General features: G+C 69.0%; 49 protein-coding genes and 2 tRNA genes. 25 read left to right on the top strand and 26 right to left on the bottom strand.

The genetic code is table 11. From position 1 onward, the window contains the following. The first annotated feature begins 571 nt into the window (after positions 1 to 571). Together acs and COA17_RS16650 are read left to right on the top strand one after the other, a co-directional pair. The gene (acs, locus tag COA17_RS16645) at positions 572 to 2,506 is read left to right on the top strand and encodes an acetate--CoA ligase (RefSeq protein ID WP_096613929.1); all 1,935 of its coding nucleotides are present in this window, start codon (positions 572 to 574) and stop codon (positions 2,504 to 2,506) included. A gap of 80 nt (positions 2,507 to 2,586) precedes the next feature. Beyond that, positions 2,587 to 3,444 (top strand): glucose 1-dehydrogenase, encoded by an 858-nt coding sequence (locus tag COA17_RS16650; protein ID WP_096613931.1) that lies wholly within the window; start codon positions 2,587 to 2,589, stop codon positions 3,442 to 3,444. A 34-nt stretch (positions 3,445 to 3,478) separates the two neighbouring features. Here the strand turns inward: COA17_RS16650 and serB are convergent, their stop codons facing one another. Then, positions 3,479 to 4,360, bottom strand: a complete 882-nt coding sequence (gene serB / locus COA17_RS16655) for a phosphoserine phosphatase SerB (protein ID WP_096613933.1) — start codon at positions 4,358 to 4,360, stop codon at positions 3,479 to 3,481. Here serB and miaA point away from each other — a divergent pair. The 6 genes from miaA to COA17_RS16685 all read left to right on the top strand — a co-directional run bounded on the left by miaA (position 4,359) and on the right by COA17_RS16685 (position 10,522). Then, positions 4,359 to 5,276, top strand: coding sequence for a tRNA (adenosine(37)-N6)-dimethylallyltransferase MiaA (gene miaA / locus COA17_RS16660; protein WP_096613935.1), 918 nt, complete (start codon positions 4,359 to 4,361; stop codon positions 5,274 to 5,276). The genes serB and miaA overlap by 2 nt on opposite strands. A gap of 71 nt (positions 5,277 to 5,347) precedes the next feature. Then, positions 5,348 to 7,108 (top strand): acetolactate synthase 3 large subunit, encoded by a 1,761-nt coding sequence (locus COA17_RS16665; RefSeq protein ID WP_176484944.1) that lies wholly within the window; start codon positions 5,348 to 5,350, stop codon positions 7,106 to 7,108. Positions 7,109 to 7,198: 90 nt separating this feature from the next. Continuing rightward, positions 7,199 to 7,714 carry an acetolactate synthase small subunit gene (gene ilvN, locus COA17_RS16670; RefSeq protein ID WP_066490939.1) on the top strand — a complete coding sequence of 172 codons (516 nt, stop codon included), beginning with the start codon at positions 7,199 to 7,201 and terminating at the stop codon, positions 7,712 to 7,714. Positions 7,715 to 7,839: 125 nt separating this feature from the next. After that, a complete protein-coding gene (gene ilvC, locus COA17_RS16675) occupies positions 7,840 to 8,859 on the top strand; it encodes a ketol-acid reductoisomerase (RefSeq protein ID WP_096614000.1) in 1,020 nt (339 codons plus the stop codon). Between the two features lie 169 nt (positions 8,860 to 9,028). Continuing rightward, positions 9,029 to 9,835, top strand: a complete 807-nt coding sequence (locus tag COA17_RS16680; RefSeq protein WP_096613939.1) for a hypothetical protein — start codon at positions 9,029 to 9,031, stop codon at positions 9,833 to 9,835. 75 nt (positions 9,836 to 9,910) lie between these two features. Then, on the top strand, positions 9,911 to 10,522 hold the full coding sequence (locus tag COA17_RS16685) for a YceI family protein (protein ID WP_096613941.1): 612 nt from the start codon (positions 9,911 to 9,913) through the stop codon (positions 10,520 to 10,522). Between the two features lie 25 nt (positions 10,523 to 10,547). Here the strand turns inward: COA17_RS16685 and COA17_RS16690 are convergent, their stop codons facing one another. Further along, positions 10,548 to 10,943 carry a BLUF domain-containing protein gene (locus COA17_RS16690; protein WP_096613943.1) on the bottom strand — a complete coding sequence of 132 codons (396 nt, stop codon included), beginning with the start codon at positions 10,941 to 10,943 and terminating at the stop codon, positions 10,548 to 10,550. A 282-nt stretch (positions 10,944 to 11,225) separates the two neighbouring features. On the opposite strand from COA17_RS16690, the gene leuA reads away from it, so the two are divergent. The 7 genes from leuA (at position 11,226) to COA17_RS16725 (ending at position 19,167) form a co-directional block, all read left to right on the top strand. Continuing rightward, positions 11,226 to 12,884, top strand: coding sequence for a 2-isopropylmalate synthase (leuA, locus tag COA17_RS16695; RefSeq protein ID WP_096613945.1), 1,659 nt, complete (start codon positions 11,226 to 11,228; stop codon positions 12,882 to 12,884). Next, positions 12,881 to 13,540: an HAD-IA family hydrolase gene (locus COA17_RS16700; protein ID WP_245857896.1), complete on the top strand. Its 660-nt coding sequence runs from the start codon at positions 12,881 to 12,883 to the stop codon at positions 13,538 to 13,540. The genes leuA and COA17_RS16700 overlap by 4 nt, the downstream gene beginning before the upstream one ends. Positions 13,541 to 13,637: 97 nt before the next feature. Continuing rightward, positions 13,638 to 14,078 (top strand): MarR family winged helix-turn-helix transcriptional regulator, encoded by a 441-nt coding sequence (locus COA17_RS16705; protein ID WP_096613949.1) that lies wholly within the window; start codon positions 13,638 to 13,640, stop codon positions 14,076 to 14,078. Between the two features lie 51 nt (positions 14,079 to 14,129). Continuing rightward, the gene (locus tag COA17_RS16710; protein ID WP_096613951.1) at positions 14,130 to 15,266 is read left to right on the top strand and encodes a nitronate monooxygenase; all 1,137 of its coding nucleotides are present in this window, start codon (positions 14,130 to 14,132) and stop codon (positions 15,264 to 15,266) included. A gap of 36 nt (positions 15,267 to 15,302) precedes the next feature. Next, entirely contained in the window at positions 15,303 to 16,910 is a 1,608-nt protein-coding gene (locus tag COA17_RS16715; RefSeq protein ID WP_096613953.1) for an acyl-CoA synthetase, read from the top strand. Then, positions 16,907 to 17,971: an acyl-CoA dehydrogenase family protein gene (locus COA17_RS16720; RefSeq protein WP_096613955.1), complete on the top strand. Its 1,065-nt coding sequence runs from the start codon at positions 16,907 to 16,909 to the stop codon at positions 17,969 to 17,971. The genes COA17_RS16715 and COA17_RS16720 overlap by 4 nt, the downstream gene beginning before the upstream one ends. Continuing rightward, positions 17,968 to 19,167: an acyl-CoA dehydrogenase family protein gene (locus COA17_RS16725; protein ID WP_096613957.1), complete on the top strand. Its 1,200-nt coding sequence runs from the start codon at positions 17,968 to 17,970 to the stop codon at positions 19,165 to 19,167. The genes COA17_RS16720 and COA17_RS16725 overlap by 4 nt, the downstream gene beginning before the upstream one ends. A gap of 54 nt (positions 19,168 to 19,221) precedes the next feature. On the opposite strand, the gene COA17_RS16730 is transcribed toward COA17_RS16725, so the two are convergent. Together COA17_RS16730 and COA17_RS16735 are read right to left on the bottom strand one after the other, a co-directional pair. Continuing rightward, positions 19,222 to 20,226: an alcohol dehydrogenase family protein gene (locus COA17_RS16730; RefSeq protein WP_096613959.1), complete on the bottom strand. Its 1,005-nt coding sequence runs from the start codon at positions 20,224 to 20,226 to the stop codon at positions 19,222 to 19,224. A 46-nt stretch (positions 20,227 to 20,272) separates the two neighbouring features. After that, positions 20,273 to 21,004: an arylesterase gene (locus COA17_RS16735; RefSeq protein ID WP_096613961.1), complete on the bottom strand. Its 732-nt coding sequence runs from the start codon at positions 21,002 to 21,004 to the stop codon at positions 20,273 to 20,275. A gap of 23 nt (positions 21,005 to 21,027) precedes the next feature. Here COA17_RS16735 and COA17_RS16740 point away from each other — a divergent pair, with 23 nt between their 5' ends. Continuing rightward, the gene (locus COA17_RS16740; protein WP_245857898.1) at positions 21,028 to 21,702 is read left to right on the top strand and encodes an ABC transporter ATP-binding protein; all 675 of its coding nucleotides are present in this window, start codon (positions 21,028 to 21,030) and stop codon (positions 21,700 to 21,702) included. Continuing rightward, positions 21,699 to 24,194 (top strand): ABC transporter permease, encoded by a 2,496-nt coding sequence (locus tag COA17_RS16745; protein WP_096613963.1) that lies wholly within the window; start codon positions 21,699 to 21,701, stop codon positions 24,192 to 24,194. Before COA17_RS16740 ends, COA17_RS16745 begins: the two co-directional genes overlap by 4 nt. Before the next feature lie 331 nt (positions 24,195 to 24,525). On the opposite strand, the gene COA17_RS16750 is transcribed toward COA17_RS16745, so the two are convergent. Together COA17_RS16750 and COA17_RS16755 are read right to left on the bottom strand one after the other, a co-directional pair. Beyond that, a complete protein-coding gene (locus COA17_RS16750) occupies positions 24,526 to 26,556 on the bottom strand; it encodes a TonB-dependent receptor (protein ID WP_096613965.1) in 2,031 nt (676 codons plus the stop codon). Positions 26,557 to 26,622: 66 nt separating this feature from the next. Then, positions 26,623 to 26,985 carry a hypothetical protein gene (locus tag COA17_RS16755; protein WP_176484945.1) on the bottom strand — a complete coding sequence of 121 codons (363 nt, stop codon included), beginning with the start codon at positions 26,983 to 26,985 and terminating at the stop codon, positions 26,623 to 26,625. A gap of 313 nt (positions 26,986 to 27,298) precedes the next feature. Between COA17_RS16755 and COA17_RS16760 the strand changes: the two genes are divergently transcribed. Both COA17_RS16760 and COA17_RS16765 read left to right on the top strand, forming a co-directional pair. Then, on the top strand, positions 27,299 to 29,398 hold the full coding sequence (locus COA17_RS16760; RefSeq protein WP_425442736.1) for a TonB-dependent siderophore receptor: 2,100 nt from the start codon (positions 27,299 to 27,301) through the stop codon (positions 29,396 to 29,398). 14 nt (positions 29,399 to 29,412) lie between these two features. Further along, positions 29,413 to 31,203, top strand: a complete 1,791-nt coding sequence (locus tag COA17_RS16765) for a M14 family metallopeptidase (protein ID WP_096613971.1) — start codon at positions 29,413 to 29,415, stop codon at positions 31,201 to 31,203. Positions 31,204 to 31,210: 7 nt separating this feature from the next. Here the strand turns inward: COA17_RS16765 and COA17_RS16770 are convergent, their stop codons facing one another. From COA17_RS16770 to COA17_RS16815, 10 genes are all read right to left on the bottom strand, one after another. Then, positions 31,211 to 32,473, bottom strand: coding sequence for a DUF3526 domain-containing protein (locus COA17_RS16770; RefSeq protein WP_096613973.1), 1,263 nt, complete (start codon positions 32,471 to 32,473; stop codon positions 31,211 to 31,213). Then, positions 32,470 to 33,909 (bottom strand): ABC transporter permease, encoded by a 1,440-nt coding sequence (locus COA17_RS16775; RefSeq protein ID WP_096613975.1) that lies wholly within the window; start codon positions 33,907 to 33,909, stop codon positions 32,470 to 32,472. The genes COA17_RS16770 and COA17_RS16775 overlap by 4 nt, the downstream gene beginning before the upstream one ends. Then, positions 33,906 to 34,646, bottom strand: a complete 741-nt coding sequence (locus tag COA17_RS16780; protein ID WP_096613977.1) for an ABC transporter ATP-binding protein — start codon at positions 34,644 to 34,646, stop codon at positions 33,906 to 33,908. Before COA17_RS16780 ends, COA17_RS16775 begins: the two co-directional genes overlap by 4 nt. A 311-nt stretch (positions 34,647 to 34,957) precedes the next feature. Further along, positions 34,958 to 35,878: a restriction endonuclease gene (locus COA17_RS16785; protein ID WP_096613978.1), complete on the bottom strand. Its 921-nt coding sequence runs from the start codon at positions 35,876 to 35,878 to the stop codon at positions 34,958 to 34,960. Positions 35,879 to 35,893: 15 nt separating this feature from the next. Then, positions 35,894 to 37,381 carry a restriction endonuclease subunit S gene (locus COA17_RS16790; protein ID WP_096613980.1) on the bottom strand — a complete coding sequence of 496 codons (1,488 nt, stop codon included), beginning with the start codon at positions 37,379 to 37,381 and terminating at the stop codon, positions 35,894 to 35,896. Continuing rightward, positions 37,378 to 38,859: a class I SAM-dependent DNA methyltransferase gene (locus tag COA17_RS16795; protein WP_096613982.1), complete on the bottom strand. Its 1,482-nt coding sequence runs from the start codon at positions 38,857 to 38,859 to the stop codon at positions 37,378 to 37,380. Before COA17_RS16795 ends, COA17_RS16790 begins: the two co-directional genes overlap by 4 nt. Before the next feature lie 33 nt (positions 38,860 to 38,892). Further along, a complete protein-coding gene (gene hsdR, locus COA17_RS16800; protein WP_096614004.1) occupies positions 38,893 to 42,294 on the bottom strand; it encodes a type I restriction-modification system endonuclease in 3,402 nt (1,133 codons plus the stop codon). A 392-nt stretch (positions 42,295 to 42,686) separates the two neighbouring features. After that, on the bottom strand, positions 42,687 to 42,881 hold the full coding sequence (locus COA17_RS19475) for a hypothetical protein (RefSeq protein WP_096613984.1): 195 nt from the start codon (positions 42,879 to 42,881) through the stop codon (positions 42,687 to 42,689). A 418-nt stretch (positions 42,882 to 43,299) separates the two neighbouring features. Beyond that, positions 43,300 to 43,374: transfer RNA gene (locus COA17_RS16810), tRNA-Gln, on the bottom strand. 36 nt (positions 43,375 to 43,410) lie between these two features. Then, positions 43,411 to 44,511: a branched-chain amino acid aminotransferase gene (locus tag COA17_RS16815; RefSeq protein WP_096613986.1), complete on the bottom strand. Its 1,101-nt coding sequence runs from the start codon at positions 44,509 to 44,511 to the stop codon at positions 43,411 to 43,413. An 82-nt stretch (positions 44,512 to 44,593) separates the two neighbouring features. On the opposite strand from COA17_RS16815, the gene COA17_RS16820 reads away from it, so the two are divergent. After that, positions 44,594 to 45,085, top strand: coding sequence for a MarR family winged helix-turn-helix transcriptional regulator (locus COA17_RS16820; RefSeq protein ID WP_231738629.1), 492 nt, complete (start codon positions 44,594 to 44,596; stop codon positions 45,083 to 45,085). A gap of 226 nt (positions 45,086 to 45,311) precedes the next feature. Here COA17_RS16820 and COA17_RS16825 read toward each other — a convergent pair whose 3' ends face one another. From COA17_RS16825 to COA17_RS16845, 5 genes are all read right to left on the bottom strand, one after another. Next, entirely contained in the window at positions 45,312 to 46,106 is a 795-nt protein-coding gene (locus COA17_RS16825; protein ID WP_096613988.1) for a pyrroline-5-carboxylate reductase family protein, read from the bottom strand. A 9-nt stretch (positions 46,107 to 46,115) separates the two neighbouring features. Beyond that, on the bottom strand, positions 46,116 to 46,625 hold the full coding sequence (locus COA17_RS16830; RefSeq protein ID WP_066485439.1) for a type III secretion system chaperone family protein: 510 nt from the start codon (positions 46,623 to 46,625) through the stop codon (positions 46,116 to 46,118). Between the two features lie 40 nt (positions 46,626 to 46,665). Further along, complete coding sequence (locus COA17_RS16835) at positions 46,666 to 46,926, bottom strand: accessory factor UbiK family protein (RefSeq protein WP_096613990.1); 261 nt, start codon at positions 46,924 to 46,926, stop codon at positions 46,666 to 46,668. Between the two features lie 29 nt (positions 46,927 to 46,955). Beyond that, positions 46,956 to 47,477, bottom strand: a complete 522-nt coding sequence (locus COA17_RS16840; protein ID WP_066485434.1) for a TspO/MBR family protein — start codon at positions 47,475 to 47,477, stop codon at positions 46,956 to 46,958. A 127-nt stretch (positions 47,478 to 47,604) separates the two neighbouring features. Continuing rightward, positions 47,605 to 48,339: a TlyA family RNA methyltransferase gene (locus tag COA17_RS16845; RefSeq protein WP_096613992.1), complete on the bottom strand. Its 735-nt coding sequence runs from the start codon at positions 48,337 to 48,339 to the stop codon at positions 47,605 to 47,607. A gap of 224 nt (positions 48,340 to 48,563) precedes the next feature. Between COA17_RS16845 and COA17_RS16850 the strand changes: the two genes are divergently transcribed. Then, entirely contained in the window at positions 48,564 to 49,229 is a 666-nt protein-coding gene (locus COA17_RS16850) for an RBBP9/YdeN family alpha/beta hydrolase (protein ID WP_066485430.1), read from the top strand. Positions 49,230 to 49,405: 176 nt separating this feature from the next. Here the strand turns inward: COA17_RS16850 and COA17_RS16855 are convergent, their stop codons facing one another. Both COA17_RS16855 and dxs read right to left on the bottom strand, forming a co-directional pair. Beyond that, the gene (locus COA17_RS16855; protein ID WP_096613994.1) at positions 49,406 to 49,828 is read right to left on the bottom strand and encodes a hypothetical protein; all 423 of its coding nucleotides are present in this window, start codon (positions 49,826 to 49,828) and stop codon (positions 49,406 to 49,408) included. Further along, entirely contained in the window at positions 49,825 to 51,744 is a 1,920-nt protein-coding gene (gene dxs, locus COA17_RS16860; protein ID WP_066486827.1) for a 1-deoxy-D-xylulose-5-phosphate synthase, read from the bottom strand. The genes COA17_RS16855 and dxs overlap by 4 nt, the downstream gene beginning before the upstream one ends. A gap of 87 nt (positions 51,745 to 51,831) precedes the next feature. On the opposite strand from dxs, the gene COA17_RS16865 reads away from it, so the two are divergent. Then, positions 51,832 to 52,365, top strand: a complete 534-nt coding sequence (locus COA17_RS16865) for a GNAT family N-acetyltransferase (RefSeq protein ID WP_066486824.1) — start codon at positions 51,832 to 51,834, stop codon at positions 52,363 to 52,365. A gap of 111 nt (positions 52,366 to 52,476) precedes the next feature. Here COA17_RS16865 and COA17_RS16870 read toward each other — a convergent pair whose 3' ends face one another. Together COA17_RS16870 and COA17_RS16875 are read right to left on the bottom strand one after the other, a co-directional pair. After that, the gene (locus tag COA17_RS16870) at positions 52,477 to 52,896 is read right to left on the bottom strand and encodes a Fur family transcriptional regulator (RefSeq protein ID WP_245857904.1); all 420 of its coding nucleotides are present in this window, start codon (positions 52,894 to 52,896) and stop codon (positions 52,477 to 52,479) included. A gap of 77 nt (positions 52,897 to 52,973) precedes the next feature. After that, positions 52,974 to 53,375: a MerC domain-containing protein gene (locus COA17_RS16875; protein ID WP_096613998.1), complete on the bottom strand. Its 402-nt coding sequence runs from the start codon at positions 53,373 to 53,375 to the stop codon at positions 52,974 to 52,976. Positions 53,376 to 53,476: 101 nt separating this feature from the next. Between COA17_RS16875 and recJ the strand changes: the two genes are divergently transcribed. The 3 genes from recJ to COA17_RS19480 all read left to right on the top strand — a co-directional run bounded on the left by recJ (position 53,477) and on the right by COA17_RS19480 (position 56,382). Beyond that, entirely contained in the window at positions 53,477 to 55,222 is a 1,746-nt protein-coding gene (gene recJ, locus COA17_RS16880) for a single-stranded-DNA-specific exonuclease RecJ (protein ID WP_096614006.1), read from the top strand. A gap of 49 nt (positions 55,223 to 55,271) precedes the next feature. Next, a tRNA-Glu gene (locus COA17_RS16885) sits at positions 55,272 to 55,346 on the top strand. 97 nt (positions 55,347 to 55,443) lie between these two features. Further along, entirely contained in the window at positions 55,444 to 56,382 is a 939-nt protein-coding gene (locus COA17_RS19480; protein WP_176484946.1) for a DUF6538 domain-containing protein, read from the top strand. Positions 56,383 to 56,435: 53 nt separating this feature from the next. Here COA17_RS19480 and COA17_RS20190 read toward each other — a convergent pair. Then, positions 56,436 to 56,507: ATP-binding protein (locus COA17_RS20190; RefSeq protein WP_217991017.1), on the bottom strand; the 72-nt coding region annotated here is incomplete at its 5' end.

Below are 56,507 nucleotides of genomic sequence, written 5' to 3' on the forward strand. Positions count from 1 at the left end.
TAGGCATGCCGCCAGCGTTCGTTCTGAGCCAGGATCAAACTCTCAAGTTTGATGCTCGATTCAGCCCCGGCGGAATAACCAGAACCAAACCGCTCACTTCAAGGAGCCGTTCCTGCACTTCACATAAATGGATACGTGAAAGACACATGAAACGGCCAACTTCTAACGACCCCAACGCACCTTGTATGCGCTAGACCCGCAGAACCACCGTCCACATGTCCCTTCATCTCAATCACAATGTCAAAGAGCGGCAAAAACCGACGCCTTGTCCCATCCCCTTTTTATCGGGGCGGTCCTAAGCGCCTGCTTTGCTGTGACTTTCGAAGCGTTCCGTGTGGTACGCCCCGTCGGTGAAGCGGCATATATGGGGCACTTCCAAACCCGTCAACCGATTCGATGACAGTTTTTTGGCGAGAGCGCATTTTTTCTGAAACATGCGCCGCGCTGTCCCGCGGGCGAGGCACGTCATACGCGCTTCGCTCCTTTGAACGGTCTGGCGCCTTGACCGTTCCCCGCTGCAGACGACACACCTGATCCCATAGGACACAGAAGTTCGGACAAAGGAGAGCGCATGACCGAAACCCTCTATCCCGCCGCGACCGGTCGTGCCGGCAGCCTGGATCGTGCCGCCTATGAATCGCAATGGCAGGCCGCGGCGACCGATCCCGACGGCTATTGGCGCGACCAGGCGACATGCGTCGACTGGATGACGCCATTCACCACCGTGAAGGACACCAGCTTCGACGAGGCTGACTTCCGCATCCGCTGGTTCGCGGACGGCGCGCTGAACGTGTCGGCCAATTGTCTTGACCGCCATCTGGCGACGCGCGGCGACCAGCCCGCGATCGTCTGGGAAGGTGACGAGCCGGGCGAGACGCGCACCCTCACCTATCGCGAGCTGCATCGCGAGACCTGCCGCTTCGCCAATGTCCTGAAGGGGCTCGGCGTGCGCAAGGGCGATCGCGTGACGCTGTACCTGCCGATGATCGCCGAGGCTGCGGCGGCGATGCTGGCGTGTACGCGGATCGGGGCGATCCATTCGATCGTGTTCGGCGGCTTTTCGCCCGACAGCCTGGCGAACCGTATCCAGGATTGCGATTCCTCGGTGGTGATCTGCGCCGACGAGGGGTGCCGCGGCGGCAAGCGCATCCCGCTCAAGAGGAATGTCGACAAGGCGCTGGAACACTGCCCGGGCGTGCGCCACGTCCTGGTCATCTGCCGTACCGGCGGGGACGTGCCGATCACGCCGGGCCGCGACGTGTGGCTGCACGACGCGCTGGAGGACGTGTCGGACGATTGCCCTCCGGAACCGATGAAGGCGGAGGATCCGCTGTTCATCCTCTACACCTCCGGCTCGACGGGGAAGCCGAAGGGCGTGCTGCACACCACCGGCGGCTATCTGGTGTGGGTGACCAAGACGTTCCGCGACGTGTTCGATTACCGCGACGGCGAATTGTTCTGGTGCACCGCCGATATCGGCTGGGTCACCGGCCATTCCTATGTCGTCTACGGTCCGCTCGCCAATGGCGCGACGACGGTGATGTTCGACGGCGTCCCCAGCTATCCCGATCACGGGCGGCTGTGGGAAACGATCGACCGGCTGGGGGTCAACATCCTCTACACCGCCCCCACTGCGATCCGCGCGCTGATGCGCGAGGGCGACGGTTGGGTGACGAAGTCCAGCCGCGCCTCGCTGCGGGTGCTGGGCACCGTCGGCGAGCCGATCAACCCGGAGGCATGGGGCTGGTATCATCGCGTGGTAGGCGACGGGCGCTGCCCGATCGTCGATACCTGGTGGCAAACAGAGACCGGCGGCATCCTGATCTCTCCCCTGCCCTATGCCACCGATCTGAAGCCCGGGTCGGCGACAAAGCCGCTGCCGGGCGTGCGGACCGAGCTGGTCGATGCCGAGGGCGCGGTGCTGGAGGGCGCGACCGAGGGCAATCTGGTGCTGACCGACAGCTGGCCGGGACAGATGCGAACGGTCTGGAACGACCACGAGCGCTTCTTTCAGACCTACTTCACCACCTATCCGGGCAAGTACTTTACCGGCGACGGCTGCCGGCGCGATGCCGATGGCTATTACTGGATCACCGGCCGCGTCGACGACGTGATCAATGTGTCGGGGCATCGCATGGGCACTGCGGAAGTCGAATCGGCGCTGGTCGCGCATTCGACGGTTGCGGAGGCGGCGGTGGTCGGCATGCCGCACGAGGTGAAGGGCCAGGGCATCTACGCCTTCGTCACGCTTAACGCCGGTGAGGAGCCGTCGGACGAACTGCGTGCGACGTTGCGCCAGTGGGTGCGCAACGAAATCGGCCCGATCGCTAGCCCCGACGCGCTCCAGTTCGCGCCCGGCCTGCCCAAGACGCGCTCCGGCAAGATCATGCGCCGCATCCTGCGCAAGATCGCGGAGAACGATCTGACCAATCTGGGCGATACCTCGACGCTCGCCGATCCGGGCGTGGTCGACACGCTGGTGGCGGAGCGGGTGCGAACTGGCTGATGCAGGTCAGGCCGGGGAACGCCGCTCCCCGGCCGCCCATTGGGAACGCGTACCGCAAACTGCCGCGAGGACGATTCCCCATGACCGACTATCCCACCCCACCCTATCCCGAGCAGCAGCAGGCGATGCCGGGCACGACCGCCGCGATGGACCCGCGCCCCGACCATGGCGAACACAGCTATGTCGGCCACGGCCGCCTCACCGATCGGGTCGCGATCGTCACCGGCGGCGACAGCGGGATCGGCCGCGCGGTGGCGCTGGCCTTCGCGCGCGAAGGCGCCGACGTCGCGATCTCCTATCTGAACGAGGAGGAAGACGCGCGCGAAACGCAGCGACTGGTGGAGGAAGCGGGCCGCCGCGCGTTGCTGATCCCCGGCGACATAAGCGTCCCCGATCATGCCCGCGCGGTCGTGGTAAGGACGATCGAGGCGTTCGGGCGGCTCGACATTCTGGTCAACAATGCCGCGCACCAAGCCAGCTTCGCAGAGCTGGAGGACATTGCGGACGAGGAATGGCAGGTCACCTTCGCGACGAACATCCACGCGATCTTCTATCTGTCGAAGGCTGCGGTGCCACATCTGCGCGCGGGCGCGTCGATCATCAACACCACGTCGATCAATGCCGACAGCCCGAACGCGCAACTGCTCGCCTATGCCACCACGAAGGGTGCGATCCACAATTTCACCGCCGGGCTGGCGCAGATGCTGGCGGAGAAGAAGATTCGCGTGAACGCGGTCGCCCCCGGGCCGGTGTGGACCCCGCTAATCCCGTCGACGATGCCGCCCGAGGCGGTAAAGACGTTCGGCGAGAACACCCCGCTCGGCCGCGCCGCGCAGCCCGCCGAACTGGCGCCAGCCTACGTCCTGCTGGCCAGCGACGAGGCGAGCTACATCACCGGCGCGACCGTCCCCGTCACCGGCGGGCGCCCCTTCCTTTAAAGCGGCTTCCGACCGACCTACGCGCGGCCGCGGCTCAGGCCGCGGCCCATTCCGCCTTCGGCACCCCCTGCGCCCATAGCAGCGCGGTAAGATCGCCTTGTTCGATGCGGGCCGCCGCCGCCGCCGCGACCACCGGCTTGGCGTGGTAGGCGACGCCCAGCCCCGCGATCTCGATCATCGCCAGGTCGTTGGCGCCATCCCCGACCGCCAGTGTCGCGGCCTCGGCCAGCCCCAGCGCCGCGCGGCGGTCGAGCAGCGTCGCCTTCTTCGTCGCCGCGCCGACGATCGGCCGCGCGACCGTGCCGGTCAGCACGTCGTCCTCGATCTCCAGGACATTGGCGATCGCCTCGTCGAAGCCGATGTCACGTGCGACCGGCTCCGCGAAGCGCGTGAAGCCCCCCGATACCAGCACCGCCCGCGCGCCCCAGCCGCGCATCGTACGCACCAGCGTCTGCGCACCCGGCATCAGTCGCACCCGCTCGCGCAGGCAGGCGTCGATCACGCCGGCATCCAGCCCCTTCAGCAGCGCGACGCGCGCGTCCAGGGCGGCCTCGAAATCCAGTTCGCCGCGCATCGCCGCCTCGGTGATGGCCGCGATCTTCGGCTTGATGCCGGCATAATCGGCCAGTTCGTCGATGCACTCAACCGTAATCATCGTCGAATCCATGTCGGCGACCAGCAGCATCTTGCGGCGTCCGTCGCGCGGCTGGACCACCACGTCGACGTCCGGGAACGCCCCCTCCAGCGCCGCGCGCGCCGCATCCGCCGCCAGTTCGAAATGCAGGTCAACGGCGTCGCTCTGGTCGATCCAGTGCAACGTCGTCGGCGCGCAGCCCGCCGTCGCCAGCCGGTCGTTCGCGTCGGCCACCACATTGGGCGTCAGCCGCCCTGCTGCTATCAGCGTCGCCGTGAACATGTCTTCCCCCGAAAAACCCCAGGACCTGCCAAGGCTGGCGCTCATCGCAGGGCCGACCGCCAGCGGCAAGAGCGCGCTCGCGATCGAACTGGCGGAGCGGATCGGCGGCGTGGTGGTCAATGCCGACGCCAGCCAGGTCTATCGCGACCTGCGCATCCTGTCGGCGCGCCCCTCCCCCGCCGACGAGGCGCGCGTGCCGCACCGGCTGTTCGGCCATGTCGATGGCGCCGACAGCTGCTCCGCCGCGCGCTGGGCGGCCGAGGCGCGCGCGGTGATCGGCGAGGTCCACGCGGCCGGCCAGGTGCCCGTGCTGGTCGGCGGAACCGGCCTGTACCTGCGCACCCTGCTCGACGGGATCGCCCCCGTTCCCGCGATCGACCCCGCAATCCGTGAGGCGGTCCGCGCGCTGCCCGTGGCGCAGGCACATGCCGCGCTGGCCGTAGAGGACCCGGCCGCCGCGGCGCGCCTCGCCCCCGCCGACACCACGCGCGTCGCCCGCGCACTCGAAGTCGTCCGCTCGACCGGTCGCCCGCTTGCCGCGTGGCAGGCGCAGCGGGAAGGCGGGATCGGCGGGGCGGTCGATCTGCGCGCGCTCGTGCTGCTGCCGGATCGCGAGGAGTTGATGCAGCGGTGCGACGCCCGGCTGGCGTCGATGTTCGCACAAGGCGCGGTCGAGGAGGTCGTGGCGCTCATCGCCCGCGCGGACGTGCCCGCCGACGCTCCCGTCCGCCGTGCCATCGGCGTGCCGGAGGTTGCCGCGATGCTGGGCGGCGCGCTTTCGCGGGACGAGGCGCTGGCGCGCGCGCAACTGGCCACCCGGCGCTATGCCAAGCGTCAATACACGTGGTTCCGCCACCAGCCCCCCGCTGACTGGCAACGAAGCAGTCGCAACAATTCGCAATTTTATTTCACATAAAGCGGTTGACGCGTAACTTTCGATGCCGTAGCGCGCCGGCTCCGCAGCGGCTACACACGCCGCTGCCGTGTATGAGGAGACGTGACGTGACCGAGAAGAGCGGAGCAGACATCCTGGTCGAGGCGCTGTGCGATCTCGGCGTGGAGGTCGTGTTCGGCTACCCTGGCGGCGCCGTTCTCCCGATCTATGACGCGCTGTTCCGGTCGGGCCGGATCAAACACATCCTGGTGCGCCACGAACAGGCCGCGACCCATGCCGCGGAGGGCTATGCCCGTTCCACCGGCAAGCCAGGCGTCGTGCTGGTCACCTCCGGTCCGGGCGCGACCAACGCCGTCACCGGGATCACCGATGCGCTGATGGATTCGATCCCGATGGTGGTCATCACCGGCCAGGTGCCGACGACGCTGATCGGCTCGGACGCCTTTCAGGAGGCCGACACCGTCGGCATCACGCGCCACTGCACGAAGCACAATTACCTGGTGAAGGATCCCGCCCGGCTCGGCCCGGTGATCCATGAGGCGTTTCATATCGCCACCTCGGGCCGCCCCGGCCCGGTGGTGGTCGACATCCCCAAGAACGTGCAGGTCGCCACCGCGAAGTATCAGAAGCCCGGCCCGATCCAGCACAAGACCTATCGCCCCGCGCTGAAGGCGGATCGCGCTGCGATCGAGCAGGTCGTCGACATGCTGGCCGCCGCGGAGCGTCCGGTCCTCTACACCGGTGGTGGCATCATCAACGCCGGCCCGGCCGCGTCGCAGCTGCTGCAGGAGCTGGCGCGCATCACCGGCGCGCCGGTCACCTCCACGTTGATGGGCCTCGGCGCTTATCCCGCCAGCGGCCCGGCGTGGCTGGGGATGCTGGGGATGCACGGCACCTACGAAGCCAACATGGCGATGAACCAGGCCGATCTGGTCGTTGCGATCGGATCGCGCTTTGACGACCGGGTCACCGGCCGGCTGGACGCATTCAGCCCGAACAGCCGCAAGGTGCATATCGACATCGACCGGTCGAGCATCAACAAGACGGTGCGCATCGACCTGGCGATCGTCGCTGACGCCGGCCATGCGATGGAGGACATGGTGCGCGTGTGGAAGGCACGCCAGCATCCCAAGCCCGACACCAGCGGCTGGTGGCAGCGGATCGCGGAATGGCGCGCGAAGAAATGCCTCGCCTTTCCCGAATCGACCAACGAGATCATGCCACAGCGCGCGATCCGCGCTTTGTGGGAGGCGACGCACGCGCGATCGCCGATCATCACCACCGAGGTCGGGCAGCACCAGATGTGGGCCGCGCAGCATTTCGGGTTCGACCTGCCCAACAAGTGGCTCACGTCGGGCGGCCTTGGCACGATGGGCTATGGCCTGCCCGCCGCGATCGGTGCGCAGTTGGGCAATCCCCGGGCGCTTGTCATCGATATCGCAGGCGAGGCGTCGATCCAGATGAACATTCAGGAACTGGCGACGGCGACGCAATATCGCCTGCCGGTGAAGGTGTTCATCCTCAACAACGAATATATGGGCATGGTCCGCCAATGGCAGGAACTGACCTATGAGAGCCGCTATTCCGAAAGCTATTCGGATGCGCTGCCCGATTTCGTGAAGCTGGCCGAGGCCTATGGCTGGAAGGGCATCCGCATCGAAACGCCCGACCAGTTGGAGGCGGGGATCGCCGACATGCTGGCGCATGACGGCCCGGTGATGGTCGACTGCATGGTGGCGAAGCTTGCCAATTGCTTCCCGATGATCCCCTCGGGCGCCGCGCATACCGAGATGATCCTGCAGGCCAACGAGGTATCGGGAACGATGGACGACGAGGCGAAGGCGCTGGTCTGACGATCGTCACCCCGGCGAAATCCGGGGTCTTGTGCCGCAAGGGCGCGCTCACAACAGGGAGACCCCGGATGTCGCCGGGGTGACGCTATAGTGCATATCAGCGAAGAGAAGGCCGAACGCCATACGCTGGCGGTGATCGTCGATAACGAGCCCGGTATTCTGGCGCGCATCGCCGGTCTGTTCACCGCGCGCGGCTACAATATCGAAAGCCTGACCGTGTCGGAGGTGACCGCGGACAAGGCGGTCAGCCGGATCACGATCGTCACCAGCGCATCGCCCGCGACGCTGGAGCAGATCGTGGCGCAGCTCGACCGGCTGGTGCCCGTCCACCGCGTCCACGATCTGACCGCGGAGGGGCCGCATGTCGAGCGCGAGCTGGCGCTGGTGAAGGTGCGCGGTACCGGCGATCATCGGATCGAGGCGCTGCGCCTGGCCGACGTCTATCGCGCGCGCGTCGTCGATGCGACGACCAGCAGCTTCGTCTTCGAGGTGACCGGCGGGATCGAGAAGATCGACAAGTTCGTCGAGCTGATGGGCGAAGTCGGCCTGATCGAAGTCGCCCGCACCGGCATCGTCGCCATCGCCCGCGGCAAGGACGCCGCGTAAATCAATCACACCACCCACCGTCCCCTCAGCGAAAGCCGGGGTCTCCGCTGCAACGGCCGGAACGCCTGCCGCACGAGATGCCAGCCTGCGCTGGCATGACGGACAATTCGAAAGGGAATGAACACATGAAGGTCTATTACGATCGCGACGCCGATCTGAACCTGCTGACGGCCAAGAAGATCGCCATCGTCGGCTATGGCTCGCAGGGGCACGCCCATGCGCAGAACCTGCGCGATTCGGGCGTGAAGGACGTCGCGATCGCGCTGCGCGAGGGGTCGGCCACCGCGAAGAAGGCCGAAGGCGCCGGCTTCAAGGTCATGTCGAACAAGGATGCCGCCGCCTGGGCCGACATCATCATGATCCTGGCCCCCGACGAGCATCAGGCCGCGATCTGGGAGAATGACCTGAAGGGCAACGTGCGCCCCGGCGCCGCGCTGGCGTTCGCACACGGCCTCAACGTCCACTTCGGGCTGATCGAGGCGCCGGCCGACATCGACGTCATCATGATCGCGCCCAAAGGTCCGGGCCACACCGTCCGCAGCGAATATGTGAAGGGCGGCGGCGTACCGTGCCTGATCGCGGTGCAGCAGGATGCCAGCGGCAACGCGCACGATATCGCGCTGGCCTATGCCTCGGGCGTGGGTGGCGGCCGTTCGGGCATCATCGAGACGAACTTCAAGGAAGAGTGCGAAACCGACCTGTTCGGCGAGCAGGCGGTGCTGTGCGGCGGCATCACCCACCTGATCCAGGCCGGGTTCGAAACGTTGGTCGAGGCGGGCTACGCCCCGGAGATGGCGTATTTCGAGTGCCTCCACGAAACCAAGCTGATCGTCGACCTGCTGTATGAAGGCGGCATCGCCAACATGCGCTATTCGATCAGCAACACCGCCGAATATGGCGACATCACCACCGGCCCGCGGATCATTACCGAGGAGACCAAGAAGGAGATGAAGCGCGTGCTGGCCGACATCCAGTCGGGGCGCTTCGTCAAGAACTTCGTCCTCGACAACCGCGCCGGCCAGCCCGAGCTGAAAGCCGCGCGCAAGGCCGCCGCGGCGCATCAGATCGAGAAGACCGGCAGCGAACTTCGCGCGATGATGCCGTGGATCGGTGCCAACAAGCTGGTCGACAAGGAAAAGAACTGATCGGAGGGCGGCGGGCCTCGGCAACGCCGATCGCCTGACGTGCCCGAGGTCGGCCGGCACGGCAAAGCCGGGGCTTCGGCCCCGGCGGCGGCAACTTGCCCGCCACATGACGGCTTTGTAACCCGCGGCCCGATTGCCGACGCCCGCGCGGCATTGTATCGCGCACGCCATGCGGACGGCGACGTACCGAAATTCGTCGTATCACGCCCGCGCCGATGCCGGCAGCCGGACCGCGTCGGTCCTGCTGGCATTGGGAATCGCGGCGCTGATCGTCTGGACGCTGCTGCGGCTTGGCTTCTTCGTTCCGGGTGACGTCGGCGACGGGCGCCGGCTGTCGACCTTCGACGTGACAAACGTCGGCGAACGCGCGCAACCGCCCAGCCAGAAGAAGGCCGACCGCCGCGAACAGCGCCCGCCCGCCGCGGCGCGCGATCCCGCCCCCACGCCGCCGCGCCCGGTGCCTGCGCCGCCGCTGCCGGTTCCGCCGGTGCCGCTCCACCTGCCAGGCGTGCTGATCCTCAGCCGCACGGACTATGCCGCCACCGACGTCTCGCGGATCAAGAGCGCGCCCGCCCCGGATCGCAGCGCCGCGCAGGACACGCGCAGCGCCGATTCCGCGCCGATCGGGCGCGGCCCGGGCGGTGCGGATATCTACATGGGCGACTGGTTCCGCCGCCCCACCCCGGCGGAGATGCGCCCATACCTTCCCGCGCGGATGCAGAGCGGCTACGGCGTGATCGTGTGCCGCACCGCGCCGCGGATGCGCGTGGAGGATTGCCGCGAAATGGGTGAGACGCGCGGCAGCGGCCTGTCCCGCGCGGCGCGGCTGGCATCGTTCCAGTTCCTGATCCGCCCGCCGTCGATCAACGGCAAGCCGGTGATCGGCGCGCTGGTGCAGATCACCTACAATTTTCGCGTGATCGAACGCGGTGCCGCCGATACGCCGGACAACGACGACGGCGACGACCCGAAATGAACCGTTTCGCGGCTGGTGCTTTCGCTCCCTCGTCGCGCCTGTGATGCAGCGGGACGACAACAGGAGGATGATTCCATGCGTTACGTGATCGCAGCCGCGCTGATGGCGGCCGCCGTTCCCGCGGTCGCCCAGATGGCCGCCGCCCCGGCGATGCCCGGCGCCCCCACCACCCGCGTCGCCGCGGGCACCTATCAGGTCGATCCCGCGCACACCCAGGTAACGTGGGAGGTGAACCACATGGGCTTCTCGATGCTCCAGGGGCAGTTCGGCGCGTCGGGCGGCTCGATCACCATCGATCCGGCCAAGCCCGCGCAGACCAAGGTCGACGTGACCTTCCCGATCGCCGACCTCTCGGTGACCAGCAGTCAGTTCGCCACGCATCTGAAATCGAAGGATTTCTTTGACGTGGCCGCGAACCCCAATGCGCGGTTCGTATCAACCGCGGTGACGCCGCGCGGCGCCAATCGCGCGACAATGACCGGCAACCTGACTATCAAGGGTATCACCAAGCCGGTGACGCTGGACGTGACCTTCGTCGGCGCCGGCGCCAATCCGATGACCAAGAAGCTCAATTTCGGCTTCAGGGCCATGGGCACAATCAAGCGCAGCGACTTCGGCCTCGGCATGGCCGTGCCGATCGTCTCGGACGAGGTGAAGCTTACCGTCAACGCCGCCTTCACCGCCTGACCGGCGGCGCGGCGTCTCGCCCGGATCACGCCGCCCGGCGGATCCGGGCGAAGCCTTCGAACGTGGCCCGCACCGACGGCGCGGCGCGGGCTAGCAACTGGTCGATCCGCTCCAGCAGCGCGTCGCCATCCGCGCCCGGTGCGCGTTCCGCCATCTCCCACGGGCCAAATTCGCGCCCGGCGACGTCACGCTGCGACAGCACGACCAGCGCGCGGTGGCGCGGATCGGCCGCGATCCGCTGATAGGCGCGTTCCACTGCTGCCCGCTCGCCTTCCAGCACCTGAAGGAAGCGCCGCCCGTCGGCGTAAAGCAACCCGGTGATCCCATCGCGCGCATTGTTGCGTCGTGACACCGCCAGCACCGCGTCGCCGTCGACCCGCCCGATCGCGCTGCTGATATACACCAGTTGATACGCCATCATTCCGCCTTCCCTTCGCAGATTCCCCTGTGGATCAAACGGGTTGAGGCTTTCCTAAAGGGCTCCTTAATCCAGATCATGCCGGTGGCCCGGCAATCCGCTGGACAAGCGGGCGGCCCACGCGCTACCGATGCGCGCGATGACGCTGGCAACCGGCCTCCTGCTTCGACTTACGCGCCCTTAGGCGCGTCACCGCCACGGCGTGCCCCACGGCCGCGCCGCCCGCGCCTGAGGGTAATGATCCGACCACCGCCGAAGCGCCCTTATCCCGGAAAGCCGACCGTCATGCTGCGCGATCCCTCGACCAAATACCGCCCCTTTCCCGTCATCGACATTCCCGACCGCACCTGGCCGTCGAAGACGATCACCCGCGCCCCGCGCTGGCTGTCGACCGATTTGCGCGACGGGAACCAGGCGCTGATCGATCCGATGGACGCCGAGAAGAAGACGCGCTTCTTCGATCTGCTGGTCAAGATCGGGCTGAAGGAGATCGAGGTCGGTTTCCCCAGCGCCGGCGCGACCGAGTTCGATTTCATCTCCGGCCTGATCCGCGACAGGCGCATTCCCGACGATGTGGCGATCCAGGTGCTGACCCAGTCACGCCGCGACCTGATCGAACGCAGCTTCGAAAGCCTGGATGGCGCAACCACCGCGATCGTCCACCTGTATAATGCGGTTTCGCCCGCGTGGCGCAAGATCGTGTTCGGCATGTCGCGCGCGGAGGTGAAGCAGATCGCGATCGACGGCGCGAAGGTGCTGCGCGATGAAGCGGCCAAGCGCCCGAACACCCGCTGGCAGTTCGAATATTCGCCCGAGACCTTCTCCACCGCCGAACTCGATTTCTCGGTGGAGGTGTGCGAGGCGGTGATGGACGTGCTGCAGCCGACGCCCGACGCGCCGATCATCTTCAACCTGCCCGCCACCGTCGAATGTGCGACGCCCAACGTCTATGCCGACCAGATCGAATGGTTCGGCCGGCACATCCGCAACCGCGACGCGGTGGTCATCTCGCTGCACACCCATAACGACCGCGGCACCGGCGTCGCCGCTGCCGAACTGGGCATGATGGCGGGCGCCGACCGCGTCGAGGGCTGCCTGCTGGGCAATGGCGAGCGTACCGGCAACTGCGATCTCGTGACCGTCGCGCTCAACATGTACACGCAGGGCGTCGACCCGCAACTGGACCTCGGCGATATCGACGCGGTGGTGAAGACGGTGGAATATGCCACCAACATCACCGTCCACCCGCGCACCCCCTATGCCGGCGAACTGGTCTTCACCGCCTTTTCCGGCAGCCATCAGGACGCGATCAAGAAGGGGTTCGCGGCGCAGGCGGCGCGCAACGACGATCTGTGGGAAGTCCCCTATCTGCCGATCGACCCCGCCGATCTGGGGCGCAGCTACGAAGCCGTCATCCGCGTCAATTCGCAGAGCGGCAAGGGCGGCGTCGCCTGGGTGCTGGAACAGGACAAGGGGCTGAAACTGCCCAAGCGCCTCCAGGCCGATTTCAGCCGCCATGTGCAGGCGCTGGCGGACGAAACCAGCCGCGAACTGAACGCCGCCGACATCTTCGGCGCGTTCGAGCGCGCCTATCTGCCCGGCGACGCCGACCGGTTCGTGCTGCGCGACTATGCCGAAACCGGCGCGGCGGGCGACCGCGTGTTCGTCGGAAGGCTGGCGATCCACGGCGAGGAACGCTCGATCTCCGGGCGCGGCAACGGCCTCATCTCCGGCGTGATCGCGGCGCTGGCCGACAGCACCGGGCCCACGCTCGACGTCGTCGATTACTCCGAACACGCGATCGGCCATGGCGCGGGCGCGCAGGCGGTCGCCTATCTCGAATGCCGCGCCGCCGACGGGCGCACCGTATGGGGGGTGGGGATCGACACCGATATCGCCACTGCCAGCGTCCGCGCCGTCCTGTCGGCGGCGAACCGGGCGTGACGCGCGGCTATGCGGCCTTCCTGTTCGACATGGACGGGACGCTGATCGACAGCATCCCGTCCGCGGTGCGCGCCTGGACCGCCTGGGCGCACCGCCACGCGATCGACGTCGACCTGCTGATGCGCCACATGCACGGCGTCCGCGCGATCGAGACGATCCGCCGCTTCGCGCCCGCCAGCGTCGATGCCGAGGCGGAATTCGCCGCGCTGTTGCAGGCGGAGATGGACGATGTCGCGGACGTCGTGGCGCTGCCCGGCGCCGCGGACTTCGTCGCCGCCCTCCCCGTCGATCGCTGGGCGATCGTCACCTCCGCCCCGCTGGCGCTGGCCGAACGGCGGCTTGCCGCCGCCGGGCTGACGCCGCCCCGGGTGATGGTCACCGCCGAGGACGTGACGAGCGGGAAGCCCGCGCCCGACGCCTTCCTGCTTGCCGCCGACCGGCTAGGGGTCGCGGCCGCCGATTGCCTGGTGTGGGAAGACGCCCCCGCCGGCATCGCCGCTGCCGAGGCCGCCGGTGCCGACGTCACCGTCGTGACCGCGACCCACACGCATCCGATCGACACCCGCCACCCGCAAATCGTCGACTATCGTGCGCTGTCGGTGCGCCGCGACGGCAGCGGCCTGTTGCGGGTTCTGGACGCGATCCCCGCCCGCTGACCGGCGGGCCGACCCCCACATTGACTGGGGTTCGCGCTATTGTAGAGCATTGTCGCAACAGCGGCATGGCCCCCGCGCCCTGTTCAAGGTTAGACTATTGCCCGACCGTCGATCCATCCTGGCCGCGCGGCTGGTCATCGTCCTGTTCCGCGCGTTCGAACAGGCGGCGCGCCATGCCGATCTGACGATCCCGCAATTCCGCTTCATGCTCATGCTGCGGCGTGGCCCGCGGCGCGCGAGCGAACTGGCGGCGTCGTCCGGGATCGGCCGTCCCACCGCCTCCGCGCTGATCGCCGAAATGGAACGTCGCGGACTGATCTATCGCCGGCGGGAAGAGGCCGACGCGCGCGCGGTGGAACTGCGGCTGACGGAGGACGGCGAACGGCGCTTCGCCCGGCTGGACGAGGCGCTGGCCGGCGCGTTCGAGACGCACCTGCCGGAGGCGGAGCGCGAGGCGATCCTGGACAGCTTTGCGACGATGGCGCTGTTCATCGACGGACGTGGCAAGCAGCACTCGGCCGCCACGTCAGCGGATTGACTTAGTTAGGGTAGCGAACTATTCGTCTCCCAAACAATCGGGAGAGGCGTCATGAAGTCGCGGCTGTGCGAGATGCTCGGAATCGAGTTTCCGCTGTTCGCCTTCAGTCACTGCCGCGACGTGGTCGCCGCGGTCAGCCGGGCGGGCGGGTTCGGAGTGCTGGGCGCGACCATCCACACGCCCGAGACCATCCACGAAGAGCTCGACTGGATCGATCGCCACTGCAACGGAAAACCCTATGGCATCGACGTGCTGGTGCCTGAAAACCTCGCGACGCGCGGCGAGCGGGGCGTGACCACGCGCGCGCTGGAAGGCCGGATTCCCGAGGCGCACCGGGCGTTTGCGGCGGGGCTGTTGGCGGAGGCGGGGGTGACGCGGCGGGCGGCGTCGGAGCGGACGGGGGATTTGCCGCAGCCGTTCGATCCCGACAATGCGCTGCGCACGTTGGAAGCGGCGTTCCAGCATCCGATCAAGCTAATCGCAAATGCGCTGGGGGTGCCGCCGCAGGAGATGATCGACATGGGGCGGGCGCATGGGGTCCCGGTCGCGGCGCTGGCAGGGGCGAAGGAACATGCCCTGCGGCTGGCCGCGTCGGGGGTCGACATCATCGTGGCCCAAGGCACCGAGGCGGGCGGACATTGCGGCGAGGTGAGCACGCTGGTGCTGGTGCCGGAGATCATCAAGGCATTGGGAAGCGACCGGAATATCCCCGTCCTGGCGGCCGGCGGAATCATGACCGGCGAGCAGATGGCCGCGGCGATGGCGATGGGCGCGGCGGGCGCGTGGACCGGATCGGTGTGGCTGGCGACCGCCGAAAGCGAAACCTCGCCCGTCTTCCGCGAGAAGATGATCGCCGCGACCAGCCGCGATGCGGTGCGCGTGAAGAGCCGGACGGGCAAGCCCGCGCGCCAGTTGCGCTCCACCTGGACCGATGCGTGGGAGCGGCATCCCGACAGTCCCGGCGCGCTGCCGATGCCGTTCATGAGCCTGATCAGCGAAGGTGCGTTGCGGGCCGCGGACGCCGCAGCACAAGGTGGGAACGCGAAAGCACGCGATCTGGTGACCTATTTCGTGGGTCAGGGAGTGGGTCTGGTCGACGATGTGCGCAGTGCGGGGCAGGTCGTGCAGGACTTCAAGACGGGTTATATCGCGGCGGTGGAGCGGCTGAACGACCTGATTGCGGAGTAAAAGCGCGAAACAACGCGCACCGGAGAGGAAAAAGCCATGATGAACATGGGCGACATGCTCGACACGATCGCGGCCCGGATCGATCCGGCCGCCACCGCGATCATCCATGGCGAGCGCACCCTCACCTGGCCGCAACTGGCCGTTGCATCGAACCGGCTGGCGCGCGCCGTGCGCGACGGCGGCGCGCGGCCGGGCGACAAGCTGGCGATCTACCTGCGCAACGGGCCGGAGTATCTGATCGCGCTGTGCGCGGCGTTGAAGGCGCGGCTGGTGCCGGTCAACGTCAACTACCGCTACGCCAGCGCGGAGCTGGCGTATCTGTTCGACAATGCCGATGCGCGGGTCGTCGTCTATGGTGCCGAGTTCCGCCCGCGCATCGCCGAGGTGCGCCCGCGGCTGAACGCGAGCATCCAGTGGATCGAGGCGGGCGACGCGCCGGTGGCGGAGGCGACCGCATCGTTCGGCGATCTGACCGGCGGCGGCGACGGATCGCCGCTGGGGATCGCGCGATCGCCCGACGATCTGTTCTTCATCTACACCGGCGGCACCACCGGATCGCCCAAGGGGGTGATGTGGCCGCAGGGCGACCTGCACAGTCTGATGGTCGGCGGCCTGCGCGGTTCGTATGCCGTTCCCGACACGCTGGAGGAGCTGGCGACGCTGGCGGGACAGGCGACCCAGCGAATGCGCGCGCTGGTGGCGCCGCCGTTGATGCACGGCACCGGATTGATCGTCGCTCTGAACGCGCTGCTGCTGGGTGGCAGCGTCGTGACGCTGGAAAGCGCCGGCTTCGATCCGGCGGAGATGCTGCGCGCGATCGACCGGCATCGGCCCGACACGCTGGTGATCGTCGGCGACAGCTTCGCGCGGCCGCTGCTGCGCGAACTGATCGATCACCCGGGCGATTACGATCTGGGCAGCGTCACCACCATCACCTCGTCGGGGGTGATGTGGAGCCTGGAGGTCAAGCGCGGGCTGCTGGACTTCATGCCCGGCGCCCAGCTGAACGACGTGCTGTCGTCATCGGAGGCGCTGGGGCTGGGCGCATCGGTGATGACCGCCGGGGGCGAGGTGGCGACCGCGCGCTTCGCGATCGGCCCGCGCTGCCGCGTGCTTGGCGAGGACGGCCGGTTCATCGCCAGCGGCACGGCCGGGCGCGGAATGCTGGCGTTGGGCCCGCCCAATCCGCTGGGCTATTACAAGGACCCGGAAAAGAGCGCGGCGACGCTGCGCGAGATCGACGGCGAGCGTTACTGCATCCCCGGCGACTGGGTGGACGTCGCGGCGGACGGGACGCTGACGTTCCTGGGGCGCGGCAACGCGTGCATCAACACCGGCGGCGAGAAGGTGTTCGCCGAGGAGGTGGAGGAGGTGCTGAAACGGCACGCGGGCGTGGCCGACGCGCTGGTCGTCGGCGTGCCCGACGAACGCTGGGGCAATGCGATCGTCGCGGTCGTGACGCCGCAGGCGGACGTGCCGCTGGATGAAGAGCGGCTGCGCGGTCACGTCCGCGCGCATCTGGCCGGGTACAAGGTGCCCAAGGCGATCGTCGTCGCGACGACGCCGCTGCGCGCCGCCAACGGCAAGGCGGATTATGCGGCCGCCCGCACCCTTGCGACGCAGAGCTGGAGCACCCCGGCATGACCGACACCCTGCTGCGCCCCGTCCCGCCGGCTACGCTGACCCACGACGAGCGATCCGCGCTGGTCGACAGCGTGCGGCGACTGCTGGCCGATCGCTGCACCGAGGGCGACGTGCGGCGGATCATCGACAGCGACAGCGGGCACGACCGCGCGCTGTGGCGCGCGCTGGCCGATCTGGGCATCGCCGGGCTGACGGTGCCGGAGGCGCATGGCGGCGCCGGGCTGGCCGCGACCGAACTGGAGCTGGTGATGGAGGAAGCGGGCGCGGTGCTGCTGCCCGCGCCGCTGATCTCCGGCGCGATCGCCGCCGCGCTGGTCCCCGACCTGGACGGACTGGCGGCGGGGGAGCGGATCGCGGCGGTCGCCTTCACCGGGCGGCATGGCTGGGCGCCCGGCGATACGGTGGCCGTCGCGGGCGGGCGAATCACCGGCACCGCGCGGTTCGTGGCGGACGCGGCGATCGCCGACACGATCCTGATCGCCGGCGACGATGGCGTCTTCGCGATTGAGGCCGCGGATGCGCGGATCACTCCCCTGCCCGTCTTCGACCGGACGCGGCGAATGGCGGACGTCGCCATCGACGCGCCCGCGCGGCAGGTGGCGGATGCCGCCGCCGTCGCGCCAGCGCGCGACATCGGCGTCGTCGCGCTGGCGGGCGAGCAGGCGGGCGGCGCGCGGCGGATGCTGGAGATGACCGTCGCCTATGCCCGCGAGCGGCACCAGTTCGGCCGCGCGATCGGCAGTTTCCAGGCGATCAAGCACATGGCGGCCGATCTGCTGCTGGAAAGCGAATCCGCCACGTCGGCCGCGCGCGACGCCGCGCAGCAGGTGGCGGAGCGGAGCGCGAGCGCGGATGCGGCCGTGGCACTGGCCGCCTTCGCCTGTGCCGATGCCTTCGTCCGCGTGGCGAAGGACGGGATCCAGATGCACGGCGGGATCGCCTTCACCTGGGACCATCCGGCGCATCTGTACCTGCGGCGTGCGCGGTCGGGGGCGCAGCTGTTCGGCGACAGCGACGGGTGGCGCGACCGCTATCTCACCGCGCTGGAGGCACAGGCATGACCGACGACGAACTGCGCGCCGAGGTGGAGGGCTGGCTGGCCGAGCATTGGCGCGGGCTGCCCGCGCACCACGAAAGTTTCGGTCGCGACCCGCGTAGCGAATGGCTGGGGAAGGTGCGCGACGCCGGCTGGGCGGTGCCGCGCTGGCCGGTCGACCGCTGGGGCCGCGGGCTGTCGAACGAGCAGGCCAGGATCGTCGAGCGCGCCTTCGCCGCGGTCGGCGCGCCGGGCGCCGGACAGGACCGCAGCAATTTGTGGGCGAATACCGCGCTGGCCCATGCCGCCGATGGTTTCCGTGAGGAGATCGTGCCCCGGCTACTCGCCGGTGAGGTGGGCATGTGCCTGCTGTATTCGGAGCCGGGCGCCGGATCCGACCTCGCGGCGATCCGCACCCGCGCCGACAAGGTGCCCGACGAGGAAGGCGGCGGGTGGCGCGTGACCGGGCAGAAGGTGTGGACCAGCGGCGCGGCGGTCGCCGATTACGGGATGCTGATCGCGCGCACCGACTGGGACGTGCCCAAGCATCGCGGGATCAGTTTCTTCTTCCTGCCGATGAAGCAGCCGGGGGTGGAGGTGCGCCCGCTGCGCCAGATCACCGACGAGGCGCATTTCAACGAGGTGTTCATCACCGACGCCTTCGTCCCCGACGACCATCTGCTGGGGCCACTGAACGGCGGCTGGGGGGTGTTGCAGACCGCGCTCGCCTATGAACGATCGGTGATGGGCGATGCCGCGCGGGGCCCGCGTTCGGGCGCAGGCGGCCCGAAGGGCGATCATTCGCTGCTGGGGCTGGCGCGCGAGGCGGGGCGGATCGACGACCCGGTGGTGCGCCAGCAGGTGGCGCAGGCGATCGCGTGGCGCACGCTGAACCGGCTGAACACCGCGCGGGCCAAGGCCGAACTGGCGCAGGGCACGTCGTCCCCGATCATGTCGCTGGGCAAGCTGGCGATGAGCCGCATCCTGCATGAGGAAGCGCGTGTGCGCACGCTGCTGCTGGGGGCCGAAAGCCTGTTGCAGGGGCCGGACCATCCGCGCGCCGAGGACGCCAACTTCCTGGCGCTGAACGCCTATTTCACCTCGATCGGCGGGGGCACCGACCAGATCCAGCGCAACATCATCGGCGAGCGGGTGCTGGGACTGCCGCGCGAGCCGGAGGTGGACCGCGCGCTGCCGTTTCGCGAGGTGCGCGCGGGGTAGCGCGCGCTTCCCGTGGCCGGATCAGGCGCTCAGCACCATCTTCAGCGCGCCTTCCTAGCGCCGGTCGAACAGGCGATAGGCTTCCTCGCCGTCGCTGAGTGGCAGGCGGTGGCTGATATAGCGTTCGGGGCGCAACCGCCCGGCGCGCACCAGCGGGATCAGCGCGGGCCATTCCTCCGGCACCGAACAGGTGCCGGTGCGGAACGTCAGCCCGGCGGCGAAGGCGCGTTCCAGCGGGAAGGCGTAGCGGCGCGACTGCTGCACGCCGATCACAGACACGGTGCCGCGCGCCATGACCAGCCGCAGCGCCATGTCGACGGTGGCATCGCCGCCGACCACCTCCACCACGCTTTCCAGCTTGCGCCCGCCGGTCGCCTCGCGGATCGTATCCAGCGCGACATCGGGGTGAAGCGCGATCGCCCCCGCGACCTCGGCCAGCGCGCGGCGTTCGGGGATCGGATCGATCGCATAGACGACGCCCGCGCCCATCACCCAGGCGCTTTCCACCGCCATCAGCCCGATCGGCCCCAGTCCGATGATCGCGACGGAGCCGCCCGGCCGCACATCGGCATTGCGCACCCCGAACCACGCGGTGGCGAGCGCGTCGGTCATCATCAGCGCCTGATCGTCCGATATGCCGTCCGGGATGCGCCACGCATTGGCATCCGCGGCGGGCACCCGGAACGCCTCCGCCTGCACCCCCTGCAATTGCGCGGACAGGCCGTAGCAGCTGCCCTGGCCGTTGTCGCAATGGACGACGTCACCCGACAAGCACGACCGGCACGCCCCGCAACCGACCGCGGCGGGGATCATCACCTTGTCGCCGACCTTCAGCTGCTGCACGCCGCGGCCGATCTCCACCACCTCGCCCACCGCCTCATGCCCGACGCAGAAGCCGATATCCCCGGAAAAGCCGTGGCCGTGGTAGATGTGCAGGTCGCTGCCGCAGATGCTGCACGCCGTCATCTGCACGATGGCGTCGCGATCGCCGGCCAGCGCGGGATCGTCCATCGTGTCGTAGCGGATGTCGCGCGCGCCGAAATACCGCAATGCCTTCATGGTCATCTCCTCTCCCGCCCCGGCGTGTGCGCCTGTCTGCGGGCGACTATGGCCGCTGCGGCGCGGGCGCGCTACCCGGCAGCGCGGCCAGCCGCTTCTCCACCAGCGGCGCCAGCCGGTCGGCGACCCGCGCGACGCCGCGCGCATTGGGGTGGACCCCGTCGGGTAGCATCAGCTGGCGGTTGCCGAGCACGCCCTGCAGGATGAACGGATCGAGCGGGGCATCGTAACGCCGCGCCAGGTCGGGCCAGATGGCGTTGAACGCGGCGGCGAAATCGGGGCCGAGATTGGGCGGGGCGAGCATCCCCGTCAGCACCACGGGGATGCGCCGCTTCGCCAGTTCGCCCAGCATCGCGGTCATGTTCGCGCGGGTCTCGGCGGGGCTGAGCTGGCGCAGCACGTCGTTGCCGCCCAGCCCCAGCATCACCAGGTCGGGCGCGGGCGTCATCCGGTCCAGCGTATAGGCCAGCCGGCGGCGGCCGTCCGCGGTGGTATCGCCTGATACCCCGGCGTTGACGATCGTCGCGTTGATGCCGTGCGCGCGCAGCCGCGCCTGGATCGCATCGGGCAGGCTTTGCCCGCGCGACAGGCCGTAGCCGGCGTACAGGCTGTCGCCGAACGCCAGCACCACCCGCTTCGGCCCGGATACCGGCACGGTCGCCGCGGGCGTGGGCGTGGCGGCGCCCGCGGGCGTCGGCTCGCGCGCGGGCGCATCGCAGGCGCCCAGCAACAACGCTTGGAGAAGGGCGGCGCCCGTCGCATATGGTGTCTTCGTCATCGCCTTCAGGAACCCCCTGCCACATGAGCGCACGCGATATGGTCATCCGCGCGACGGATGTAAGGTTGACGCTGGGCGGCGTCGCCCCCGTCGAGATCCTGAAGGGCATCGACCTCGCCGTCGCGGACGGCGAGAGCGTGGCGCTGCTGGGTGCATCGGGATCGGGCAAATCGTCGCTGATGGCGATCCTGTCGGGGCTGGAGCGGCCGACGTCGGGCGCGGTCGAGGTCGCCGGGGTCGATTTCGCGGCGATGGACGAGGACGGGCTGGCGATCGCGCGGCGCGGGCGGATCGGGATCGTCCTGCAGGCCTTCCACCTGCTGCCGACGATGACCGCGATCGAGAATGTCGCGGTGCCGATGGAGCTGGCCGGCGCCGGCGATGCGATGGCGCGCGCCGAGGCCGAGCTGGCGGCGGTCGGGCTGGCGCACCGGCTGCATCACTATCCCGCGCAGCTTTCGGGCGGGGAGCAGCAGCGCGTGGCGATCGCCCGCGCGCTGGCGCCGCGCCCGCGGATCGTCTTCGCCGACGAGCCGACCGGCAATCTGGACGCCGCCACCGGACAGCGGATCATGGACCTGCTGTTCGAACGGCGCGCGGACACCGGCGCGACACTGGTCGTCATCACCCACGACCCCGCGCTCGCGCAGCGCTGCGACCGGATCGTCGCGCTGGCCGACGGCCGGATCGCGGCATGACCGGCTGGTCGCTGGCGTGGCGGCTGTCGCGCCGCGCACTGTCGGCACGGTTCCGCGGGCTGCGGCTGCTGCTGCTATGCCTGTTCCTGGGGGTCGGCGCGCTGGCGGCGATCGGCAGCCTCGCCCAGGCGATCGACCGCGAGCTGGCGACGCGCGGGCGCGTGCTGCTGGGCGGCGACGTCGAGTTCGCGGTGTCGCAGCGACTGGCCGACGCGCCGGAGCTGGCGGCGATGCGCGCCGCGGGCCGCGTATCCGAAACGGTGCGGATGCAGTCGATGGCGGTCGCCGCGAACGGCGCGACCGCGCCGGTGCAGCTGAAGGCGGTCGACCGCGCCTATCCGCTGTACGGGCGGCTGACGCTGGCGGACGGGCGGACGGTGGGCGCGCCGGCGGACGATGCGGTGTGGATCGGCCGCGCGCTGGCGGAGCGGCTGGCGGTGGCGCCGGGCGCGACGCTGCGGCTGGGCACCGCCACCTTCCGCATCGGCGGGATCATCGCCGACGAGCCGGACCGGCTGGGCGAGGGCTTCACGCTCGGCCCGGTCGCGATCGTCTCGCGCGCCGGGCTGGACCGCACCGGGCTGATCCAGCCGGGCAGCCTGTATGCGACACGCTACCGGATCGCCGCGAAGGGCGCCCCGGCGGCGATCGCCGAGCGGTTCGAACGCCGGTTCGACACCGCCGGATGGGAGACCAAGACCCGCGACCGCGCGTCACCGGGGGCCAGCCGCTTCGTCGCGCGGATGGGCGATTTCCTGACGCTGGTCGGGCTGGCGGCGCTGGTGATCGCCGGGATCGGTATCGGCAACGGCGTCAGTTCGTACCTGGAGGCGCGGCGCGACACGATCGCCACGCTGAAGATCCTGGGCGCGACATCCGGGATGGTGGCGCGCATCTACCTGCTGCAGTTGCTGGCGGTGTCGGCGGTGGGGATCGGGCTGGGGCTGATCGCGGGGATCGCCGCGGTGCCGCTGGCCGGGATCGCGATCAGCGGGGTGCTGCCGGTCGCGCCGGGGCTGACCGTCCAGCCGGGACCGCTGGCGCTGGCGGCGGGATACGGCCTGCTGATCGCACTCGCCTTCTGCGCGCGCCCGCTGGTCGCGGCGGGGCGCGTGCCGGCGGCGGCGCTGCTGCGCGGCGCGCTGGACACGCGCGGCGGCGGCGGCTGGCGCGGCATCGCCTGGGGACTGGCGGCGGGGCTGCCGGTGCCGGTGCTGGCGCTGCTGACCAGCGCGCGGCCGGGCTTCACCGCCGCCTTCCTGGGCGCGACCGCGGGGGCGCTGGCGATGCTGGTGGCGATCGGCGCGCTGATCCGCGCCGCCGCCGCGCGCGCCCCGCGCCCGCGCCGTCCGCTGGCGCGGCTGGCGCTGTCGGCGCTGCATCGCCCCGGATCGCGGACCGTGTCGCTGGTCGTCGCGCTGGGACTGGGGCTGACGCTGTTCGTCCTGCTGGCGACGATCCGCACCAGCATCGACGGCAACATCCGCCGTTCGGTGCCGGAACGCGCGCCCGCACTGTTCGCGCTGGACGTGCCGCCCGAGCGCGAAGCCGAATTCCGCCGCACCGTCACCGCGATCGCGCCGGGCGCGACGATCGCCACCGTGCCGCTGATGCGCGGCACGATCACCGGCTACGGCACCACGCGCGTCGCCGATCTGGCGACCATCCCGGAGGGCGCATGGGCGCTGCGCGGCGAGCGCGGGCTGACCTTTTCCGCCACGCTGCCGGCGGGCAGCACGCTGAGCGCGGGACGATGGTGGTCCGCGCAGGAGGCGGGCGAGAGCCTGGTGTCGGTCGACGAGCGGCTGGCGGAGGCGCTGGACCTGAAGATCGGCGACCCGCTGACCGTGTCGGTGCTGGGGATGGAACGTACCGCGCGCATCGCGTCGTTCCGGCGGATCGCGTGGGAGACGCTGGGCTTCAACTTCGTCATGGTCTTTTCCCCCGGCGCGCTACGCGACGTGCCGCACAATCTGGCGGCGACGATCGACATGCCCGCGGCGAAGGCACAGCGCGTCACCGCCGCCCTGCTGCCGCGCTTCCCCTCCACATCGGTGATCGAGGTGGGATCAGTGCTGGCCCAGGTGCAGGACGTGGTGCGCCAGATGGCGGCGGCGATCACCGCCGCGGCGAGCGTCGCGGTCCTATCCGGGATCGCGGTGCTGCTGGGCGCGATCGCGGCGGCGCGCGCGGCGCGCAGCTATGACGCGGTGCTGCTGAAGGTGCTGGGCGCCACCCGGCGACAGGTGCTGGCGGCGCAGGCGATAGAATATGCGCTGCTGGTGGGCGCGGTGGGTGTCGTCGCGACGATCCTGGGGGTGGGCGGCGGCTGGTTCGTCGTCACGCAGATCTTCGCGTTCGACTGGCTGCCCGACTGGGGCGTGGTGGCGGCGACGCTGGCGCTGGGGGCCGGGGTGACGATGGCGATCGGGGTGGCCGGATCGCTGCCGGTGCTGCGCGCACGCCCCGCCGCGGCATTGCGGCGGATGTGAACGGCCGCGCGGAGGCGGCGTCGAGCAGATGCAGCGCCCTCCGCTTCGTGCCATCGACGTCGGCCTGTCCGACCTGCTGGCCCGCGACCCGGGCATCCCATCGGCGCGTTGCGGTAGCGGGCCAGCAGGGCGTCGCGCGCCATGGCGCGCCCCGATCGCCGTCGGCGATGTTGCCACATCCGCCTGTCGGCGCGGACGTCGTCGTCTTCCGTGATCGGCGGGCACGTGCCGCGCGGGTCCACCCGTACCGCTCCCCTGTGCCGAAGGCGAGCGGTCCGACGGGGCGCCTCGCGTCGATGCCGGCGCACCGATGCGAGGCGGAGCGAGTTCCTCAGTTCAGGCCGATCTTCAACGTCGCCATCAGGCGGCGTCCGGGCATGACGACTTCGTCCTTGTTGAGCGCGGTGGCGAGCCGCTGGACATCGTTGGTCAGATTCTGTCCGACGAGCGCCAGCTCGACGTTGGGATGCGCCGCGAACGGGCGCAGCGCCAGTTGGCCGTCGAGCGCGACATAGCTGGGCGTCGGGGTGTCGAACGCGCCATATTTGTCCTGCCGCCCGGCGTAGATCAGGTTGAACCCGGCATCGAGCCTGTCGCCCTGCCAGTTCAGCCCACCGCCCACACGATAGGGCGGGATGCGCGGCACGTTGCTGCCGTCGTCAAGCGTCGCGCGGGTGTAGTCGCCCAGCAGGTTGAAGCGGTAGACGCCGTGCTCGGTGCGGACGAGGTCGTAGCTCGCCTCCGCCTCGAACCCGCGGAAGTGCGCGCCCTGCTGGCGATAGTTCAGTTCGCGCAGGTCGCCGTCGCCGCCGATCGCGCAGGTGCCATCGTCGTCGCAAACGCGGCCGGTCAGGTCGCCGTAGATGTAGTTGCGGAACCAGCTGCTGTAGACGCTGCCGTCGAAGCGGAACCCGCCCGAGCGAACCCGCAGCGTCCCCTCGAGCGAGTTGGCGCGCTCGATCTTCAGGTTCGGATCGCCGGTCTCGAACGTGTTCGGCCCGTCGTGCCCGCCGCGCGCGAACAATTCGGTCAGCGCGGGCGCGCGCCCGGTGCTGGAGAAGGTCGCGCCGATCTTGATCGCGGGCGAAACCTCGTACAGCGCGCCGATCGCGCCGCTGAGCGGCGTGTATTCGGGCGTGACGAACGTGCCCGCGCGCGGCGTGCCGGTCAGGCGGACATGCTCGACGCGGCCGCTCGCTTCCAGATGCAGTCGGTCGGCCAGCTGCGTGTCGGTGAACAGATAGCCGGCGAAACTCTCCTGCGTGGCGGGAAACAGATAGGAGCTGTCCTCGCCGATCGCGGAAAAGTCGCGATGCTGATACTCGAAGCCCAGTGCGGAATTGTCGACGAAGCCGATGCGATTGAGCAGCAGTTCGGCGCGCGCATTATATTCCTTGTTGCGGAACGTCGTGTCGATCGTGCCGTCCGGCTCCTTCTCGTCATGCGTGTAATCGGCATAGCTGCCGTCGAGGTTCAGCCGCTGGAGCAACCCGGTGCCGAGCGCGAAGGACGAGCGCGTCATCACCTTGGTCTGGCGCATGTCGATGAAGGTCGTGTCGCTGGGGATGCCGTATTTGGCATTGTACTGCGTGATCGCGGCGCCGACATGGCTGTCGTTGTCGTTGCCGAAGAAATACGACCCGCCCAGCGCGCCGCCATAGCCGCGGAAGAACGAATTCTGCTGAACGCCGAGCGGGGTGTCGTAATCGCCCGCGTGGCGGCCGAAGCCGTCGGCGTGCAGCGCGACATTGCCGACGTTCGCATCGACCAGCGCGGCGCCCTGGTAGAGATCGGACACGGTGCCGTAGGTGCCGTCGAATTCGGCCGACAGCGGCTTGTCGGACAGGGTCGTCGGCACGCGATTGTTGAGGATGTTGACGACGCCGCCGATCGCCTGGCTACCATAGCGCAGCGTGCCCGCACCGCGCACCACTTCGATGCTGCGTGCCGCCAGCGGATCGATCGGGATGCCGTGATCCGGGCCGATGTCGGACACGTCGGACGAACTGGTCCCGTCCTCCAGGATGCGGACGCGGGTGGCGTCCATGCCGCGGATGATCGGGCGGCTGGCGCCGGTGGCAAAGCCCGTCGCCGAAATGCCGGGCACGTGCGACAGCGCGTCGGCGATGCTGGCACCGCCGCTCCGCAGGATGTCCTCCGCATCCACCTTGGCGACGATCGCGGGCGTGTCGTCCCGCTCGTGCCCGATCGGGGAGGCGGTGACGATGATATCGCGGCTGGTGTCGACCGGGGTGACCGGCCGGGTGGATGCGGCAGGGTCGGTCGAGCGCGCTTGCTGCGCATCAACGCAGGCAGGAGCGAGCGCAGCGAAGGCCGCGCCGGTGAAGAGGAAGAATCGCATGATAAACTCCGAACGTAGCGCCGCTCCTCGTCCGCGGGCGGATCGGGTGGCGATGAGGGGATTGCGTCAGGTCGGAGACGGTGCGGGTGGCGCGCGGCTGCGCCAGATATGCGCGCGCGTGGCCGGTCGGTCGTAGGCGGCGGCGACGATGATCGTGCTTTCATCGCGCTGCCGCGGGGCGATGAAAGCGGTGGCGAACGGCGGCAGGTACGGCTCGAGGATCGCCGCGGCGAAACACAGCGCGCAGGCGCCTTCGTCGCTGGTGGCGACGTGCAGCACGTCCCCGCTGGTCACGACAGGGGCAGCGGGCAGCGGATGACGATGCGCGCCGAAGGCGACGCCGTTGAAGATCAGCGCACAAAGCGCCAGCCACACGACCCAGGTCATCGTCACCGGGCGGCGAATCATCTGGGGTTGCCGCTTGGTCACCGCCCCCTTCGACACGGATGCGGCTGTCCCGAAGCTGGCGACTTCATGATGTAATGTTCATTTGACATGCCGGCCGGCGCCTGGGCCGGCGTGACGCCGGGAGCCGGGAGCCGGGAGCCGGGAGGCAGGGCGGCGGCCATGGAATGTAACAAAACATCATCTCATTGACGCTTGCATGGCGTGACTGCATGGAGCGCCAGACAATACGGCCGCGCAACGCCGATGCGCGGCCATCCGATCAGGAGGAATCGTTCACGTGCGCTTCACTACGCGCGCTGCCGCCATGGGCAGCATCATCCCGCTCGCCATCGCCATGGCCTGTTCGCCCGCGATGGCCGAGGCCGACGATGATGTGTCCGTCGAAGAGGGACGCGAGGCGATCACCGTCACCGGCGTGCGCCAGTCATATCGCGGCAACTTCGCGGTACGCGAGATCCCGCAGGCGATCGCGGTCATCGACGAGGCGGTGATCGAGGAGAACAACATCCTGCGCCTTACCGACGCGCTTGATCTCAACGCCTCGGTCGTGCGGCAGAATACGCTGGGCGGGCTGTGGGACAGTTTCGCCGTGCGCGGCTTTGCGGGCGACGAGAATCTGCCCAGCGGCTACCTCGTCAACGGCTTCAACGCCGGACGCGGCTTCAGCGGGCAGCGCGATGTCGCCGGAATCGAGCGGGTCGAGGTGCTGAAGGGTCCCGCAGCGGCGGTGCTCGGGCGCGGCGAACCGGGCGGCTCGATCAACCTGGTCACCAAGCAGGCGGAACTCGGCCGCACCTTCGGCACCGCCTCGCTCCAGTATCGCAGCTTCGATACGGTGCGCGCGGAGGGTGACGCCAATGTCGCCCTGACCGGCAACCTGACCGCCCGGCTGATCGGCTATGCGGAAAGCGGCGACACGTTCCGCGACACGGTCGAGCAGAAGCGCTGGGGTTTCCTGCCGTCGATCGGCCTGGGCATCGGCGATGACACGCGCATCACCTACGATTTCGAATGGACGCGCGTCGAGGTACCGTTCGACCGGGGGATCGTGGTGCTAAACGGCAATTTCGACACCGTGCCGCGGTCGCGGTTTCTGGGCGAGCCGAGCGACGGCGACACGGTGGCGCGCGCGACCGGGCACCAGCTGCGCGTGCAACACGACTTTGCCGATCGCTGGAGCCTGCTGCTCGGCGCCAGTCACCGCGACACGCAGCTGACCGGCGCGTCGTCGGACGCGGAGACGGCGCGCGCGCGGCAGAAGCTGTTCATCGACGGCCGATCGCTGTCGCGGCAGCGGCGCACCCGGCGCTACAGCTCCGAACACAGCGTGCTGCGCGCCGAGATCGCGGGCGAGTTCGAGACCGGTGCGTTGCGCCACCGCGTCCTGATCGGCGGCGACTACGACTATTTCGACACCGACCAGTTGTTCAGCAGGTATCGCGGACCGGTCGTGACGCCGGCGACGACCGATCGGGCAGGCTATGTGCTGGACCTGCAGAACCCGGTATATGGCCGCTACCCGGTTCCGGCGACCGCGCCGATCACCAACCGCCTGGATGTGCAGCGCACGATGGGGGCGTACATTCAGGACCAGATCAGCCTGACCGACCGGTTGCAGGTGCGCATCGGCGGTCGCTTCGACGATTTCCTGCTGCGCGTCGACGACCGGCTGACGCGCGTGCTCGGCCGTCGCAAGCGCAGCCGGTTCAGCCCGCAGGCCGGCATCGTCTACGAACTGAGCAAGCCGCTGTCGCTCTACGCGGCCTATGGCGAAGGGTATCGCGCCAATATCGGCGCCGGGGCCGACGGCAGTGTCTTCGAGCCGGAGACGAGCACGTCGATCGAGGCTGGCGTGAAGCTGAGCGCGCTGGGCGGACGGCTGAACGGCACGCTGGCCGTCTATCAGCTCGACAAGTCCAACGTGCTCGCCACCGACACGCTCAACCCCGGCTTCTCGGTCGCGATCGGCAAGGCGCGCAGCCGCGGCGTCGAACTGGACATCAACGGAAAGCTGCCGGGCGACGTCGACGTGCTGCTCAGCTACGCCTACACCGATGCGGAGGCGCGTTCGCGCGTGCTCGATCCCAATTTCTCGTTCCAGATCGAGCCCGGCGACCCGCTGATCAACATTCCCGCGCACAATCTGAACGTGCAGGCGGCGAAGCGCTTCACGATCGGCGAGCGCGCCGCGCTGCTGGGGGGCGGCATCCAGTATGTCAGCAAGCGCAACGGCGAGACCGGCACCGATTTCGAGCTGCCGGCGCATACCCTGGCGCGGGTGTTCGGTCAGGTCGACCTGATGCCGAACCTGGAACTGTTCGGCTCGGTCACCAACCTGTTCGACGAACATTGGTACGCCAACAGCTATTCGCCGGTCTGGGTGCAGCCGGGCGCCCCGCGGACGGCGACGATCGGCCTGCGCGCCAAGTTGTGAAGCGGGGACATCCGATGCGTTCGACCACCCGTGCCGCCGCCGGCATCGCCTTGCTCGCCGCTGTTCCCGCGCCGGCGCAGCCGGTGCCGCCGCTGTCCGCCATCCTTCCCCCCGCCCTGCCCTGGTCGGGGGCGAGCGAGCGGCTGATCGTGCCGGCGAACGACCCGTGGATCACCCCGGCAGAGGCGGCGGGGTTCACGACGACGCCGCGCTACGCCGAGGTGCGGGCTTGGCTGGAGCGCCTCGCGGCGGCATCGCCGCTCGTCACCATGCGGTCGTTCGGCCGCACCGCCGAGGGGCGCGAGATGATCTACGTCCGCGCCAGCAAGGGCGGCGCGGACAAGCCGGTGGTGCTGATACAGGGCGGCATCCATGCGGGCGAGATCGACGGCAAGGACGCGGGATTGATGCTGCTGCGCGACATCGCGCGGCGCGGGAAGGACAATCTGCTCGACCAGGTCGATCTGGTCTTTGTGCCGATCTACAACATCGACGGCCACGAACAGATGAGCGCGTACAATTTCCCGCACATCCGCGGCCCCGCCAACAAGGGGCGCGACGCCAACGCGCGCAACATCGACCTCAACCGCGATTACGCCAAGCTGGACGCGCCGGAATCCCGGGCGATGATCGGCCTCATCCGTGCGCTCGATCCCATCCTCTACATCGACTGCCATGTCAGCGAAGGCTTCGACATGCAGTATGACGTGACCTTCACCTATCCCGGATGGGGCACATATGCCCGCCACCGGGCGACCGCCGACTGGCTGGAGAACCGCTTCGGCCCGGCGGTATCCGGCGCCCTGACCGCCGCGGGCCACACCCCGATCATCTATCCCAGCCCGATCGACACCCGGCATCCCGAGAAGGGCATCCGCTACAGCCCCGAGGGGCCACGCTACTCGACCGGCTATGGCGACTTCATCGGCATGCCGACCGTGCTGGTCGAGAACCACATGCTCAAGCCCTATCGCCAGCGCGTGCTGGGCACCTATGTGCTGCTGGAAGCGGCGCTCAAGATCGCCGCGAGCGACGCCGCGCGCATCATCGCCGCCAAGGCGACCGATCGGGCGAGCCGCCCGACCGAACTGCTGACCCGGTGGAAGCCCGCCGCGACCCCGATCGGATGGATCGAGGATTTCAAGGGCGTGGCGTTCGACACCTATCGCTCCCCCGCCTCCGGTCGGGAGGAACAGCGCTGGCTGGGCAGGCCCATCACGTTCCGGATGCCGATCATCGGCCAGACACCCAGCGAGAGCGTCCGTCTTCCCAAGGCGTGGTGGGTGCCGCGTGAGCAGACCGAGATCATCGAGCGGCTGCGCCTGCACGGCATCCGCTTCGAGACGATCCGCACGCCGCAAACCCGCACGCTCGACCATGTCCGCCTGATCGACCCGAAGATGTCGCAACCGATCGAGGGACGCTACCCGATCACCGCCCGGTTCGAACACCACGAGACGAGCGACGTCTTGCCGGCCGGCAGCGTTCGCGTGCCCGCCGACCAGCCGCTCGGGCTGCTCGCGGCGTCGCTGCTGGAGCCGGAGAGCCAGGATTCGTTTCTGGCCTGGGGGTTCTTCCCGGAAATGCTGGCGCCGGCGCCGAACACCGACGCCTTCGTGCTCGCCGCGCTGGGCGAGCGCCTGCTGGCGACCGATCCGTCGATCAAGGCAGCGTTCGACGCGAAGCTGCGCACCGAGCCGGGCTTTGCGTCGGACCCCGACGCGCGGCTGGCGTGGCTGTACGCGCAGGCGGGGCCAGGACACCCCTACCCGCTGCGCTACCCGATCGCGCGCGAGCCGAACTGACGCGCGGTCACTCCGCGACGCCGTCGTCGAAGCGCGGCGCGCGGCGGAAGTCCGCCTTGCCGAACGGCCGGTCGCGGAAGAGATAGCCGTAATAGAAGGATCGCAGCCGCGCGTGGAAGGCGCGGATGCGATCCTGATACGCAAGCTGTCCGGCCAGGTCGGTGCGCGCGAGCCGCGTGAGCAGCCCCTGGACCCCGACGGAGGGCAGCACCCAGCCGAGCGCGCGCCCCGCCCGGTCGCGCCGCTCCAGGCCATCGCGATACGCGCGCACCTGCCCGGCCACGCCTTCATCGGCGTTCTGGTGGAAGGCGAGGTACCATTTGTAGTGGAAATCAGGCCCGAGCGGGGGTGAGTCCGCCCATTCGGGGTGCGCGGCGTAGAAGCGTCGCATCGTGTCCTCGCGCGGGATGTCCCATGCGTGATTGACCGCCTCGCGCTGCGCCAGCGCGATCTCCGCGCCCTGCGCGATCGGCACCGCACGATTGATCGCGACGTTGCCGAGCGTCGGCACGATCAGCACCAGCACGAGCCACAGCGCCGCCAGCGTGGCGGCGTTGGCGACCGAGCTCCAGCGGAACCGCCCGACCAGCGCGGCAAGCGCGATCCAGAACAGCAGGTAGGCGAGAGTCACCACGAGCACGATGAGGATCGGACCGACCGCGACCCCTTCGACAACGGCCGCGATCGCGAAGGGGAGGCCCAGTGCCGCCCACAGCAGCGCGAGCCGCAGTAGCGTCCGCCGCCGCCACAGCGCGGCGCCCCCGCGCGGCAGCGCCTCCAGCGTTCGCTGCCGCCCGGCCTCACGCTCGCCCGACACGAGATCATGGAACAGCGCGATGACGAACAACGGTGCCAGGAACACCAGCACGAAGGCGAAATCGAAGCGCCCCGGCAGCGCCAGTTCGGGATTGAACGTATCGCCGTCGTAGATCTGCGCCTCAAGCCCGAGCGCGCGCACCCGCAGGATGAACGGCGACACGTCGCGCATGCCAAGCGCCGCGAACGCCAGCGGCGCGGGCGGATCCCATGTCGGATGGAAGCTGTAGTACGCCGCGCTTCCCGCGTCCTTGCTGCGGTCGACATAATCGGCGACCGCGCCGATATCCTGCGCCTGCGCGGCCGGGACCGCGGCGATCGCGGCGCGCTGCCGCGCGATCTCCGCCATGCCGGCCGCGACCGCCGCCGCGCCGAGCAACGCGAGCAGCACCAGCGCGAACGCACTCAGCCGCTGGCGCAGCAGCAGGCGCAGCTCGTGGGTCCACAGGGTCATCGACGTGCTCCGAGGCGGCGGGTGGCAAGGGCGAGCAGCGCCACGGCCACCACCAGCCACAAGGCCAGCAGGGTCAGGCCGGGCAGCGCGCCGCGCGCCAGCATCGCGCCGCTCGGCGCGACGAAGCGGAAGTCGGGGATCGCCTGCCAGTTCGCGGCCGCGATCCGCTTGCGGCGATCCGCGCCGGCGTCGGTCGCAGTGTCGTTCGCATAGCTGACCGCCTCGGCCTCCAGCCGGTTCAGCCGCTGCACCAGCGCGTAGCGATAGCGCTCGGCCTGTTCGAGGAAGCGGCGGTGCGCGGCGAAATCGGTGCCGGCCGCGGCCATCGACAGTCCGCGCAGCGCGATCGCGGGGCTGAGCAGGCCGCTCGCGTCGACCAGCCCGTTCTGCCGCGCCTGTGCGCCATAGCTTTCGGCGGCATAACGGTCGAACAGCCCCGACGTCAGCCGCTCGCCCTCGACCGCCAGCAGGCCCTTGTAGTTGTACGGCAGGTCCTCGACGCGGGTGACCTTGTAGCGGTCGAGCAGCCCCTGCTTGAACTGCGCGAAATGCGGGTCGTCGGGATTGTGGCTGTCGCCGAGACCGCGCAGATCGCGCGCGATCGCGACATCGGTCTGGAGCCGGTTGCGCAGCGGCACGGCGTTGGCGGCGACATCCGGCATGGCGCGCGGCAGCAGCACCGTGGTCACCGCCCAGAGGGCGACCAGCGCGAGCAGTGCGTCGCGGCTGCGTCGCACAAGTGCCGAAACCAGCAGGATCAGCACCGTCCACAACCCGAGATAGAGGAGGTAGCCGAGCGCGATCACCAGCATCGGCAGGGCCAGTGCGCCCGGCTGTCCGGCGATGGCGACCAGCCCCAGCATCGCCGGCAGCGCGGCGGCGACCGCGACGGTGCCGAGCGCCAGCAGCTTCCCGGCCACGACCTGCCCGCGCGAGGCGCCTTGCAGCATCAGCAGGCCGAGCGTGCCGCGTTCCGTTTCGCGTGCCAGCGCGCCGAAGCCGAGGAAGATCAGCAGCAGCGGCGCCACGATCTGGAGCACGAAGGCGGGGGTCAGCTGCCCGAACCGGACCAGCAGCGAGCTCTGCCGCACATCACCGAAATTGGCGGTGTTCTGCCGGTGGCCTTCGAGGAACATGCTGTTGCCGGTGAAGGCATCGACGCCGGGATCGAACGCGGCCAGCGGCCCCAGCGGGCGGAAGATGAAGTGGCCGTAATGCACCATCCGGTGCGGATGCCGGTCGGGCTGCGCGTCGAAGGCGTGCTCGGCCTCATGCTGGTGGCGCGCGCGCAGATCGGCGGCGGCACGCTGGTGCGACCAGCTGCTCGCCACCGCGACCAGCGTCAGCAGCACGATCAACGCGAAGGCGATCAATGCGACGCGGTTGCGCAGCATCAGCCGCAATTCGTCGCGCGCGATCAGGCGGACGATCCTCACGCCGCGCGTCCGACGCCGGCGACCTGGAACCGCGCGTGGAGCGCGCGCACGTCGAACCGGTCGGGACCGCTCGCGACGACGCGGTGCGCGACGCGCCCGGCTTCCAGGAACGCGATCTCGTCGGCGACGTCCACCGCGCTCAACAGATCGTGCGTGACCATCAGCACCGCGGTGCCGCGGTCGCGCACCGCGGCGACCAGCGCGTTGAAGTCCGCCGTGGCCCGGGGGTCGAGGCCGGAGGTCGGCTCGTCGAGCAGCAGCACCGGCACCGCGCGCAGCAGCGCGACCGCGATCGCCACCTTCTGCCTCATCCCCTTGGAAAAGCCGCCGAGCCGCTGGTCCCACGCCCGCTCCTGCAAGCCCGCCGCCTGCAGCGCATCGGTGATCGCCTCCCGCCCCTTGCGCTCGTCACTGAGCGCCAGCAGGTAATCGGCATTCTCGACGGCGGAGAGATGATCGTAGAGCGCAACGTTTTCCGGCAGATAGGCGATGTGGCGACGCGCACCGTCCGGATCGGCGCGCGGATCGATGCCGCAGACGGCGACCCGCCCCGCCCCCCCGCGCACGAAGCCGAGCAGCGCGGCCAGCGTGGTGGACTTGCCCGCGCCATTGCCGCCCAGCAACGCGGTGATGCTGCCCGGCTCGACCCGGAGCGAAAGCCCGTCGAGGACGCGGTGGTCGCCATAGGCAAGGGTCAGGTCCTCGATCAGGATCGGGGCCGGCGATGTGAAGGACATGAATACCTCGAGACGCGAATGCGATCTCCTTTGTAGCATCCGGCCGTTAGGTACAATGTATCATTACATTGCTTTGTGGGGAGGTAGCGCGGACCTGAGGCGGGCGGCCCCGGCCCGGACGCCGTTCAAAAGCCCGGTCGAACCGACATCCCGGAGCGCGTCGCTACCTCCGCTTGCAACCGCGCGACGAGGTGAGAGCGACGGACAACAGATAGCCGATCGGTGAAGCGGCACGCCCCGGCTCGCCCTCGTGGAACCAGAATTCCTTCATATAAAGAGCATAGTCGGCAGCATGCCGCATATCTGACGCATCACTCGTCCGCGAAGAAATCCTCGTCCAGCCGCTTCACCGCGATCGTCCGGCTCACCCGAACGCCGACGCCATGTTCGATCATCAGCTCGGCAAGGCGCGTGCCGTCGATCAGGACCACCCGCTGCGGCAGGTGGCGGACGAAATCGATCGCGGGGGCGCTGAAGCTGGAGGTGGTGACGAACACGCCCTTGGTCGCGCCGAAGCCGACCAGGCTGCCGACGAAGCCCTGCACGTCCGGCCGCCCGACCCCGACATGCGGGGCATAGCGTTTCGCCTGGACATAGATGCGGTCGAGGCCGAGGCGATCCTCGTCGATCACGCCGTCCACGCCGCCGTCGCCGCTGCGCCCCAGGCTCAGCGCGGCGCCCTCATGGCTGCCGCCATAGCCCATCGCCACCAGCAGATCGACGATCGCGCGTTCGAAAAAGGCCGGGCTCTGCGCCAGCACGCGCTGGAGCAATTCCGTCTTCAGCGCGGCGTGGAGGACGCCGTGCGCCGCGTCGATCTGTTCCTCGGGCGTGGCAGTCGCGGTGGCGGCGGCTTCGGCGACCGAAGCCTCGGCGGGCGAGGCCTGCGCGTCGACGGCGTAGAATTGCGCGAAGGCGGGATAGGTCTTCAGCGTCTCGACGGTGATCGCCGCCGGCTGGGTCGCGAGCAGCGCCTTGCCATCCGCGCTGGCGGTGAAGCGGCCGCGCGCAGGGCTGTCGATCAGCCCCGCCTTGGCCATGTAGAATTTCGCCCAGTGGATGCGGTTGTGCAGCACGCGCTGCCGCCTGCTGGGCAGCATCTCCTCGCGCTCCGCCTCGGTCAGGCCGAGTTGGTCGGCGATCGCCGCCGCCGCATCGGGCACGCGCGTGACGCCGGTAGCGGCGAGGCGCAGGACCGGCAGCATCAGCGCCTGATAGTCGGGAATGGCCATGCGTCCCCTCCCCGCTCAGCCCACGGCCTTGCGCGCCCGCCCACGCTTCGGCTTGGGCGCGGCGGCGCGTTCGGCGCGGATGCGGTCGAGCAGCACGCTCGCGGGTTCGTCATTCGGGTCCTGCGGCACCAATTCGCCGCGAAACGCCTTGGCGAGGATCGCGGCTTCGAGCCGATCGAGAAGCGCGCGGGCGCGGGTCGCTTCGGCTTCGAGGCGGTCGGCGCGGGCGAGCCCCGCCTTCAGCCGCTTCACGATCTCCCGCTGTTCCTCGATCGGCGGCAACGCGATGTGAAGGGCGCGGATTTCCGGGAAGTATATGGTCGTATGAGTTGAACCCATGCCGAACTTCCGGATGTCGTCGCCCTCCGCCATCAGGGCATACATCAGATATTCCGGCTCGAGCGCCTCTGTGCAGGTCCAGGTCGCGAAATCTTGGCTGGTCGCCATGCTTCGCCCCATCATCGTGACATAGCCAACCGAGGCAGTACGCGACAGGCAAACGGTCCCCGCCGGCAGCAACCGTGCGGACGAATTCGCCAACCCCTCTTTGGAGATGGTCTGCATTGTCGTGTCGATAATGCGACCATGATGCGCGCCTGCATCGCGGATGCCGATCCACGGCACACCGCCATCCCAATAGCCCGGCTGCGAACGGCTGGGCGTATGCCCGGTCTCCTGCTTGGCGATCCGCAGCAGCGGCACCCAAGCCCAGCCCTGCGGCAATTCGACCCCCGGATCGTTAATCGCAAGACCCGCTTTGCCCGCCAAAACCTTGTCTGTTGCCTCTCGACCGCCGCGGCCCTGTTTCGGGACCGGAACCCGATTGAGCATTGCCGCAATCGGCTCCAATTCTCGGCCAGTCCGCCAACTTTCTGTCATACTGCCGGACATTGCTGAACGGAGAAGTGCCAACCGCTGACTTGGGGTCATCATCGAAACCCGACCTAGCTCCGTCCGTGCACGAACGAGGCGAGCGATCAGCACATCTAACTTCCCGACGATCCGACGCTGCTCAGCGACAGGCGGGAGCGGGAGTGGCAGTTCGGCAAGTGTCCGGGACGACAAATGCTTGACCGTCACAGAGCTGGTCATCTGGTTGACTAAACGAAGATATGGCGGAAGAGCATATTCCAAAAACGATGCTGTATAAAACGTTGGCACCGCGATTACCTTGCAAACACGCTGATTCAGAAGTCCTCTTCCAGACTTCCACCGTCCAACGTTGAAATCCCCGTCCATACCTACAAGGATATCGCCGCTCTCCACCCAATAACCTTCAACAATGGGACCATCATATAGCGTCTGAGTCGCCCCTGTAGTAACGTCCCGGATGCGGATGAGTGGAACGCCTTGATCTGTACCGAACCTATCAGATTTCCAAGGAAAGCCATTAATGACAGCCGCCACCGCCCCCAGTGGAACTCGCTCCCATCGATCAGCAGCAGCAAGCAACGGATCACTTGACTCCTTTACCAGCTTGCAAATATCTTCGCTGAAACTCATGCAGCCGTCTCCGCCACGGCCGGATCTTCCATCTCGCTCCCCAGTTCCGCCACCAGCGCGCCAATCTCTTCCAGCGCGGCCATCAGATGGCCTTCGATCGCCGCCGCGATATCCTCGGGCGTGTCGAGACCGTCCTCGGCCTCGGCGCTGGTGTCCTTGAGCCAGCTGATGTCGAGATTGTCGCCGCGCGCCTCCAGCGCGGCGCGGTCGAAGCGGCGGAAGCGGCCGGTTTCGCCTTCGTCCTTGCGCTCCGCCCGGCCATGCGGATCGTCGCCGAACGCCGCCACGAAACCCGCAAAGTCCCCGCGCTTCAGAGGGTTGGTCTTGCCATAAGCGGGCGCGCCCGCGCGCATGTCGTAGATCCACACCGCCTTGGTCGCATCCTCCGCCGGGTCGGCTTCGACCGAGCGGGTGAAGAACAGGACGTTGGTCTTGACCCCCTGCGCATAGAAGATGCCGGTCGGCAGCCGCAGGATGGTATGCAGGTCGCAGCGATGCATCAGCATCCGTCGCAGCGCCTTGCCGCGCCCATCGTCGAACAGGACGTTATCGGGCACCACCACCGCCGCACGGCCGCCGGGGGCAAGCGCGCGGATGATGTGCTCGACGAACGGCAGCTGATAGGAGGAGACGCGATCGGTGATGGTCAGATCGTCGCGCGTTGGGGGCCCACCCGCCGGACCGAAGGGCGGGTTGCTCAGGATCAGATCGGCCCGCTTGAACGGCGCCTCGCTGCCCTTGGGCGACAGCGTGTCGCCCAGCTCCAGATGATCGGGGTCGATCTTGTGGAGGTGCAGGTTCATCAGCAACAGGCGGAAGGTGTCGGGGACGTTCTCGACGCCCCGGAACGCCTCGCGAAGCTGGAACGCCTGTTGCTTGGGCGACAGCTCGAAATAGTCGTCGCTCGCCTCGCGCATGAAACGGTCGGCCGCGATCAGGAAGCCGCCGGTGCCCGCCGCCGGGTCCTGGATCACCTCGCCCGGCTGCGGCTTCATCAGCTCGACCATCACGTCGATCAGGACGCGCGGGGTGAAATACTGCCCTGCCCCGCGCTTGGTCTCCTCCGCCATCTTCTGGAGCAGGCCCTCATAGGCGTCGCCGAAGGCATCACGCTCGGCGGAAAACCAGTGCAGCCCGTCGATCGCGTCGATCAGGCGGCGCAGATTGGCCGGCTCGCGCACGATGGTCGAGGCGTTCTGGAAGATGGCGACGACCGAGCGATCGGCCACCTTGGCGGGATCGCCCAGGTCGATCAGCGCGCGCTTGTAGACGGTCAGCAGCTCCGCCTCGTTCGCTGCCTTCAGCCGCGACCAGCGATAGCCTTCCGGAATGCGGCTCTCGTCCTTCTGCTCGGACGCCATCTTCAGGAACAGCAGATAGGTCAGCTCGGTGACGTACTGCTGATAGGTGATGCCGTCCTTGCGGAGCATGGCGCAGAGCCGCCACAGCTTGTTCACCAGTTCGGCGGAGGGGTTCACGTCGTCGTCGTCCTTGTCGTCAATGCAGGCGGATCAGGCCGCCTGGTCGGTATCGCCACGGCTATCCCAGATGGCGACGTTCAGGTCCATCAGCACATCGCGCAGGTGATGGTCGAACTCGCGGTCAATCGCGTCGAACCCGCCATTCTGGGCGAAGAGCGGGTCGGACAGGATCGCGGGATCGCCAACCGGCTGTTCCTTCAGCGCCCGGCCGATGCGTTGCAGCCAGCGGCGCTGGGCCGGCGTCCAGTCGCGGCTCGCCAGGATACGCTCGACCCCGCTCTCGACGCGCGTGGCATAGGGCACCAGCGGATCGCCGAGCGCCGCCTGTCGCACGAAGCCGATGATGTGCGCGGCGATGTCGGCATTGCGGACGCGGCCATAGGCGGCGCGCAGATGGCTTTCGGAAAAGCCGTGCTCGTCCAGCAGGACGGCGATTTCCTTCAACTCGGCACGGGTCAGGTCGCGCGGGCGCTGCGTCGCGGCGATCAGCGCGGGCACGACGTTCATCTGCGACCGGACATAGGCCTCGAAGCTCTCGATATAATCGGCCGGGCTGGCGTGATCGGGGAACACGTCCTCGACGCCGATCAGTTCGTCGTCATGGCCCGAGATGAAGACGCCGGGATCGGTGCGCTCGCGCGGCCCCAGATCCAGAATCTCGACCAGCGAGGGATGCCGCTCGAACAGCGCCAGCCCCTCGGCGGGCGTGGCATCGCGCAGGCGGTCGGGCAATGCGTCGGGCGCCCCCAGCAACTGCTCGACCCGCTCCCGCGCGGACGGGGCGAGCCGGGGCAGCCGCTGGCGCAGCTTCACCACGATCTGGTTGCGGACGAAGGCCTGATCCTCTTCGTCCGTCGCGCGCGCCAGGTCGCCGAGCAGCGTGGCGAAGCTCAAGGCCGGATCGACCACGACGGGCCGCATATCGGTCACGTCCTGAAGATGCGCGTAGAGATCGACCGCGTCGAAGATGCGGAAATGGGTCTTGCCGATCTCGTCGCAGCGTCGCGTCGCGCGGCCGATCATCTGGTCGTAGAGGATACGGCTGTTCACCCGCCGCACGAAGACCAGGTTGGTGATCGCGGGCACGTCGATGCCGGTGGTCAGCAGGTCGACGGTGACGACATATTTGGGACGCGGGTCGTTCTTGAACGCCTTGATCCGCTCCAGCGGGCGGTCGACGGTGCCGGTGATCTTCTCGACCAGCCCGCCGGGCAGCGCGCCATATTCCTCGGCCAGCGCCTTGGCGAGTTCGTCGACCAGAATGTCGGCATGGTCGTTGCTGACCGCGAAGATCAGCGTCTTGCCCGGCTGGTCGGGCGGGCATTCCTGCGCCACCGCCTGCGCCACCGCACGGTTGAACGGCTGGGTCAGCACCTTGCGGTTGAACTCGGCGACCTCGAAATCGACCTGATCGGGCAGCGTCATCAGCTCGATCTCGCCGGTCTGGCGGTCGACGATCTCGACCTCGTCGCCCGCGTCGAAGCGGATGCCGGTCTGGCTAAGCGCGGTGGTGATCCGGCGCGGCGGACGATGGTCGATCAGCCACCCGTCGATCACCGCCTGGCGATAGCCGTAGCGATAGACCGGCAGGCCGAAGATCTGCGTGGTGTGCAGCGCGGGCGTCGCGGTCAGCGCCACCGTCGCGGCGTCGAAATAGTCGAGCACCCGGCGATAGGCGGACAGGTAATCGTCGAGATTGCGGAAGCCGAGATCCTCTTCGCGCAGCTCGGCGTCGAGCGTGTAGCCGCGATGCGCCTCGTCGACGATGATCAGGTCGTAGGTGCCAGGCGTCGGCCGCATCGCATCGGGATCGTCGAACAGGCGCCGGATCATCGCCTGCACGGTCGCGACCTGCACCCGGTCGACCGCTTCCGGCAGCTTCTTCTCCAGATCGGCGACGTTGAAGACATCGCTGAACTTGAGGAAGCCGCTGGTGTCGGTCACGCTCATCGCGTCGAGAGTCTGGCGGCCCAGCGCGCTACGATCGACCAGGAAGAGGATGCGGCGGAAGCGATTGGCCCGCAGCAACTCGTACATTAGCGCGATGGCGAGGCGCGTCTTGCCGGTGCCGGTCGCCATCGCCACCAGCATGTCCCGCCGCCCGGCGCGGATCGCGTCCTCGACGGCCGCGATGGCATCGCGCTGGTACGGACGAAGGCCGGCGACGCCCAGTTCCTGCTCGGCGACATGCGCGTCGGCGGGCGGGATGGCCTGGGCCAACCGCTCTTCCAGATCGCGCGGACTGAACCATTCCGGCAGCGCACGCGGCACCGCACTCGGCGTGCGCGCGTCCCAGAACCAGATGCCCGATTTCGTCGCGAGCTGCTTTACATAGGCGCGGCCGTTGGTTGCGAACAGGAACGGCACTTGATAGCGATGCTCGCCATCGGTCCAGGGGCCGCCGCGGGGATATTCGTCGGGCGTCAGGACGATGTCCTGCGCATAGCGCCTGGCCTGCCCGAGCATTCCGGGGACGTCGATCTTGCGCTTCTTCGCCTCGACTACGCCGACGCAGCGTCCGTCGATGAACAGCGCATAATCGACGCGTCCCTTCTTGGCAGGCCATTCGGCGATCGCCATCGCCTCGCCATAAACGGGCCGAGCGCCGGCGGCGTGGGTCAGTGTCTGGCTGTCGACCGTCCAGCCCGCCGCGCGCAGCTTCGCATCGATGAGCACGCGGGTGGCGTCCTCGTCCAGCTCGACCTTCTCCGCCGCGCGCGATGCCGCAGCGGACAGCAGCTGCATGTCCTGCGTCGGTGCCGCCTGAGCCTCGGCGCGCACTGCGGCCAGCTCCTCGCGTGCCTTGGCCAGAGCGGCTTCGGTTTCCGCCGCATAGGTCTCCCAGAAGGCGCGTTGCCGCTGCTGTTCCTCGATCGACGCCGCCAGCCGTTCGCGTTCCGCCTCGGCGTCTTGCGCACGCAGACGCGCCTGCGCCTCCGCATCATGGCTGTCGGCCACCGCCTTGCGCAACTTCTCCAGCTGTTCGCGCAAAGCAGCATCGGCGTCAGCGGGCGCGACCGGCGGCACGAACGGACCGGGATCGAACGACGGCGCGTCCCGGTACGTGCGATGGTACCAGACACCGATCGCGCTCGCGAACTTCAGCGCATTCAGGGCATCGGCCGCGGAACCGCGATCCTCGTGCGCAGCGGCGTTCCCCCAGCGCTTGATCTGGAACAGCAGGTCAGCGACCTGTTGCGGAAAAATCCCGCGTGCCCTGCCCTCGCGCAGCACCTCGTCGAACGTCGCCGACGCCGACGATGTCACGCCATGTCGTGCAACGATCTGCTTCGCCAAGGCTTCGCCAAACAGCCGCAGCTTCAGCAACGCCGCCGGCGGGTCGGAACGGAAATAGCTCTCGGCCAACGCGCCGAGCCGCGCCAACTGACTGTCGCGCGCCGCCAGAAATCCGAAATTACCGCCCTGCTGCATCTCCACATCCGCTTGTTAGCACGGGCGACATCCTCTTCAATCATTCGCGAATGGCATAACCAAAGGAAATACTTGGGCGGTCTGGTGCCCATAAACTCCGACACGGAGGGTCAATCAGATCGGCAGCATGAAAAAGGGCGCTGGTGGCGCTGATCCGTACGGACGGATGAAGCGAAGGTTCTGAAAGAAGGGAAAAACAGGGCGGCATCCGCTTGCTCGGCCTCGGTCAGAATTTTCGTCGTCGATCGATCCTGCCGGTCATCCCCACCGTCCGCATGTCCTCCCCCAGCCGCTCCGCGCGGCATGGGGGCAAGGACGCGCGCCTGGAGCACATTGCCTCTCAGTCTTCTCAACTCGACCAACTGGATTCGCAGTTCGCGCCGGAACATTGTTCACCTGTCCTTCCGGAAGGATTGGACGGCGTCCCCAACGTCGCGCTGGTGTTCGTCGACGATGACGACCGCTCCCTCGTCGCCGAACACTGCTGGCTCTGGCTGCCGCAGAGCGACGGTCGCTGCCGGCACATCCCGGATGGCGACGGTTGGGGCGCGTCCCGCCTCGACGCCGACCTGAAGCTGCGTCGCCATCCACGCGCCCCGGTGCGCGGAGAAAGGACAAGGCAGGACGGCTATATCCGCGCCTATCAGCGCTTCGCCGACATCCTCGACAAGCAGAGCGCCAGCCGCGTCGTATTACCGCTGCGGGAGCAGCTGCGCATCGCTGTGTGCCACCATCATCAGCCTTGTTGGCGCGTAAGGTGCCGCCCGGTAGCTGCGGTAGCCTTTGTCCAGCATCCGCGCCGCAGCCCGCGAGGCGCTCGAGCCCTCGATGCCGCTCTCACGGATCACGCCAGTCACCGGGGTCGTCGATCCCACGCAACGCAACAGGTCCCGCGCCCTTGTTCAGCAAGTGCTCCGGCGGGTCGCGGGCTCGACCGAGCATCGCAAAGAGGTGCTCGCATGCTTGGTCGTCAAGGTCGGCGAAGCGACGCTCGAAGCCGTCGACTGGCTGGGGCGGCAGGATTCGAACCTGCGTATGACGGTACCAAAAACCGTTGCCTTACCGCTTGGCGACGCCCCAACGAGCCGCGGGCCTTATCGCGGCGCGCGGGAAAGCTCAACCGATACGTCGCAGCCAGCCGTGCGGGTCGGGCGCGCGGCCGCGCTGGATGGCGGTGAGGCGGTCGAGGAAGCGGGCGGTCAACTGGCCGGTGGCGCCGCTGCCGATCGCGAAGTCGTAATCCGGGCCGGCGACGCGGCCGATCGGCGTGACGACCGCCGCGGTGCCGCAGGCGAAGCTTTCGACCAGCCGGCCGCTCTGCGCATCGGCGCGCCACTGGTCGATGGCATAGGGTTCCTCGCGCGCCACCAGACCTTCGTCGCGGGCGATCGTCAGGATCGAATCGCGGGTGATGCCGGGCAGGATCGTACCGGTCAGCGGCGGCGTCTGGATCGAGCCGTCGTCGAACACGAAGAAGATGTTCATGCCGCCCAGCTCCTCGATCCAGCGGCGCTCGGCCGCGTCGAGGAACACCACCTGGTCGAAGCCGCGGCGGATCGCCTCCTGCTGCGCGACGAGGCTGGTGGCGTAATTGCCGCCGCATTTGGCCTCCCCCGTGCCGCCGGGCGCGGCGCGGGTATAGTCGTGGCTGACCCACAGCGACACGGCGCGCGCCCCGCCCTTCCAATAGGCGCCGACCGACGAGGCGAGCACCATGTAGAGGAATTCGGCCGACGGCTTGACACCCAGGAACGCCTCCGACGCGATCATGAACGGGCGCAGGTACAGCGACCCGCCCTCGATCGCGGGGAACCAGTCGCGCTCGGTCAGGACGAGGCGTTCGCACGATTCCAGGAACAGCTCCTCGGGCAGGTCGGGCATCGCCATGCGCCGCGCCGAGGCGTTGAAGCGGCGCGCATTGGCGTCGGGACGGAATAGCGCCAGCCCGCCGTCGTCGAGGCGATAGGCCTTGAGCCCCTCGAAAATCTCCTGCGCGTAATGGAACACCGAGGAGGCCGGGTCCATCGTCAGCGACACGCGCTGCGTGATCGCACCGTCGTGCCAGCCCTTGTCCTCGCTATAGTGGAGGATCGCCATGTGATCGGTGAAGACGCGCCCGAACGCCGGATCGACCAGCCGCGCTTCCCGTTCGCTGGCGGTCACCGGTGCGGGATGCGGTTCGAACGCGAAAGTCACGGAAAATTGCCCCCATGCCATGGTCGACGGATGCGGCAGGACGGTGGTTGTCTGCCGTTTGCCGGGTTGCGGTGACCTAGGGCCGATGGCAAAGCCGGTCAACATGGCTGCCGTTACCCAATCCGCCTCCCCGCTGTTCCTGCGCGAATCGGAGATCCGCCGCGGCATCGAACTGCTGTACTTCGGCAACAGCCATATCACGCGGTCGATCGACCGCGGGCTGGCGCGGCAGGGGCTGGGCCGCGCGCACCACCGCGCGCTGTACTTCATCGCGCGCAAGCCCGACATGCCGGTCAGCGACCTGCTGGCGCTGCTGGCGATCACCAAGCAATCGCTGGGCCGCGTGCTGAACGAACTGATCGAGCGCGAACTGGTGGAGACACGGCCGGGCGAGCGCGACCGGCGGCAGCGGCTGCTGCGGCTGACGCCGAGCGGGGTGGAGCTGGAAGCGAGCCTGTACGATGCGCTGCGCGAGCGGCTGTCGGCGGCCTATTCGCAAGCCGGCCAGGGCGCGGTCAGCGGTTTCTGGGCAGTGCTGGAGGGGTTGATCCCCCCCGACGAGATGCCGCGCGTCGAGGCGCTGCGCAAAGGCTGAATGTTGCGAAAGTTGAGACGCTGGCACACCGGACGCGGCGCCGGCGGGAATGGCGTGCCCGACGCGCGGGCGGGCGGTTTCACGACGGAGAAAGAGCGTCGTTGCTTATGGCGCCAAGCGGGGATGTAGGACAGCGACGCGGTGGGGCGCGACGGTTGCGCGACATGGACGCGACGGTTGCGCGGCGCGGGGGCGTCGGCGCGGAAAAGCCGATCGCCCTGCCCCGTCATCCCTTCGCGGCGGCGGCCATTTCGGCGCCGCGGCGGGCGACGGCGGTGAGGGTGCGTTCGAACAACGTGTCGAGCGCGCGGTCGGCGTCGAGGACGTTCAGCCCCTCGCGGGTCATGCCGCCGGGGCTGGCGACCGCATCGGCGAGCGCGGCGGGCGTGCGGTCGCTGGCGGCGGCCATCACGGCGGCGCCCTCCACCGCCGCCAGCGCGACGGCGGCGGCTTCCTGCGGCGACAGGCCGATCGCGCGGCCGCCGGCGGCGAGCGCGTCGATCACGCGGAAGACGAAGGCGGGCGCGGTGCCCGACAGCGCGCCGGCGGCGGCGAAGCGCGCGGCGTCGTCGAACCATTCGACCAGTCCGAGCGGCACCATCAGCCGGTCGACCGTCGCGCGCGCCGCGGCGGGCGCGGCGGGTGCGTGGATCGCGACGACGCCGCGGCCCAGTTCGACCGGCAGATTGGGCATCGTCTGCACCGCGACCGGGCCGGGAAAGGCCGCCGACAGCGTCGCCGGATCGCACCCGGCGAGCATCGAGACGAGCAGCGGCGCATCGGCGAGGCGCGCGGCGAAGCGCACGGCGACCTCCGCCAGCTGCTGCGGCTTGACCCCCAACACGACGATGTCGGGCAGCGGTCCGTCGGGCAGCTCGCGCGCCTGGCGCACGCCATCGGGCAGCACGCGGTCGGTGCGATTGACGACATCGACGTCGGCGGCCGCGACCGTCCCGCTATCGACCCAGCGGCGCAACATGGCGGACCCCATATTGCCGCACCCGATCATCCACAGCCGCATGACCGCGCCTCAGGCCTCGCCCTGGGTTTCGACCATCGCCGCCGCGATCGCCTCCGCCGGCGACTTGCCGCCCCACAGCACGAACTGGAAGACGGGATAGAAACGCTCGCATTCGTCGATCGCGGATTCGACCAGCAGCTCGGCGGTGGGGAGCGACATGGTCGCTTCCCCGTCGCGCGCCTCGATCGCGGTGGCGTTACGATAGAGCAGGATGCCGCTGGACGACCAGAGCTCGAAATGGCCCATCCACAATTGCTCGTTCACCAGCCCGAGCGTTTCGTAGATCTTCCCCCGCCCCTTTTCCGCGACCTTCACGTCGGGGAAGGCGAGCAGTTGCAGGACGCCGTCTTCCTCGCGCCACAGCACGCGCAGTTCGTATTCGGTCCAGCTGCCCTTGACGCTGGCCGTCATCTCATCGTCGTGGCGTTCGCACGGCCAGCCATGGGCCGTGAAATAGGCCTCCAGCATGTCCAGCGGGGCTTCGCCCTCGTTATCGGAATCCGCGTCGTGATCGAGCATGGCCATCGTGTCGCCGGTATCGCACAATCGCGCGTGCGCGTCAGCCCGCCTTCTGGGCGGCCAGCGCGGCCTCCAGCGCCTCGACCCGTGCGCGCAGCGCATCCGTCTCGTCCCGCGCGGCGACGGCCATCGCCTTCACCACCTCGAATTCGTCGCGCGCGACGAAATCCAGCCCGCCGATCCATTCGCGCGCACGTTCCCGCGCACCGGCTTCCGCCTCGCGGCTCATCCCCGCGATGGTGCCGGCGGCACCGTTGAACAGCTTGGCCAGATCGCCGAACAGGCGGTTTTCGGACTGCATGGGTGGTCTCTTTCGAAAAGCGGAACAGGTCAGCCGATCACTTGGGACGCCGCGGCCGGCTGCACAAGGCGTTCCGCATCGGGATTCAGCTGCGCGATGCGCCAGTTGAGCACGCCCGCGAAGCTGAGCCACACCATATAGGGCACCAGCAGCCACGCCGCGACGCGCCGGATCTGCGCGAAGACGAAGGTGGTGATGATCGTCAGCCCCAGGATCGCGACGATCAGCAGCAGCGCGGCCCCGACCTTGTGCGCGCCGAAGAACAGCGGCGTCCAGGCCAGGTTGCCGGCCAGTTGCGCCGCGAACAGCGCCACCGCGACCCAGCGCAGCTTCGCCCCGCGCGCACTGAGCACCAGCGCCAGCGCCAGCCCGAGCATGATGTAGAGCAGCGACCAGGCGACCGGGAACACCCAGCCCGGCGGCGTCAGTTCGGGCTTGGTCAGCGCCATGTACCAGCCGTTCTCGCTGCCAGAGGGGACCGACCGCCCCGACAGGAACCCCAGCAGCAGGACCAGCGGCACCGAGACCGCCGCCCAGCGCAGGAACGACATCCGTAACTGATCCCTCGATGCGACCGTGCCCAACGTCCCTGATCCCCCACACAACGTCAACGACGCGCCTAGGTGCCCAATCGTCACCCTTGCGTAAACTGCCAAAGCCCCATGGCGCACGATTGTTTCAGTCGCGATGCGCCGCGATCAGATATTCGACATTGCCCTCCGGCCCGGTGATCGGGCTTTCGACGACGCTTTCGACGCGCCAGCCGGTGGCGGCGAACCAGTCCGCCACCTCGGCGCAGACGCGGTCGCGCACCGACTGGTCGCGCACGACGCCGCCCTTCCCCACCTCGGCGCGGCCGGCCTCGAACTGCGGCTTGATCAGCGCCATCGCGCGCGCCGGGGGGCGGGCGAAGGACAGCGGCACCTCCAGCACCTTGGCCAGGCCGATGAAGCTGGCGTCGCAGACGATCAGGTCGACCGGTTCGGGAATGTGCGCGGGCGTCAGGATGCGCGCGCTGGTCTGTTCGTGGACGATGACGCGCGGATCCTGGCGCAGCTTCCACGCCAGCTGGTTGGTGCCGCTGTCCACCGCATAGACGCGCGCGGCGCCGCGCGTCAGCAGCACGTCGGTGAAGCCGCCGGTCGACGATCCCACGTCGATCGCCACCGCGCCGCTCACGTCCCAGCCGACGTGGTCCAGCCCGTGCGCCAGCTTGATCCCGCCGCGCGACACCCAGGGATGGTCGCGCCCGCGCACGTCGAGGACGACATCGGCGGCGAGCGGCTGGCCGGGCTTTTCCACCTTGCGGTCGCCGGCGAAGACCAGACCGGCCATCACCAGCGCCTGCGCCCGCGTGCGCGATTCGGCCAGGCCGCGGTCCACCAGCATCTGATCGGCACGTTGTTTCGCCATCCGCCCGCTATCGCAGCCCGCCCCCCCGGACCGCAAGCCGCGCGGCGATTTCGGTTCGTCTCGCGGCGGCCTCCGTTCGCGTCAATTGCTGCGATGCAGGATTGTCCATGGATTTAGGGGACAATACATTGCGAATCGAGGCCGCGGCTTTTCCCGACCCCTAGACTGTGTGCCGCGGCCTCACCGTCCCCCGCGCGGAATGCGGGGATAACAGGAGGGTAGTCATGGGACTTTCGACATATGATCTGTCGGTCCGGCCGACGATCCTGACCGTTCCCGGGCTGGGTGGCTCCGGCCCCGCGCACTGGCAGACATTGTGGGAGAACGGCCGCCCCGATACCGCGCGGATCGAACTGGGGATGTGGGACCGGCCGCACCGCAACGCCTGGGTGACGAAGATCGACCAGGCGGTGGCGGGGGCACGCGCGCCGGTGATCCTGGTCGGCCATTCGCTGGGGTGTATCGCGGTGGCGTGGTGGGCGTCGATGAGCCCGCAACCCTATGGCTGGCCGGTCGCCGGCGCGCTGCTGGTGGCGCCCGCCGATGTCGAGCGCGCGGGCGTGGCGGAGGAACTGGCGCCGTTCGCGCCCGCGCCGAAACAGCCGCTGCCGTTTCCATCGATCGTGGTGGCGTCGAGCGACGACCCGTGGGTGACGATCGAGCGCGCGCACAGCCTGGCGGTCGACTGGGGCAGCCATTTCGTCGACGCCGGGCCGCACGGGCACCTCAACGCCGCCAGCGGGCTGGGTCATTGGCCGGAGGGACAGGAACTGCTGGAACGGGTGATCCATGCCGCGGGCGGCCCGCATGGCGAGGCGCGCACGCCGGGCGATGCGCGCGCGATCCTGACGATGCCGAGCCGGCCGCGCGGTTACGAGGCGCGGATCTGAGGGCTCGTTTGGAAACGTGCCGCAGGCACGTTTCGCGGCACCGGCCCGCATCGGGTGAACAGCGCCCCGCGCTGTTCAGGCCATGCCGGGGGCATGGCCGACCCGTTGCGCCCCCACCCCGCCTCCCATCGGTATCATGAGTGGGAGGCGGGGTGCGGGAGCGGGCCGGTGCCGCCTTAAAACTCGCTCTTCCACGAGTTTTCAAACACCCCTGACGCCCCCACCCGCCCGTCGAGGTAGCGCACCAGCGCCGCCACGTCGGGCAGGTCGGGGACCAGCGAGTCGTCGGGCAGCGCCAAAGCGGCGGCGGCGGCGTTGGCGACATCCTCCACGTCGCCGCGCGCCATCTTGAGGAAGCGTTTGAGCGTGTCCTCGGGCTGGGGCACCACCCCTTCCCCGTACCATGGCGCCAGCGCCGCGCGCACCGCCGGGGCGACGCGCGGGTCGGCGCCGGCGAACACCGCGTCGAAATCGGCCGCGGTCCACGCCGCACGCTCGGCCACCGCGCCCTTCACCCGGCGCAGCATCGCATAATTGGCCCACAGCATCCCCACCGCGTAGAGCGCGGTGAGCGCGCCGACCTTCTCCCAGCCGGTCACGCGCGCGCGATCACGCCCGCTTCGTTGTAGCGCAGCGCCGACAGGACGGTGGCGACGATCGCGTCGGCATCCAGCCCCGCCTCGGCATATTGCACCTCGGGCTTGTCCTGGTCCTGGAAGCGATCGGGCAGGCGCAGCGTGCGGATCTTGAGGCCGGCATCGGTCAGCCCGGCGTCCGACGCCATCGTCAGCACATGCGCGCCGAGGCCGCCGACCGCATTCTCCTCAATCGTCACCGCGACTTCGTGGCTGGTCAGCAGGCGGCGGATCAGCGCCTCGTCCAGCGGCTTGGCGAAGCGCAGGTCCGCGACGGTGGTCGACAGCCCGCGCGCCTCCAGCACCTCGGCCGCCTTCAGCGCCTCGCCCAGACGCGTGCCGAGCGACAGGATCGCGACCGACTTGCCCTCGCGCACGATGCGGCCCTTGCCGATCTCCAGCCGCTCCGGCACCGCGGGCAGCGCGACGCCGGTGCCGCCGCCGCGCGGATAGCGCACCGCGATCGGGCCGTCGTCATATTCGGCGCAGGTGTGGACCATATGGACCAGCTCCGCCTCGTCCGCCGGCGCCATCACGACGAAATTGGGCAGCGTCGCCAGATAGGTGACGTCGAAGCTGCCCGCATGGGTCGCGCCGTCCGCGCCGACCAGCCCGGCGCGGTCGATCGCGAAACGCACCGGCAGGTTCTGGATAGCGACGTCGTGGACCACCTGGTCGTAGGCGCGTTGCAGGAAGGTCGAATAGATCGCGCAGAACGGCCGCATCCCCTGCGCCGCCAGCCCGGCGGCGAAGGTGACCGCATGCTGTTCGGCGATGCCGACGTCGAAGAAACGGTCGGGATGCGCGGCGGCGAAGCGGTCGAGCCCGGTGCCCGACGGCATCGCCGCGGTGATCGCGCAGATCCGCGGATCGGCATCCGCCGCGCGCGCCAGCGCATCGCCGAACACGTTCTGATAGGCCGGCGGCCCCGGCGGCGCCTTCGCCTGGGTGCCGGTGATGACGTCGAACTTCTGTACGCCGTGATATTTGTCGGCGGCGTTTTCCGCCGGGGCGTAGCCCTTGCCCTTCTTCGTCACGACATGGATCAGGATCGGGCCTTCCTCCGCATCGCGCACATTTTCCAGCACCGGGATCAGATGCTCGAGATTGTGCCCGTCGATCGGCCCGACGTAGTAGAAGCCCAGCTCCTCGAACAGCGTACCGCCCATCGTCATGCCGCGGGCATATTCGTCGGTCTTGCGCGCGGCGGCGTGGAACGGACGCGGCAGGCGGCGCGCGAACTTCTTCATCAGCTCGCGCACGCCCAGGAATTCGCGGCTGGACACGATCCGCGAGAGATAGGCCGACAGCCCGCCGACCGGCGGCGCGATCGACATGTCATTGTCGTTGAGGATGACGACCAGGCGATTGCCCGCCGCCTCGGCATTGTTCATCGCCTCATAGGCCATGCCAGCGGACATCGCGCCGTCGCCGATCACCGCGATCGCCTTGCCCGGCGCGCCGGTCAGCTTGTTGGCGGTGGCGAAGCCAAGCGCGGCCGAGATCGACGTCGAGCTGTGCGCCGCGCCGAACGGGTCGTATTCGCTCTCGCTCCGCTTGGTGAAGCCCGACAGCCCCCCGCCCTGCCGCAGCGTGCGGATACGGTCGCGCCGCCCGGTCAGGATCTTGTGCGGGTAGCATTGGTGCCCGACGTCCCAGATCAGCCGGTCGCGCGGGGTGTCGAACACATAATGGATCGCGACGGTCAGCTCGACCACGCCCAGCCCGGAGCCGAGGTGGCCGCCGGTCACGCCGACGGCGGCGATCGTTTCCTGCCGCAGTTCATCGGCCAGCTGGCGCAGCTGTTCGGGGCGCAACGTGCGGAGATCGGACGGCGTAGCGACGGTGTCGAGCAGGGGTGTTTCGGGGGCATTGGCCATCCGACCGGAATAGCTGAGCGATATCAGCATGTCGATTGCCGCTTTTTACGGTTGACCGCGCAGACGCCGCCGGGCGAGGCAGCGGCCATGCTTTCCCACCGGCTTGCCACCCCCGACGATATCCCCGCGATCGCCGCGGTGATGGACCGCGCGATCACCGAATTGCAGCGGGACCACCTGTCCCCGGCGGCGATCGTGGCAAGCCGCGCGGCGATGGGGCTGGACACGCAGTTGATCGACGACGGCAGCTATTTCGTGGTGCACGCCGCCGACGGACAGCTGGCGGGATGCGGCGGGTGGAGCTTTCGCGCGACCTTGTACGGCGGCAACCATTCTGGGGACCTGCGCGACGCGCGGCGGCTGGACCCCGCCACCGAGGCGGCGCGAATCCGCGCGATGTACACCGACCCGGCATTCACGCGCCGCGGCGTCGGACGACTGATCCTGTCGCTGTGCGAGACGGCGGCGCGCGACGCGGGGTTCGCGCGGGTGGAAATGATGGCGACGCTGGCGGGCGAGCCGCTGTACGCCGCGTGCGGCTATCGCGTGATCGAACGTGTGGCGGACATGGCGCGCGGCGACGTGCCGGTGCCGGGCGCGCGGATGGGGAAGGCGCTGTAGGCGCGTCGACGCGAGCGGCGGCGGCGCAGGGAAGATCGGCGCGGAGATCGCGCTGCGCGAAGCGGCGCTTGCCTCACGTCGATGCGCGTCGACCCGCCGACGATCGATGGCCTATCCCGCGCAGGCGGCGCAGCGGCCACGCACCTCCACCACCGGGCGTTCGGGCGTGAAGCCGGCGGTCAGCGCGGTCTTCCGCAGGTCGCTGGTCAGCCGGTCGTCGTCGAGGTGCGTGGTCTTCCCGCACGCATCGCACACCAGGAAGATGCAGTCGTGCCGGCAGCCGGGGTGCGCGTTGACGACATAGGCGTTGGCGCTTTCCACCCGCTGCGCCAGATTGGCCGCGACGAACAGGTCGAGGATGCGATAGATGCTGTTGGCGGCGATCCGTCGCCCCTCCGCGCGCGACACCGCCTCCGCAATGTCATAGGCAGAGGCCGGCTTGGCGAAGCCCGACAGCGCCGCGAACACGCCGGCGCGCATCACCGTCCATTGCTCGCCCGCGCCCTCCAGCGCAGCCTGCGCCGCGCCCATCAGCGCGTCTCCCTCCGGTTCGTGATGCCCGTGCCCCATGCGCGATGAGATAGGCACCGCACGGCGCCCCGGCAAGCTCAGCGATCGACAGCGCGCGCGTGGCTGTGCCGGTTGAGCGCATGGCCCAGCGCAAGCACCGCGACCCCGGCGACCGTCAGCGCGGTTTCGGCCAGATGGTGCGCGCCATGCGCCACCACCAGCGCCGAGGCCATCAGCGCCAGCCCGGTCGCGCCCAACACGATCGGCAGCGGCCGGCGATGCCGCACCGCGCCGCGCCCGAACGCGAACACGCCCAGCGCCAGCGCCATCACCAGCCCCGCTTCGTGGATCAGCGGGCTGCCCAGCAGGCCGCCGGCGGTGGACAGCAGCGCCAGCGCCACCGTCGTCGCCAGGCAATGGACGACGCACGCCGCCGACAACCAGATCGCCCAGCGATCGAGCCGGTGCGCGCCTGCGTCGGAGGAGGATCGCTGTGCCATGGCAAACCGGCAGATAGGCCAGGCGCACAAATGTTACAACATCACATCCGCATTTTCCATCGACAGTGACGAAGCCGCCCCGTCCCTGTATGGCACCGGCGATGCGGCGCGTTCTGGACATCGACCGGTCGATCCTCGGCCAACCCTGGCACTGGCGCGCGCTGGCGACGGACCAGCGCGACGGGTTGATGCCTGACGACCTGCTCACGCAATTGCTGTTGGCGCGCGGGTGCCCGCGCGAGGCGCTGGAGGCGCACAAGGCGCCGTCGATTCGGGGGTTCATGCCCGATCCGTCGATCTTCCGCGACATGGACGTGGCCGCCGCGCGACTGGCCGATGCGGTGGAGCGCGACGAGGCGGTCGCGATCTTCGGCGATTACGATGTCGATGGCGCGACATCATCGGCGCTGCTGGTGCTGTTGCTGCGCGAGCTGGGACGCGACGCGCGCGTCTATATCCCCGATCGGCTGGTCGAGGGATACGGCCCCAATGCCGCAGCGATGGAGCGGCTGGCGGCGGAGGGCGCGACGCTGATCGTCACGGTCGATTGCGGGGCGCAGGCGTTCGACGCGCTGGCCGGCGCGCGCGCCGACGTGATCGTCGTCGATCATCACCAATGCGCGACGCAGCTGCCGCGCGCCCATGCGGTGGTGAACCCCAACCGCCAGGACGAGGGCGACGGCGCCGCGCACGGCCATCTGGCGGCGGTGGGGGTGGCGTTCCTGCTGGGTGCCGCGCTGATCCGCGAATTGCGCGCGCGCGGCTATTTCGCGGGGCACGCCGAACCGCGGTTGCTCGACCTGCTCGATCTGGTCGCGCTGGGCACCGTCGCCGATGTCGCACAGCTGCGCGGGCTGAACCGCGCCTTCGTGGCGCAGGGGCTGAAGGTGATGGCGCAGCGCCGCAACATCGGGCTGGCCGCGTTGGGCGAGGCGGCGCGGCTCACGCGCGCGCCGACCGCCAGCGACCTGGGCTTCGCGTTCGGGCCGCGCATCAACGCCGGCGGACGCGTCGGGCGCGCGGACCTGGGCGTGCGGCTGCTGACGACGCGCGATCCGGCGGAGGCGCGCGCGCTGGCGGCGGAGCTGGATCGCCTCAACGACGAACGCCGCGCGATCGAGGCGATGGTGCAGGAAGGCGCGGAGGCGATGCTGTGTACCGACCGCGCGGTGTGCGTCGTCGCTGGCGAAGGCTGGCACCCGGGCGTGATCGGGATCGTCGCGGGGCGGCTGAAGGAGCGGCTGGGCCGCCCGGCGATCGTCATCGCGCTGGACGAGAACGGCATCGGCAAGGGATCGGGCCGGTCGATCACCGGCGTCGACCTGGGCGCGGCGGTGCTTTCCGCGAAGGAGCGCGGGCTGCTGATCGCGGGCGGCGGCCATGCGATGGCGGCGGGGCTGACGATCGCCAGCGACGCCATCCCCGCCTTCGCCGACGATCTGGAGGCACGGCTGGGCGCGGCGGTGGAGGTGGCGCGGGAGAACCGCGCGCTGCTGGTCGATTCGGTCGTCGCGGCGGGCGGGGTCACCCCCGATCTGGTCCATGCGCTGGAGGCCGGCGGCCCCTACGGCACCGGCTGGCCCGCGCCGCGCGTGGCGGTGGGGCCGGTGCGCACGATCAAGGTCGACGTGGTCGGCAACGGCCATGTCCGCGCGATCGTCGCCGGCGACGACGGCCGCAGCCTGAAGGCGATGGCATTCCGCGCCGCCGACAATGCGCTGGGCCAGGCATTGCTGGCCGCCGGCCCATCGCGGCGGCTGTGGCTGGCGGGACGCGCGCGGCTCGACGAATGGGGCGCGCGCCCGGCGGCGGAACTGCACATCGACGACGCCGCCTGGGCCAACTGACCCCTTGACCCCCGCCGCCCTTTCCGCCAAGGGACCCGCCACGCCTCACGGCCCCTTCGTCTAGCGGTTAGGACGCGGCCCTTTCACGGCTGAAACACGGGTTCGATTCCCGTAGGGGTCACCATCCTCGCAAAAAGGCGAGGAATTCGGCGGAAATCGCTAAAATCAACGCTTCAGCAAGTGCCCGGTGCTACAAATGGGTGCTACAAATGGGGCGTCGGATGTCACATTCCGTGAAGCGGGCAAAATCCAGGAACGAGCAGTTCCGCATGGCGGTGCCGCCGGACATCCGGCATCTCGTCGGCAAGAGAGAATGGACCGCGAGCCTCGGCACGACCGACCCGGTCGCGGCCGCCGCTATGCGCGGCGAACTCATTACCTTTTACAAGAACGAGGTCCTCAGGCTTCGCGGGCAATTGGCCCACAGGCCGGTCAAGGATGCGCTGGCGCTGCTCGATCGCGGCTTCGAACGGCTCGCGGGCATTCGCGGCTCGATGGACAAAGCGATCGCGGAGCAACTCACCCTGCTCGCCTCGACGGTGATCGATTCCTGGTTACCTGCCGACCAACTTGGTCAGCCGCAGGATTGGGGCGGCATGACCATATGGGAGGCGCCTGGCGACCCAGAACCCGTCCCCTCCATCGACACGGAGCCGCACCGAGAAATCTTCCGTCTTCGCGCCGCGCTGCTGGAGGGCACGGGCAGGACCGACGGCATCCTGTACCGCCGTCTCGCCGCGCTGCTGCGGGAACGCCGCGTGTTCAAGCCGATCCGATTCGCAGTCAGCTACATGACGTCAATCGAGCCGAAGCTGAAGCTGGACCGCGACGACGTGTACGAGGCTGTCGCTTCGGCTTATCTCGATCGGCTGGCCGGACATCGCTTCGCGAGTTGGCCAGCAAGCGCCGAGACCGCATTCGAGGCGATCTTGTCGATCCCGGGAGCGGCGTCATCCGCGCATATCGCGATGCCCCTTCCGCAGACGGCCGCGACCGGTTTGTGGGCCATGCCGCTGAGCAAGGGGCTGGAGGTCTGGATTGTCAATCGGCGTCCAAAAAGGACCCCCTATCGGCGTCCAAAAGGGACCCCGTTTGTCGAGCGGTGTGACGGGTATGGCGGGCGTGCCGTTCGCGCTGGTTGCGGCGTAGGGCGGGCGTAGCCCGACCGGAGGCGCAACCAGCGCGAAGCATCTTCTGCCGGTGGTCCCGCGCGTCAGCTGCGGTGCTTGAATCGCCAGCTGTCGTTGCCGGTCTCGACGATGTCGCAGTGGTGGGTAATGCGGTC

Source organism: Sphingomonas ginsenosidimutans, assembly GCF_002374835.1.
GTDB lineage: Bacteria > Pseudomonadota > Alphaproteobacteria > Sphingomonadales > Sphingomonadaceae > Sphingomonas > Sphingomonas ginsenosidimutans.

Coding starts and splice junctions, on each gene's coding strand:
- acs (WP_096613929.1), top strand. CDS start 572: ATGACCGAAACCCTCTATCCCGCCGCGACCGGTCGTGCCGGCAGCCTG.
- COA17_RS16650 (WP_096613931.1), top strand. CDS start 2,587: ATGACCGACTATCCCACCCCACCCTATCCCGAGCAGCAGCAGGCGATG.
- miaA (WP_096613935.1), top strand. CDS start 4,359: ATGTCTTCCCCCGAAAAACCCCAGGACCTGCCAAGGCTGGCGCTCATC.
- serB (WP_096613933.1), bottom strand. CDS start 4,360: ATGTTCACGGCGACGCTGATAGCAGCAGGGCGGCTGACGCCCAATGTG.
- COA17_RS16665 (WP_176484944.1), top strand. CDS start 5,348: ATGAGGAGACGTGACGTGACCGAGAAGAGCGGAGCAGACATCCTGGTC.
- ilvC (WP_096614000.1), top strand. CDS start 7,840: ATGAAGGTCTATTACGATCGCGACGCCGATCTGAACCTGCTGACGGCC.
- COA17_RS16680 (WP_096613939.1), top strand. CDS start 9,029: ATGCGGACGGCGACGTACCGAAATTCGTCGTATCACGCCCGCGCCGAT.
- COA17_RS16685 (WP_096613941.1), top strand. CDS start 9,911: ATGCGTTACGTGATCGCAGCCGCGCTGATGGCGGCCGCCGTTCCCGCG.
- COA17_RS16690 (WP_096613943.1), bottom strand. CDS start 10,943: ATGATGGCGTATCAACTGGTGTATATCAGCAGCGCGATCGGGCGGGTC.
- leuA (WP_096613945.1), top strand. CDS start 11,226: ATGCTGCGCGATCCCTCGACCAAATACCGCCCCTTTCCCGTCATCGAC.
- COA17_RS16710 (WP_096613951.1), top strand. CDS start 14,130: ATGAAGTCGCGGCTGTGCGAGATGCTCGGAATCGAGTTTCCGCTGTTC.
- COA17_RS16715 (WP_096613953.1), top strand. CDS start 15,303: ATGATGAACATGGGCGACATGCTCGACACGATCGCGGCCCGGATCGAT.
- COA17_RS16720 (WP_096613955.1), top strand. CDS start 16,907: ATGACCGACACCCTGCTGCGCCCCGTCCCGCCGGCTACGCTGACCCAC.
- COA17_RS16725 (WP_096613957.1), top strand. CDS start 17,968: ATGACCGACGACGAACTGCGCGCCGAGGTGGAGGGCTGGCTGGCCGAG.
- COA17_RS16730 (WP_096613959.1), bottom strand. CDS start 20,226: ATGAAGGCATTGCGGTATTTCGGCGCGCGCGACATCCGCTACGACACG.
- COA17_RS16735 (WP_096613961.1), bottom strand. CDS start 21,004: ATGACGAAGACACCATATGCGACGGGCGCCGCCCTTCTCCAAGCGTTG.
- COA17_RS16740 (WP_245857898.1), top strand. CDS start 21,028: ATGAGCGCACGCGATATGGTCATCCGCGCGACGGATGTAAGGTTGACG.
- COA17_RS16745 (WP_096613963.1), top strand. CDS start 21,699: ATGACCGGCTGGTCGCTGGCGTGGCGGCTGTCGCGCCGCGCACTGTCG.
- COA17_RS16750 (WP_096613965.1), bottom strand. CDS start 26,556: ATGCGATTCTTCCTCTTCACCGGCGCGGCCTTCGCTGCGCTCGCTCCT.
- COA17_RS16760 (WP_425442736.1), top strand. CDS start 27,299: ATGGCCTGTTCGCCCGCGATGGCCGAGGCCGACGATGATGTGTCCGTC.
- COA17_RS16765 (WP_096613971.1), top strand. CDS start 29,413: ATGCGTTCGACCACCCGTGCCGCCGCCGGCATCGCCTTGCTCGCCGCT.
- COA17_RS16770 (WP_096613973.1), bottom strand. CDS start 32,473: ATGACCCTGTGGACCCACGAGCTGCGCCTGCTGCTGCGCCAGCGGCTG.
- COA17_RS16780 (WP_096613977.1), bottom strand. CDS start 34,646: ATGTCCTTCACATCGCCGGCCCCGATCCTGATCGAGGACCTGACCCTT.
- COA17_RS16785 (WP_096613978.1), bottom strand. CDS start 35,878: ATGGCCATTCCCGACTATCAGGCGCTGATGCTGCCGGTCCTGCGCCTC.
- COA17_RS16790 (WP_096613980.1), bottom strand. CDS start 37,381: ATGAGTTTCAGCGAAGATATTTGCAAGCTGGTAAAGGAGTCAAGTGAT.
- hsdR (WP_096614004.1), bottom strand. CDS start 42,294: ATGCAGCAGGGCGGTAATTTCGGATTTCTGGCGGCGCGCGACAGTCAG.
- COA17_RS19475 (WP_096613984.1), bottom strand. CDS start 42,881: ATGGCGACGCAGCTTCAGGTCGGCGTCGAGGCGGGACGCGCCCCAACC.
- COA17_RS16815 (WP_096613986.1), bottom strand. CDS start 44,511: ATGGCATGGGGGCAATTTTCCGTGACTTTCGCGTTCGAACCGCATCCC.
- COA17_RS16820 (WP_231738629.1), top strand. CDS start 44,594: ATGGCTGCCGTTACCCAATCCGCCTCCCCGCTGTTCCTGCGCGAATCG.
- COA17_RS16825 (WP_096613988.1), bottom strand. CDS start 46,106: ATGCGGCTGTGGATGATCGGGTGCGGCAATATGGGGTCCGCCATGTTG.
- COA17_RS16830 (WP_066485439.1), bottom strand. CDS start 46,625: ATGCTCGATCACGACGCGGATTCCGATAACGAGGGCGAAGCCCCGCTG.
- COA17_RS16835 (WP_096613990.1), bottom strand. CDS start 46,926: ATGCAGTCCGAAAACCGCCTGTTCGGCGATCTGGCCAAGCTGTTCAAC.
- COA17_RS16840 (WP_066485434.1), bottom strand. CDS start 47,477: ATGTCGTTCCTGCGCTGGGCGGCGGTCTCGGTGCCGCTGGTCCTGCTG.
- COA17_RS16845 (WP_096613992.1), bottom strand. CDS start 48,339: ATGGCGAAACAACGTGCCGATCAGATGCTGGTGGACCGCGGCCTGGCC.
- COA17_RS16850 (WP_066485430.1), top strand. CDS start 48,564: ATGGGACTTTCGACATATGATCTGTCGGTCCGGCCGACGATCCTGACC.
- dxs (WP_066486827.1), bottom strand. CDS start 51,744: ATGGCCAATGCCCCCGAAACACCCCTGCTCGACACCGTCGCTACGCCG.
- COA17_RS16865 (WP_066486824.1), top strand. CDS start 51,832: ATGCTTTCCCACCGGCTTGCCACCCCCGACGATATCCCCGCGATCGCC.
- COA17_RS16870 (WP_245857904.1), bottom strand. CDS start 52,896: ATGGGCGCGGCGCAGGCTGCGCTGGAGGGCGCGGGCGAGCAATGGACG.
- COA17_RS16875 (WP_096613998.1), bottom strand. CDS start 53,375: ATGGCACAGCGATCCTCCTCCGACGCAGGCGCGCACCGGCTCGATCGC.
- recJ (WP_096614006.1), top strand. CDS start 53,477: ATGCGGCGCGTTCTGGACATCGACCGGTCGATCCTCGGCCAACCCTGG.
- COA17_RS19480 (WP_176484946.1), top strand. CDS start 55,444: ATGTCACATTCCGTGAAGCGGGCAAAATCCAGGAACGAGCAGTTCCGC.